This is a genomic window from Acidisphaera sp. S103 (assembly GCF_009765975.1).
Lineage (GTDB): Bacteria > Pseudomonadota > Alphaproteobacteria > Acetobacterales > Acetobacteraceae > Rhodopila.
Genome location: NZ_LMUJ01000032.1, coordinates 265548 through 322396 on the forward strand (window position 1 = coordinate 265548; position 56849 = coordinate 322396).

At 62.7% G+C, this 56849-nt stretch carries 54 protein-coding genes and 1 pseudogene (1 of these 55 only partly in view); 31 read left to right on the forward strand and 24 right to left on the reverse strand.

Annotated elements, in window-relative coordinates; translation table 11 throughout:
- From GSQ89_RS38385 to GSQ89_RS07290, 4 genes and pseudogenes are all read left to right on the forward strand, one after another.
- Window positions 1–449 (forward strand): annotated as a pseudogene (locus GSQ89_RS38385) (ABC transporter ATP-binding protein); the annotation flags it as partial.
- Window positions 446–1684, forward strand: coding sequence for a hypothetical protein (locus GSQ89_RS07280; RefSeq protein WP_158923477.1), 1239 nt, complete (start codon window positions 446–448; stop codon window positions 1682–1684). The pseudogene GSQ89_RS38385 and the gene GSQ89_RS07280, both read left to right, overlap by 4 nt.
- Before the next feature lie 25 nt (window positions 1685–1709).
- On the forward strand, window positions 1710–2696 hold the full coding sequence (locus GSQ89_RS07285; protein WP_158923479.1) for a class I SAM-dependent methyltransferase: 987 nt from the start codon (window positions 1710–1712) through the stop codon (window positions 2694–2696).
- 75 nt (window positions 2697–2771) lie between these two features.
- Window positions 2772–4031, forward strand: a complete 1260-nt coding sequence (locus GSQ89_RS07290) for a sulfotransferase family 2 domain-containing protein (protein WP_216856047.1) — start codon at window positions 2772–2774, stop codon at window positions 4029–4031.
- Here GSQ89_RS07290 and GSQ89_RS07295 read toward each other — a convergent pair whose 3' ends face one another.
- The 5 genes from GSQ89_RS07295 to GSQ89_RS07315 form a co-directional block, all read right to left on the reverse strand.
- Entirely contained in the window at window positions 4032–4391 is a 360-nt protein-coding gene (locus tag GSQ89_RS07295; RefSeq protein ID WP_158923483.1) for a DOPA 4,5-dioxygenase family protein, read from the reverse strand. It lies immediately after the preceding gene.
- Window positions 4391–5929: an acyl-CoA synthetase gene (locus GSQ89_RS07300; RefSeq protein ID WP_158923630.1), complete on the reverse strand. Its 1539-nt coding sequence runs from the start codon at window positions 5927–5929 to the stop codon at window positions 4391–4393. The genes GSQ89_RS07295 and GSQ89_RS07300 overlap by 1 nt, the downstream gene beginning before the upstream one ends.
- The gene (locus GSQ89_RS07305) at window positions 5926–7098 is read right to left on the reverse strand and encodes an acetyl-CoA acetyltransferase (protein WP_158923485.1); all 1173 of its coding nucleotides are present in this window, start codon (window positions 7096–7098) and stop codon (window positions 5926–5928) included. The genes GSQ89_RS07300 and GSQ89_RS07305 overlap by 4 nt, the downstream gene beginning before the upstream one ends.
- 303 nt (window positions 7099–7401) lie before the next feature.
- The gene (gene bamE, locus GSQ89_RS07310; RefSeq protein WP_158923487.1) at window positions 7402–7788 is read right to left on the reverse strand and encodes an outer membrane protein assembly factor BamE; all 387 of its coding nucleotides are present in this window, start codon (window positions 7786–7788) and stop codon (window positions 7402–7404) included.
- 949 nt (window positions 7789–8737) lie between these two features.
- Window positions 8738–9427, reverse strand: coding sequence for an alpha/beta fold hydrolase (locus GSQ89_RS07315; RefSeq protein ID WP_158923489.1), 690 nt, complete (start codon window positions 9425–9427; stop codon window positions 8738–8740).
- Window positions 9428–9598: 171 nt separating this feature from the next.
- Here GSQ89_RS07315 and GSQ89_RS07320 point away from each other — a divergent pair, with 171 nt between their 5' ends.
- Complete coding sequence (locus GSQ89_RS07320; protein WP_158923491.1) at window positions 9599–9847, forward strand: DUF3297 family protein; 249 nt, start codon at window positions 9599–9601, stop codon at window positions 9845–9847.
- Window positions 9848–9860: 13 nt separating this feature from the next.
- Here GSQ89_RS07320 and GSQ89_RS07325 read toward each other — a convergent pair whose 3' ends face one another.
- Window positions 9861–10256, reverse strand: a complete 396-nt coding sequence (locus GSQ89_RS07325; protein WP_158923493.1) for a type II toxin-antitoxin system VapC family toxin — start codon at window positions 10254–10256, stop codon at window positions 9861–9863.
- Window positions 10253–10483 carry a type II toxin-antitoxin system Phd/YefM family antitoxin gene (locus tag GSQ89_RS07330; protein ID WP_216856048.1) on the reverse strand — a complete coding sequence of 77 codons (231 nt, stop codon included), beginning with the start codon at window positions 10481–10483 and terminating at the stop codon, window positions 10253–10255. Before GSQ89_RS07330 ends, GSQ89_RS07325 begins: the two co-directional genes overlap by 4 nt.
- A 152-nt stretch (window positions 10484–10635) precedes the next feature.
- Between GSQ89_RS07330 and GSQ89_RS07335 the strand changes: the two genes are divergently transcribed.
- Window positions 10636–11856, forward strand: coding sequence for a cytochrome P450 (locus tag GSQ89_RS07335; protein ID WP_158923497.1), 1221 nt, complete (start codon window positions 10636–10638; stop codon window positions 11854–11856).
- Window position 11857: 1 nt separating this feature from the next.
- Here GSQ89_RS07335 and GSQ89_RS07340 read toward each other — a convergent pair whose 3' ends face one another.
- Window positions 11858–12220 (reverse strand): cupredoxin family copper-binding protein, encoded by a 363-nt coding sequence (locus GSQ89_RS07340; protein WP_158923499.1) that lies wholly within the window; start codon window positions 12218–12220, stop codon window positions 11858–11860.
- Window positions 12221–12233: 13 nt separating this feature from the next.
- Window positions 12234–13157: a metallophosphoesterase gene (locus GSQ89_RS07345; protein WP_158923501.1), complete on the reverse strand. Its 924-nt coding sequence runs from the start codon at window positions 13155–13157 to the stop codon at window positions 12234–12236.
- A gap of 134 nt (window positions 13158–13291) precedes the next feature.
- On the opposite strand from GSQ89_RS07345, the gene GSQ89_RS07350 reads away from it, so the two are divergent.
- Both GSQ89_RS07350 and GSQ89_RS07355 read left to right on the forward strand, forming a co-directional pair.
- Window positions 13292–13816 carry a sigma-70 family RNA polymerase sigma factor gene (locus tag GSQ89_RS07350; protein ID WP_216856049.1) on the forward strand — a complete coding sequence of 175 codons (525 nt, stop codon included), beginning with the start codon at window positions 13292–13294 and terminating at the stop codon, window positions 13814–13816.
- Window positions 13813–14562 (forward strand): anti-sigma factor, encoded by a 750-nt coding sequence (locus GSQ89_RS07355; RefSeq protein WP_158923503.1) that lies wholly within the window; start codon window positions 13813–13815, stop codon window positions 14560–14562. The genes GSQ89_RS07350 and GSQ89_RS07355 overlap by 4 nt, the downstream gene beginning before the upstream one ends.
- Before the next feature lie 73 nt (window positions 14563–14635).
- Here GSQ89_RS07355 and GSQ89_RS07360 read toward each other — a convergent pair whose 3' ends face one another.
- Together GSQ89_RS07360 and queC are read right to left on the reverse strand one after the other, a co-directional pair.
- Complete coding sequence (locus GSQ89_RS07360; protein WP_158923505.1) at window positions 14636–15004, reverse strand: Rap1a/Tai family immunity protein; 369 nt, start codon at window positions 15002–15004, stop codon at window positions 14636–14638.
- Window positions 15005–15017: 13 nt separating this feature from the next.
- Window positions 15018–15785 carry a 7-cyano-7-deazaguanine synthase QueC gene (gene queC / locus GSQ89_RS07365; RefSeq protein ID WP_158923634.1) on the reverse strand — a complete coding sequence of 256 codons (768 nt, stop codon included), beginning with the start codon at window positions 15783–15785 and terminating at the stop codon, window positions 15018–15020.
- Window positions 15786–15833: 48 nt separating this feature from the next.
- Between queC and moeB the strand changes: the two genes are divergently transcribed.
- From moeB to GSQ89_RS07385, 4 genes are all read left to right on the forward strand, one after another.
- Window positions 15834–16652: a molybdopterin-synthase adenylyltransferase MoeB gene (gene moeB / locus GSQ89_RS07370; RefSeq protein WP_158923507.1), complete on the forward strand. Its 819-nt coding sequence runs from the start codon at window positions 15834–15836 to the stop codon at window positions 16650–16652.
- On the forward strand, window positions 16642–17025 hold the full coding sequence (locus GSQ89_RS07375; protein WP_158923509.1) for a DsrE family protein: 384 nt from the start codon (window positions 16642–16644) through the stop codon (window positions 17023–17025). The genes moeB and GSQ89_RS07375 overlap by 11 nt, the downstream gene beginning before the upstream one ends.
- A gap of 55 nt (window positions 17026–17080) precedes the next feature.
- Window positions 17081–17866 carry an SH3 domain-containing protein gene (locus GSQ89_RS07380; RefSeq protein ID WP_158923510.1) on the forward strand — a complete coding sequence of 262 codons (786 nt, stop codon included), beginning with the start codon at window positions 17081–17083 and terminating at the stop codon, window positions 17864–17866.
- Window positions 17867–18058: 192 nt separating this feature from the next.
- Window positions 18059–18523 (forward strand): response regulator, encoded by a 465-nt coding sequence (locus GSQ89_RS07385; protein WP_216856050.1) that lies wholly within the window; start codon window positions 18059–18061, stop codon window positions 18521–18523.
- A gap of 21 nt (window positions 18524–18544) precedes the next feature.
- Here GSQ89_RS07385 and GSQ89_RS07390 read toward each other — a convergent pair whose 3' ends face one another.
- The 3 genes from GSQ89_RS07390 to GSQ89_RS07400 form a co-directional block, all read right to left on the reverse strand.
- On the reverse strand, window positions 18545–19327 hold the full coding sequence (locus GSQ89_RS07390) for a DUF6065 family protein (RefSeq protein ID WP_158923514.1): 783 nt from the start codon (window positions 19325–19327) through the stop codon (window positions 18545–18547).
- A gap of 194 nt (window positions 19328–19521) precedes the next feature.
- Entirely contained in the window at window positions 19522–19686 is a 165-nt protein-coding gene (locus GSQ89_RS07395) for a hypothetical protein (RefSeq protein WP_158923516.1), read from the reverse strand.
- 433 nt (window positions 19687–20119) lie between these two features.
- Window positions 20120–21172 (reverse strand): YeiH family protein, encoded by a 1053-nt coding sequence (locus GSQ89_RS07400; protein ID WP_158923518.1) that lies wholly within the window; start codon window positions 21170–21172, stop codon window positions 20120–20122.
- A 368-nt stretch (window positions 21173–21540) separates the two neighbouring features.
- Between GSQ89_RS07400 and GSQ89_RS07405 the strand changes: the two genes are divergently transcribed.
- The 3 genes from GSQ89_RS07405 (at window position 21541) to GSQ89_RS07415 (ending at window position 25708) form a co-directional block, all read left to right on the forward strand.
- The gene (locus GSQ89_RS07405) at window positions 21541–23637 is read left to right on the forward strand and encodes a BTAD domain-containing putative transcriptional regulator (RefSeq protein WP_158923520.1); all 2097 of its coding nucleotides are present in this window, start codon (window positions 21541–21543) and stop codon (window positions 23635–23637) included.
- Window positions 23621–24661 carry an amino acid ABC transporter substrate-binding protein gene (locus GSQ89_RS07410; RefSeq protein WP_158923524.1) on the forward strand — a complete coding sequence of 347 codons (1041 nt, stop codon included), beginning with the start codon at window positions 23621–23623 and terminating at the stop codon, window positions 24659–24661. The genes GSQ89_RS07405 and GSQ89_RS07410 overlap by 17 nt, the downstream gene beginning before the upstream one ends.
- Window positions 24662–24898: 237 nt before the next feature.
- The gene (locus GSQ89_RS07415; protein WP_158923526.1) at window positions 24899–25708 is read left to right on the forward strand and encodes an SDR family NAD(P)-dependent oxidoreductase; all 810 of its coding nucleotides are present in this window, start codon (window positions 24899–24901) and stop codon (window positions 25706–25708) included.
- 71 nt (window positions 25709–25779) lie between these two features.
- On the opposite strand, the gene GSQ89_RS07420 is transcribed toward GSQ89_RS07415, so the two are convergent.
- Together GSQ89_RS07420 and GSQ89_RS07425 are read right to left on the reverse strand one after the other, a co-directional pair.
- Window positions 25780–27165 carry a malonyl-CoA decarboxylase gene (locus GSQ89_RS07420; protein ID WP_158923528.1) on the reverse strand — a complete coding sequence of 462 codons (1386 nt, stop codon included), beginning with the start codon at window positions 27163–27165 and terminating at the stop codon, window positions 25780–25782.
- A gap of 30 nt (window positions 27166–27195) precedes the next feature.
- Window positions 27196–28689: an NAD(P)H-hydrate dehydratase gene (locus tag GSQ89_RS07425; RefSeq protein WP_371734226.1), complete on the reverse strand. Its 1494-nt coding sequence runs from the start codon at window positions 28687–28689 to the stop codon at window positions 27196–27198.
- A 198-nt stretch (window positions 28690–28887) separates the two neighbouring features.
- On the opposite strand from GSQ89_RS07425, the gene GSQ89_RS07430 reads away from it, so the two are divergent.
- Complete coding sequence (locus GSQ89_RS07430; protein ID WP_158923530.1) at window positions 28888–29259, forward strand: TfoX/Sxy family protein; 372 nt, start codon at window positions 28888–28890, stop codon at window positions 29257–29259.
- Window positions 29260–29272: 13 nt separating this feature from the next.
- Here the strand turns inward: GSQ89_RS07430 and GSQ89_RS39750 are convergent, their stop codons facing one another.
- From GSQ89_RS39750 to GSQ89_RS07450, 4 genes are read right to left on the reverse strand one after another with little or no spacing between them, the layout of a single operon-like run.
- On the reverse strand, window positions 29273–29533 hold the full coding sequence (locus GSQ89_RS39750) for a GNAT family N-acetyltransferase (RefSeq protein ID WP_158923638.1): 261 nt from the start codon (window positions 29531–29533) through the stop codon (window positions 29273–29275).
- A gap of 12 nt (window positions 29534–29545) precedes the next feature.
- Window positions 29546–29812 (reverse strand): GNAT family N-acetyltransferase, encoded by a 267-nt coding sequence (locus tag GSQ89_RS07440; RefSeq protein ID WP_158923532.1) that lies wholly within the window; start codon window positions 29810–29812, stop codon window positions 29546–29548.
- 20 nt (window positions 29813–29832) lie between these two features.
- Window positions 29833–30465, reverse strand: a complete 633-nt coding sequence (locus GSQ89_RS07445; RefSeq protein WP_158923534.1) for a 2OG-Fe(II) oxygenase — start codon at window positions 30463–30465, stop codon at window positions 29833–29835.
- The gene (locus GSQ89_RS07450) at window positions 30462–32297 is read right to left on the reverse strand and encodes an inositol monophosphatase family protein (RefSeq protein WP_158923536.1); all 1836 of its coding nucleotides are present in this window, start codon (window positions 32295–32297) and stop codon (window positions 30462–30464) included. Before GSQ89_RS07450 ends, GSQ89_RS07445 begins: the two co-directional genes overlap by 4 nt.
- Window positions 32298–32354: 57 nt before the next feature.
- Between GSQ89_RS07450 and zapE the strand changes: the two genes are divergently transcribed.
- From zapE to sucD, 7 genes are all read left to right on the forward strand, one after another.
- A complete protein-coding gene (zapE, locus tag GSQ89_RS07455) occupies window positions 32355–33506 on the forward strand; it encodes a cell division protein ZapE (RefSeq protein WP_158923538.1) in 1152 nt (383 codons plus the stop codon).
- Between the two features lie 186 nt (window positions 33507–33692).
- Window positions 33693–36923: an efflux RND transporter permease subunit gene (locus GSQ89_RS07460; RefSeq protein ID WP_216856051.1), complete on the forward strand. Its 3231-nt coding sequence runs from the start codon at window positions 33693–33695 to the stop codon at window positions 36921–36923.
- Window positions 36916–38034 carry an efflux RND transporter periplasmic adaptor subunit gene (locus tag GSQ89_RS07465; RefSeq protein ID WP_158923540.1) on the forward strand — a complete coding sequence of 373 codons (1119 nt, stop codon included), beginning with the start codon at window positions 36916–36918 and terminating at the stop codon, window positions 38032–38034. Before GSQ89_RS07460 ends, GSQ89_RS07465 begins: the two co-directional genes overlap by 8 nt.
- A 141-nt stretch (window positions 38035–38175) precedes the next feature.
- Window positions 38176–39444, forward strand: coding sequence for an HD domain-containing phosphohydrolase (locus GSQ89_RS07470; protein WP_254073109.1), 1269 nt, complete (start codon window positions 38176–38178; stop codon window positions 39442–39444).
- A 180-nt stretch (window positions 39445–39624) separates the two neighbouring features.
- The gene (mdh, locus tag GSQ89_RS07475; RefSeq protein WP_158923543.1) at window positions 39625–40578 is read left to right on the forward strand and encodes a malate dehydrogenase; all 954 of its coding nucleotides are present in this window, start codon (window positions 39625–39627) and stop codon (window positions 40576–40578) included.
- Between the two features lie 89 nt (window positions 40579–40667).
- Window positions 40668–41864: an ADP-forming succinate--CoA ligase subunit beta gene (sucC, locus tag GSQ89_RS07480; RefSeq protein ID WP_158923545.1), complete on the forward strand. Its 1197-nt coding sequence runs from the start codon at window positions 40668–40670 to the stop codon at window positions 41862–41864.
- Window positions 41865–42740: a succinate--CoA ligase subunit alpha gene (gene sucD, locus GSQ89_RS07485; RefSeq protein WP_158923547.1), complete on the forward strand. Its 876-nt coding sequence runs from the start codon at window positions 41865–41867 to the stop codon at window positions 42738–42740.
- A gap of 113 nt (window positions 42741–42853) precedes the next feature.
- Here the strand turns inward: sucD and GSQ89_RS07490 are convergent, their stop codons facing one another.
- On the reverse strand, window positions 42854–44350 hold the full coding sequence (locus tag GSQ89_RS07490; protein ID WP_158923549.1) for a HAMP domain-containing sensor histidine kinase: 1497 nt from the start codon (window positions 44348–44350) through the stop codon (window positions 42854–42856).
- A gap of 382 nt (window positions 44351–44732) precedes the next feature.
- On the opposite strand from GSQ89_RS07490, the gene GSQ89_RS07495 reads away from it, so the two are divergent.
- Window positions 44733–45752, forward strand: coding sequence for a TRAP transporter substrate-binding protein (locus GSQ89_RS07495; RefSeq protein ID WP_158923551.1), 1020 nt, complete (start codon window positions 44733–44735; stop codon window positions 45750–45752).
- Window positions 45749–47629 carry a TRAP transporter large permease subunit gene (locus tag GSQ89_RS07500; RefSeq protein WP_158923553.1) on the forward strand — a complete coding sequence of 627 codons (1881 nt, stop codon included), beginning with the start codon at window positions 45749–45751 and terminating at the stop codon, window positions 47627–47629. The genes GSQ89_RS07495 and GSQ89_RS07500 overlap by 4 nt, the downstream gene beginning before the upstream one ends.
- Before the next feature lie 168 nt (window positions 47630–47797).
- On the opposite strand, the gene GSQ89_RS07505 is transcribed toward GSQ89_RS07500, so the two are convergent.
- Window positions 47798–47938 carry a hypothetical protein gene (locus tag GSQ89_RS07505; RefSeq protein WP_158923555.1) on the reverse strand — a complete coding sequence of 47 codons (141 nt, stop codon included), beginning with the start codon at window positions 47936–47938 and terminating at the stop codon, window positions 47798–47800.
- Between the two features lie 162 nt (window positions 47939–48100).
- On the opposite strand from GSQ89_RS07505, the gene GSQ89_RS07510 reads away from it, so the two are divergent.
- The 4 genes from GSQ89_RS07510 (at window position 48101) to GSQ89_RS07525 (ending at window position 53098) form a co-directional block, all read left to right on the forward strand.
- The gene (locus tag GSQ89_RS07510; RefSeq protein ID WP_158923557.1) at window positions 48101–49654 is read left to right on the forward strand and encodes an HlyD family secretion protein; all 1554 of its coding nucleotides are present in this window, start codon (window positions 48101–48103) and stop codon (window positions 49652–49654) included.
- The gene (locus tag GSQ89_RS07515) at window positions 49651–51270 is read left to right on the forward strand and encodes a DHA2 family efflux MFS transporter permease subunit (RefSeq protein WP_158923559.1); all 1620 of its coding nucleotides are present in this window, start codon (window positions 49651–49653) and stop codon (window positions 51268–51270) included. The genes GSQ89_RS07510 and GSQ89_RS07515 overlap by 4 nt, the downstream gene beginning before the upstream one ends.
- Before the next feature lie 243 nt (window positions 51271–51513).
- Window positions 51514–52515: an epoxyalkane--coenzyme M transferase gene (locus tag GSQ89_RS07520; protein ID WP_216856052.1), complete on the forward strand. Its 1002-nt coding sequence runs from the start codon at window positions 51514–51516 to the stop codon at window positions 52513–52515.
- Window positions 52516–52522: 7 nt separating this feature from the next.
- Complete coding sequence (locus GSQ89_RS07525; protein WP_158923563.1) at window positions 52523–53098, forward strand: EthD family reductase; 576 nt, start codon at window positions 52523–52525, stop codon at window positions 53096–53098.
- A 17-nt stretch (window positions 53099–53115) separates the two neighbouring features.
- On the opposite strand, the gene GSQ89_RS07530 is transcribed toward GSQ89_RS07525, so the two are convergent.
- Window positions 53116–55071, reverse strand: a complete 1956-nt coding sequence (locus tag GSQ89_RS07530) for a M56 family metallopeptidase (protein WP_158923565.1) — start codon at window positions 55069–55071, stop codon at window positions 53116–53118.
- Entirely contained in the window at window positions 55071–55451 is a 381-nt protein-coding gene (locus GSQ89_RS07535) for a BlaI/MecI/CopY family transcriptional regulator (RefSeq protein ID WP_158923567.1), read from the reverse strand. Before GSQ89_RS07535 ends, GSQ89_RS07530 begins: the two co-directional genes overlap by 1 nt.
- 86 nt (window positions 55452–55537) lie before the next feature.
- On the opposite strand from GSQ89_RS07535, the gene GSQ89_RS07540 reads away from it, so the two are divergent.
- A complete protein-coding gene (locus GSQ89_RS07540) occupies window positions 55538–56704 on the forward strand; it encodes an efflux RND transporter periplasmic adaptor subunit (RefSeq protein ID WP_158923569.1) in 1167 nt (388 codons plus the stop codon).
- 7 nt (window positions 56705–56711) lie between these two features.
- Window positions 56712–56849 carry the 5' end (the start) of an efflux RND transporter permease subunit gene (locus GSQ89_RS07545; protein WP_158923571.1) on the forward strand. Its footprint extends 3054 nt past the window's final position, so only the first 138 of its 3192 coding nucleotides appear in the window; it begins with the start codon at window positions 56712–56714; the stop codon falls past the right edge of the window.

A 56849-nucleotide genomic window follows, 5' to 3' on the forward strand; every position in this document is an offset into this window, starting at 1 on the left:
ACCCGCGGCTCAGCGGGTTAGAAAACGTCACCTTCCTGGCTCGGCTCTACGGCGTCGATGAGCGTGAAGCCGCCGCCTATGTCGAGGAATTCGCCGAACTGGGCACGTATTTCCGGATGCCGGTCGGCACGTATTCGGGCGGTATGCGCGCCAGGCTGGCGTTCGGCGCGTGCCTGGCGATCCAATTCGATGTCTACCTGATCGATGAGGTCACGTCGGTCGGCGACGCGCGGTTCCGAGCCAAATGCCTGGATGCATTTCGGCAACGGATGGACCAAGCGGACGTCATCATGGTCACGCATGATTACGAAACGATGCGCGCCTATTGCGACATCGGCGCCGTGCTCCGCAATGGCACGCTGACGCTCTTCGACGACCTGGAAGTCGCAATCGATCAGTACGCTCGCACCATGTCGACCAGTCCGAACAGCACCATGGAGATAGCATGAACACCAACATCGCCTCCTCGGGCTATCGCCTGGATGCCACGGAACGTGCGACTCCGGTGGTGCCGTTGGACGTTCGGCTGCAGGTGGGGCCGGTCAGGCCGCGCGCTAGAAAACGGCGTTGGCGCATGGTCTCGCTGCTGCTGGCCGTTGTGCTGCCGACGGCCTTGGCCGGTATTTATCTGTATCGCTATGCCGACGATCAGTATGTGACTGAATTCCGCTTCAGCGTGCGGCACGAAGCGCCATTGCGGATGGATGCGACCGCGAGCAGCACGCTGCCGGCAGCGCTGGGTGGATCGACTTCGCCTCTGGCTGTGATCACCGATTCCCAGGTCGTCATTCAGTATCTCAAAAGCCGGCAGGTGATCGATGATATTGTCGCATCCGGCGTGGATCTCGATGCGATCTATGCGCGGAACGACAAGGATTTCCTGGCGCATCTTAAGCCCCACGCTTCGGCGGAGGAGCGTTTGCGTTACTGGCGGGGGATGATCGATCCGTTCTTCGACATGTCGACGGGTATCGTTTCGGTGCAGGTGCGTGCCTTCAACCCCACCGATGCCCAAATTATCGCCGCCACGGCACTGCGGTTGGCCGAGAAGCTGGTCAACAACATGGCAAGCCGCGCCCATGACGACGTGCTGACATACGCGACCCGTGAGGTCGGGACGAGCGAGGCAAAATTGAAGGCCACACAGGATACGCTCACATCATTCCGCAATCGTCATGCGGTCCTGTTTCCGGAGATGCAGGCGACGTCGGACACATCCGTCGAAGGCAAGGTGTGGGAAAACCTGATCGAGGCGAAGACCGCGTTCAATGCGCAACTCGCCGTGGGTGTTTCCGCCGATTCGATGCAGATGCGGATGCTGGGAAATCGGATCGCGGCCATGGAGACGGCATTGCGGGACGTTCACGGCCGCATGGCGCAAGCTGGTGCCGGTGGCGCATCGGATGCGTCACTGGCTTCGGTGATGTCGGAATATGACGTTCTCCATCTCGATCAGGAGATCGCCGCCAAGGTCTATGAACGGGCCCTGATGGCATTGCAGGATGCGAGGAACGCGGCTAGTCAGCAAAGCGTCTATCTGTCGGCTTTCGTGCGCCCCGCCTTGCCGCAGGAATCGATGTATCCGGTTCGCTGGCGGATCATGACAGAGACGGCATTGCTGAGTTTCGTGGCCTGGTGCCTGCTGCAACTTCTGTATCACGGTATTCGCGACCATATCGACTGAGCAATATAAAATGAGGTATTTTCCCATGGATATTGATGTCGTTTCCGACGCCGTCGGTTCGGATCAGCCGGTGTGCGGCCCCCTGGCCGATGCCTGGGAGACGCTGTCGGACTTCCAGGTCGTGGCTCCGGCGGACCCCAATGTATTCGCATACTTCCGGACCCTGGACCGGGTGTTGGCGGCATTGGGCGAATCCGGTGAGGTCGAGCCGGTCGAAACCGTCATGCTCCACGTCGATTACCTCGCCGACAAGGCCGGCTGTGATCCGTCGGTGGTCCTCGGCGGCGGCGATTTCACCACCCATCCGCAGATCGTCGCTGATGCATTGGTCAACATCAGTCTGGTTCTTCAGCAAAGCGTGCGGAGCCGGCCGGAACAACTGCCGGAAGGCGTTCCCGCTGACGTCTACACCCTGATCCTGGAAGCGGAAGCGAAGCTCGCCGGCTGGTGCTCGCGGGAAAAGGCATTGACGATCGCCCGCATCGTCCTGGAAGAGCGTCCGAAGACCTGCGTCGAGATCGGCGTCTTCGGCGGCCGCTCGCTCATGCCCTGCGCCGCCGCCCTCCGCCACAACGGCGGTGGGGAAATTTATGGGATCGAGGCGTGGAGCCCGAACGTCGCGATTGAGAACGCGACGAACGAGGCCAACGACGATTGGTGGTCCAAGATCGACTTCGCCGGCATCAAGCGGGAATTCTACCGCTTCGCCGCCGCGACCAACCTGACGCCGCACGTGCGGCTGATAGAGGCGCCGTCCGGACGTGCGGCCGGGCTGTTCGATACGATCGATTTCCTCCACATCGACGGCTCCCACTCCATGGTGAACGCCGCTGAGGACGTCATCCTGTACGCCCGCAAGGTCCGCAGCGGCGGCATCGTCGTGTTCGACGACGTCAACTGGGCGTCCACCGCGCCGGCACGGGACCTTCTGGGTGCCCTCTGCGATGTCGTGACGGTGCTCAAGGACCCGGCGAGCGGGCTGGATATCTGTGCGGTGCTGCGGCGGCGATAGAAAGCGATTTCAAAAACATTACGGGCTGGGACCGAGATGCTGACTGGACTATACAGGCGAATATTTCACTATCACATGAAGAAATGCGGGGGATCGACATTCAATCATTGGCTTGACACCCTGACGTTCGATGAACGCACCCATGCACTCGCGGGCTGCAAGGGCTATTCGGTCGTGGACTTCAGGCCGGACAGCGTGGGAACGATGCAGGAGATGGTCATCCCGTCGCTTGCGAAAGCGGTGTTTCATTGGAGCGACGTGGTGCACAGCCACGGACCGCTGCGCATGTATGCGCCGGACGACACGTTTTGCCTGACGATGCTCAGGGATCCGGTACAGCGCCTCATTTCGCAGTTTCTGGATTTTCGTCGCCTGCGCAGCATTGATATCGTCAACAGTCCGGCGGCGGTACAGGAATGTGTCGAGGACAGCCGCCATCTGCCCTTGCGCGATTTCCTGGAAAAACACGGACAACGTGGCGGCCGCAGATACCTCGACAACTACATGACACGGGCTTTGGTCGCCGGGCGCATCGGCAACCTGATCGACGATACGATCGATGCGGATCGTTTGTGTGAAGCCGCGCTGCTGAGCCTGGAAAAAGACTATGACCTTGTCGGGCTGACCGAACATCTGGACCTGAGCCGCAACGCCATGTGTTCGATGGTGGGATTGCCGCCGGCACGGCAAATCCCGACCATCAACATCACGCGCTCGGTCTTTCAGAACGATAAGGAATTGCGTGGCGCGCGCGACATCCTGAAAAGCCTGACGCGTGTCGATCGCGTGGTCTACGATCGGGCCCGGCAGTTGTTCGACCGGCGGCACAGGTTGGCGGCACAGTCTTACGAAATCGATATGTTTGAGAGCCACCACGCCGCCAGGCTGCTCGCCGAAGCGCGTGGGTCCGTCAGCGACGGCGCGACCCGCTATTCGGTGCGGGCGCCGATCGTCGGGTCGGGCTACCACGGACGGGACGGCGGCGGCATGGCGTCCTGCGCAGTCTGGACCGGCCCGGACACCCGCACGACACTTTACATGCCGACGCCGGCGAACATGCCACTGTCGCTCATTGTCTGGATACGCGGCTACGTCGACGCCCGTCAGCGCGACCAGCTTCGTGTGCGTGTCGATGGGCGGTCTGTTCCGCATTACTTCGGAGTCGCCGACGATTACGCCGACGTGCTGACAGTCGACACCTACTCCACCCGCGACTTCATCCGGTTGGAGATCGATCTCGATGAGACGCTGGAATCAGGCGACCCCGGTACCGAATTCCACGATGCCCGGGAGCGTGGCTTCGCCTTCGACAGCTACGGCTGGCGCCCACTGTGATCAGTCGCTTTCCCGCAGCACCTCGGTCTTGACCGGCAGCACCGCGCCCATCCACGTCGCGTTGATCGTGTGGTCGTCGCGCGGGCGGCCGGATTGGGGATGCAGCAGGACCGTCAGTCCCATGCGGTTCATCATCACGAACGGCACCAGGGTGGGGAACAGGTCTGGCACGAACTGGATCTGATACATCGCCTGCACATGCGGGCCAACCGGCACGTCGTGCCAGCGCCCCATGCGCACGGCAAACCGTTCCTCCACCCACTCTCGCAACTGTGCCGCTCGGTCGCGGCTGTCCGCGTCATAATAGACATGGATGTGGTAGTCGGTGATGCGAGCGGATTCGATCGGTGTGGTGGGCATCATGCGTCCTTTCGCAACAGATGTTTCACATCGCGCTTGGTAACCTTGCCATAGCCGGATTTCGGCAATTCCGGCCAGAAAACGAATTCCGCTGGCCATTTGTATTTTGCCAGCCTACCGTCCAGATGCGCCAGCAGGTCCCCCGGCGAAGCCTGTGACCCGGCCTCCAGCACCAGCACGGCCACCCCGGATTCACCCCATTTCTCGTGCGGCATGCCGACCACGCAGGCCTCGGCGACCGCCGGGTGCAGCAACAGCGCTTCCTCGATTTCCCGCGGATACACATTCGACCCGCCGGAAATATACATGTCAGACGCACGCCCGGTGATGTAGACGAACCCCCGAGCATCCGTGTGCCCCAGGTCGCCGGTGTGGAACCAGCCGTGCGCCGTGGCCTTGGCGGTCGCCTCCGGATTGTTGTGATAGCCCAGGAACACGCCCGGTCCACGCACGCAGATTTCGCCGGTCTCGGCCGGCTTCCCGTTGTCATCCAGGATCGCGATATCCATCCCGATGCGCGGGTACCCGCAGCTTCCTACCGGCATCTCGTCGTCGTTTTCACTGTGCAGCGCCGGCGGCAGCACGGTGATGTTGCCGGTGACCTCGCCCATGCCGAAATACTGCACCAGCACGCGGCCAAGCTTGCGCAGCGCATACACCTGATCGGCACGGTACATCGGCGCACCGGCATAGATGACGTAGCGCAGGGAACTATGGTCGTAACGGTCCACCGAATCGTGCCGCGTCAGCATGGTCAGGATCGTCGGCACGGTGAACATGTTGGTGACGCGGTGGCGTTCGACCAGGCTCCAGGCTTCCTCGCAGTCCAGCCGTTCTCCGGATAGCAGGATGGTGGCGGCGCCGCGTGCGATCTGCGGCAGGGCATGAACCCCGGCGCCATGCGACAGCGGCGCGACGACCAGCGAGGCATCCTGTTCCGTCGTCCCCGGCATCAGGTCGCACAAATGGTTGCAGACGACATAATCCATCTGCCCATGGGTCAGCACACCCGCCTTCGGCCGCCCGGTAGTGCCTGACGTATAGAAGAACCATGCCGGATGGTCGCGGTCCACATCGGCCGGCTGGGTCACGCGGCCGGCGAAACCGGCAAAGGCCTCCCAGTCGTCCGCACCATGGCCGCCGATCGAGATTTCCAGCCGGCAGGCCGCGTTTTCCGCACGTGCGGCCACGGCATGATCCGGAAACGCGCTGTCGAAGATATGGACAGTGGCACCGGAGGATTGCGCCAGATATGCGACCTCCGGCGGCGTCAGGCGGAAATTCGTCGGCACCCAGACCGCGCCCAGCATCCATGCCGAAAACATGGTTTCCAGCACGGCGTTGGAGTTCCTTGCATGCAGCAGCACGCGGTCGCTATGCCGCACGCCCCGCGCTGCCAGTGCCGCCGCCGCCGCCTGGACCCGGTCGCGAAACGACGCCCAGGTCCAGGTGTTCTCACGCCAGACGATCGCAGGCCGTTCGGGGAATCGCCGAGCGGTCTGGATCAGCAGCGCCGCGAGGTTGGTGGTCGGGATCAGCGGAGCGGTTCCAGGATCGAGACGTAGTTGGCCACGGCCGCACCGCCCATGTTGAACACCGCACCGAGGTCGGCCTTGGGCAACTGCATACCGGCTGGCGCCTCACCGACCAGTTGCATGGCGGTGATGGCGTGCATCGACACGCCGGTGGCGCCGATCGGATGTCCCTTGGCCTTCAACCCGCCCGACGGATTGATCGGCAACCGCCCATCCTTCGCCGTCCACCCCTCCAGCACCGCGCGGGCACCTTTGCCGGCCGGAGTCAGCCCCATCGCCTCATATTCCAGCAACTCGGCGATTGTGAAACAGTCATGCGATTCGACGAAGGACAGGTCGGTCAGTCCGATGTCGGCGGATTCCAAGGCGCGCGCCCAGGCCTGCGCCGCACCCTCGAACTGCGTGATGTCGCGCTTGCTGATCGGCAGGAAGTCGTTGACCTGCACCGCGGCCTTGAAGCGGACCGCCTTGCCCATGGCGCGCGCGGTTTCCTCATCGGCCATGATCAGTGCCACGGCGCCGTCGGACACCAGTGAGCAATCCGTCCGCTTCAGCGGCGGCGCCACATACGGGTTCTTCTCGCTGACGTTGCGGCAGAAATCGTAGCCGAGGTCCTTGCGCATCTGCGCGAACGGGTTGTCCACGCCGTTCTTGTGGTTCTTCGCGGCGATCGCCGCCAGAGCGTCCGACTGATCGCCATAGCGTTGGAAATACGTGTCCGCGATCCGTCCGAACACCCCGGCAAAACCGGCCGGGATGTCGGCTTCCTCCTTCTGGTAGCTAGCTTTCAGCAGGATATCCCCGACTTCCTTGCCTGGGGTCGCGGTCATCTTCTCCACGCCGATCACCAGCGCGATCTTACCCCGGCCCGACAGCAGGAAATCCCGAGCGCCATAGACCGCGGCGGAGCCGGAGGCACACGCATTCTCGAACCGCGTGATCGGCTTGAACCGGAGGTCCGGCACGTGCTGCAGGACCAGCGACGCCGGAAAATCCTGAGCCGAGAACCCGTTGTTGAACAGGCTGAGGAAGGTCGAATCGATCTCATGCGGCGCGATACCGGCATCGGCGATCGCGGCACCGGCGACGCGGCCGATCAGGGATTCGATATCGGGGTCTTCCAGCTTGCCGAATGGCGAGTGGGCCCAACCAACGATACAGGCTTCGGTCATGGTGGTTCCTTCCTCTGAATCTGGCATGGAAGATTAGCGGATTGGGGGAGATATGGCGAGGCTGCGGAGATTCGGTCATCAGCGTGCGGTTGGCGGGCCGATGGACATTTAGGATCGGTCGGGATGGATATCAAAATTATTTTCGATAATGTGCCTTGGCCCATTGATGTGATTCGTTAGTCCGATTTCGGCGGGCCGGCCGGCTCGCGCCTATTCAGGTTTGGTACAATATGCAGCAGAGCCGGCCATCGCTTTCATTCGTTTGTGCAATAGCAACTATATCTATATGGCTGGTCCTCTCCTCTATATCCGCGAGGCGGCGTGAGCGTTTTCCGTTCCGTATGCCTTAACGACTCCGTTTCTGTCGAAGGTTACGGTAAGCACGCTGGTATCCGATTGGGCGCCTCCAGCAAACATTCCCACAACAGGAACATAAGTCGCTGCATTCACCTGAGTTTTACTGTAACTATAGGTCCAAACCTCATCGCCATTCTCGGTAAATGATTTGCCATTCGGGGCACCAAACAGCATCTGGATGTCGGCTTCTCTGGACACGCCTTTCTGAATTTGCGCCTGCTTATTGGGGTCGGCAACTGCACTGGAGCCCATCTGGCTTCCGCCGCAACCAGCTAGTGGCAAAGCCACGGTACAAATCATGAGAGTGTTAGCAAGAACGTTCGCGATTTTCATTTTCTACCCTCTTTCTTACCTAAATATTAGACGCTTGAATCGGCCTTTATGACTTGGCAAATCAAACATCCAAGATGAAGCTTCTGATCGCCTCGATGGCATGTAATCTGGTACAAAATGAATTGTCAAGTGTAATAATATCGTGCGTTGGATCGATCTGGCTTTAACATTGATTGTATTGTCTGTTGGCCAAACCACTCAAGATGCTGAACGTGACGGGCAGCATACACTGGCTACACTAAACAATGATCGATTCGTGCGGATAGCGGCCCATTTTTGTGTCTACCGGATTGACGGTCGTGGGGCCGGAAGAGCCTGGCCAGGCGATGCCTAATTATAACCGCTCCAGGTCGTTGCCACGCCCAGGCCGTCACGGCCCAGCGCAGTCCCTGCCGGCTTCACGGATCTCGGGTTGCGGCTCCGGACATCATTGGGTGAGGACTTATTGCTTGCGATCAACGTTCGTGGGCGCCTCTCGGCCCGTATTCGTCTTTTCCACGGATTGTCAACGCAGAGATCGCAGAGACCGAGGAAAGGAATCGGTGGGGGCACGATCGATGTGTGTGACAGTCCGAACAGGCAAAAGATACCCCCGGCTCAAAGGCCCAAAATTCTTGTCAGCGCGCTCTGCGCCCCGCTCAGTGTTCTCTGCGTTTAGGGAGGAGGAAATCCCAGCACAAACGGTACCCGATTCAACCATGGTTCCGACGATCCATGCAGAAGCGGTAAACTGAAGATGGTTCACGTAGTCGCCGCCGCCCAAACGATTAATCGCCATGATGAAGATGTGTGCATGCGGCGGGACACAGTCCGGGCTGTGACGTAAAGACGGTGCGCCGCCCGACTCGTTTGTTGTCGGGCGTCGCCGCAATGTAGGCAGGCTTCGCTTCGGCGAAGGCAGGGCATGACGTGGAGGGCACCGCCGGTGTGTCGGTCTCAACGCGGTTCGCTACTCAATCATGATCAGCCCCGCCAGGGCCTTTGGTTCGGTCAGCATGGGGTAGTGACCGGTGTCGAGTTCATGCCATCTTGCCTTCAAGGTGTCCGCGGCCCGCTTCTGATGGCTGACCGGCGGATTGACGCTCTGGCGGCACCAGATGACCGAAGCATTCCAGGTCTGCTGCCAGAAACTGTCCAGCTTTACCGGCGACGCCATCGCGGCGATCGGGTGTGGGGTATAACGGGCCAGCGCCCATTCCTTCGTTGGGCCGTCCAGCGAGACGAACATCCGGTTGGCGGCGTCCTCATAGGATGGGCCGGTTCCGACATCGGTGGTCACCGCAGTCGGCCGTTTTACGTGGTCTGCGACGGTTTCCCCATTGAACAGCGCCAATGCATCGGCGAGGACGATGCGGCCGATCCGATCGCGGGCAGTCTCGGCGACACGGGCGGCGACCATGCCGCCGCAGCTTGTGCCAACCAGAACGATGTCATGCAGATCCTCGAAGAATAGCATCTCCGAAATTTCCGCCGCCTGGGTTTCGGTATCGATCCCCGGCCGCAGCGCATGACGGCGTTCCCCACAGCCGTCCAACGTCGGTGTGAAGACCGTATGGCCGGCGGCGCGCAGATGCGGCGCCACGTGCTGCCAGATCCATCCGCCCTGGTAGGCGCCGTGCAGCAGGACATAAGTCGCCATGTGCGTTTTCTCCCCCTCATTCTTGGCCCGAGATCAGCACAGGACGGCAGCAGACGCCACTCGTCGTTGATCGCTGCGGACCCGGGGATCGACCAGCCTATGGAATGTGGACATGGACAGCCGCGTCCGGGATCGGTATCGGGCGTCGCTTGATCGCCTGGAGGTTTCCTCATGCCCGATGTCCCGCCCGACCGCCTGTCCAACGACCCCACGAGCAAATTCTATGATGAGGATGCCTTGCGCCGCGGCATCGGCATCCGCTTCAAGGGTGTGGAAAAGACCAATGTCGAGGAATATTGCGTCAGCGAGGGCTGGGTCCGCGTCGCTGTCGGCAAAACCCTCGACCGCCGGGGCAAGCCGTTGACCATGAAGGCCAGCGGCACGGTCGAACCCTATTTCCGGGATATTCCGACGGAATAGGCGGTGTGGCTGCTCACACCAGGATGATTGAGTCGCTGTAGGCGGCAATTTTTTGGTCATGGGTGACAAGCCGCAACGGGACTGCCATGGCCTGGGCAACGAGTAGGCGGTCGAACGGATCACCGTGCAGTGGCGTCAGGGTTTCGACCGCGGCAGCGTGGGCCGGCGAGATGTCCAGCATTTCGAAGCCCGCCTCCCGGAAAAAACCCAATGCTTCATCACCGGAGATCGGCATGTCGTTCACGCTGCCCCGAGCCAATGCGTGCTTGATGGCGATTTCCCAGATCGTGGCGGCGCTGACGACGATCGCGTTGTCAGGATCATTGATGAGATTTCGCGCTTTGACCGAAAGATTGGGATGATCGGCGATGGCCCAGATCGCGATATGCGTATCAAGCAACAGCCTCATACACTGGTACCGTCGAACATCGCCGCGACGGCAGCGTTCTCTGTGTCAATGTCTTCAGGCACCCGAAATTTGCCCTTGGCGACGCCGATACGCTTGCCCCCGACGGAAGGCCGGATCGGCACCAGGCGAGCGGCGGGTCGGCCGTTACGGGCAATGACGATCTCGGTTTCCACGCCGGTCTCGACCGCTTCCACAAGGCGGGAAAGGTTTGATTTGGCTTCCAGCATGTTAAATATCGGCACGATCGACTTCCTTAGCCAGACCAGACTAACCTAATTATTCCGATCGCGCCCGTCAAGCCGCATCTTTCCGCCAATGCGCGATTTTGCCGGGAAACGTGGTATCCTCGGACATCAGACATCCACAACAGGACCTTTTCATGTCGGCGACCGAGGCTCCGCCATTCGACGTCCGTGATCCGGCCTTTCTGGCGAATCCGTATCCGGTATTCCACCGGCTGCGCACCAGCGCCCCGGTCTACCGGGCGCCATTGGGTCGTTGGTTCATCACCCGCTACGACGACGTCGCCCAACTTCTGCGCGATCGCCGCTTCGGCAAGGACTACGCCGACCCGGACGCGCTGATGCGCCGTTTCGGCCCAACCGCCTTGCAGGAACCGGCGGTGGTCGAACTGACACACATGATGTTGATGCGCGATCCTCCCGATCACACACGGCTGCGCGGCCTTGTCGTGAAGGCGTTCACCGCCCGCCGGATCGAGGCCATGCGCGCGCGCGTTCAGGACCTGACCGACCGCCTGCTCGACAAAGTCATCCCCCTCGGTCGCATGGATATGATCCGCGATCTGGCATTTCCATTGCCGGTGCTGGTGATCTGCGAATTGCTGGGTATTCCGGAGGAGGATCAGGTCCGCTTCGTCACTGGCTCCAGCACCGGCGCGGCGCTGTTGAACCCGACACCGCCCTCCCGAACCGAACTGGATGATGCGAACCGTGGCTCCCTGGAATCCGGTGCCTATTTCGAAGCACTGTTCGAGCAGCGGCGGCGGGATCCTCGCGACGACCTGGTCACCCAACTGGTGCAGGCCGAAGAAGCTGGGGACCGACTGACGACGGCGGAGTTGCGGGCCAACGTCAACCTGCTGTTTGCCGCCGGGCATGAAACGACGGTGAACCTGATCGGCAACGGGTTCCTGTCGCTGCTGCGCCATCCGGAGCAATGGCGGTTGCTGCGCGACAACCCCTCGCTGATCTCGAATGCGATCGAGGAGATCCTGCGCTTCGAATCCCCTGTTCAGGCGGTCGCGCGCACGGTGGCGGAGCCGGTCGAACTGAGCGGCGTCGTTTTGGAGCCGCCCGCCATCGTCGTGGCGCTGATCGGCGCGGCCAACCGGGATCCCGCCGTATTCGGGAATCCCGATCGGTTCGATATCACTCGCGAGGATATTCGCCCGCTATCCTTCGGCGGCGGGATTCATTTCTGCCTCGGTGCCCAATTGGCGCGTATCGAGGCGGCAGTGGTGTTCGAGACTGTTCTGCGCCGCTTGCCGGACCTTCGGTTGGAGAAGCCGGACCAACCTAAATGGCGGTCCAGCTTCACCTTGCGTGGCTTGACCGAACTACCGGTGGCCTGGGGATAAGTTATTTCACCACGACCTGGCCGTGCATGAACGGATGCAGGCCGCAGATATAGGCGAACGTTCCGGCTTTATCGAACTGATACGAGAACGTCTTGTCGGTATCCAGCGCCTTGGACCGAACTCCGAGCGCGTTGAGAACAATGCTGTGTGGGATGTCGTCCTGATTGGTCCAGGTGACTTGGGTGCCCTTGGTGATGGTCAGTTTTTCCGGTCCGAACTTGAAGTTGTCGATCTTGAGCTGAGCCGAGTCATCGGATCGCGCGATAGCCGGAAGTAGCAGGCAAGCGAGCAACAGTCCCGAACGAACAGCTCGGGATTGCAGCAGATCGCGCCGGCCGTTGAGGAGGGAACGCAAGGTTTTCATTTGAACGACTCCCTCAACCCGCCAGTGGTGTATCGACGATGGCAAGCGGCGACTTCGTCGACACCAGGCTGATCCGAGCGGTGCCAAGGAAATTCTTCAGTTCGCCGGCTGGTACGGGATATGGGCCGGGGCCCTTGGCGACGCCGGGCACACCCTGCGGGAAGGCGGTGGAGCGGGCGGTGTGGAAGGCGACCTGCCCCTCGATCTTCTGCATCACCTGATGGATGTGGCCGTTCAGCACGGTGACGGAGCCGAAGCGCTTCAGGTAGGACAGCGCCTGGCCGCCATCTTTCGTGCCCCAGCCCCAGTCCTGATAGACGATCCACAGCGGCACATGAGCGAACACCACGATCGGGGTGCTGGAGGGCAGGCCCTTCACGTCCTTCTCCAGCCATTCAAGCTGCGCGTTTCCCAAATCGCCCAGGCCGTTGCCTTGCAGGTTGACGACATTGACCAGCCCGATGAAGTGGACGCCTTGGGCGTTGAAGCTGTACCAGCCGTCGCCGTGCGTACCCTTGCCGTAGCGGTTGAGGTAGCTCTTGCCGTTGTCTTCCAAGATGTCGTGCTCGCCGGGCACGGTGTAGGTCTGCAATTTCGTTGCCGTCAGCAATTGGGCGCCGGTGTCGAACTGTTCGGCCGTCGAAAGATGGGTGATGTCGCCGGTGTGGATCAGGAAGGCGGGCTTATCCGCCATGGAGGTCACGTGACCCAGTGCCTCCTGGAACGTGCCGGCGACGTTGGCGTTCACCGGTTTGTCGAACCCCAGATGGCTGTCGCTGACCTGGGCGAAGGAGAAGCCGGTCTCCGCTGCCTCGGCCTGGCCGATGACGTGGGATCGGGGGATGCCGCCCGCGACGGTCCAGACCATGGCGCTGCCGGCCCAGGTCATGCATTTCAAAAACCCGCGCCGGTCGGGGTTGTGTAGGTCGGTCGTCATGTTCGCGCTCCTTGGTTGATCCGAACGCATTACCGAGACCGCCTCGCCGTTATTCCGCGTGAAAAAAAGATTTATGGCCGGGAATAATGGGCACGGTTCGCCGGTATGATCTCTGCTTCGCATGGATGGATGCTTTGGCGATCGATGCTCGCAACCGACGATTCGAACTGCTGGCGATGCCGCATCTGGATGCGGCGTTCAATCTCGCCCGTTGGCTGACCGGCAACACGGCGGACGCCGAGGACGTGGTGCAGGACGCCTATCTGCGCGCCTTCCGCTATCTGGATACGTTCCGCGGTGAAAATTTCCGGGTGTGGCTGCTGACCATCGTTCGCAACAGCTTTCTGGACTGGCTGAAGGACAACCGCTCGGGACGTCAGCTATTTCAGCCTGCCCCCGCCGACCTGGAATGGACCGATCCAAACCCGAGTCCGGAAGCGTTGCTGCTCGACCGCGTCGATAGCGAAACGCTTAGCGCACTGGTGGCACAACTCCCCGCGGAATATCGGGAGGTGCTGATCCTGCGCGAAATCGAAGACCTTTCTTACAAGGACATCGCCTCGGTGACGGGTATTCCGTCCGGCACGGTGATGTCGCGCCTGTCCCGCGCTCGGCTGGCGTTGCGGAAGGCATGGATCAGCAACGAGAAGAGGCCATGAACCACGACCGCGCCAAGCATCTGCTTTACGCCTACGCGGATCGCCAGATCGGTATCATGCGACGCTTCTTCCTGCGTCGGCACGTGACCGGTTGCCCATCGTGCCTGGCTGAATTGGAGACGATCCAGGCGACGCGTTCGGCATTGCGCACAAATCTGCCGATGCACCGCGCCCCGCCGGCACTGGCGGCACGGATCGCGTCAGCGCTGCCGCGCGAGATGGCACCGCCTATCCCGCGGCAGAGGCTTCACTTCGGTTTCGCAGGTGGCTCGCTGGCCGGCGGACTCGCTGGCGTTGCACTGACCCTGGCTGTGACGCGTGTGGTGCCGCCGGCAGACCCGTTGGTCGCCGACGTAGTGGCCGACCACGTGCGCTCGATGATGGCGGACCACCTGACCGACGTCCCGACCAGCGATCAGCATACGGTCAAGCCATGGTTGTCCGCGCGCCTGGATCTATCACCGGTGGTCAAGGACTTCGTCGCCGAGGGGTATCCCTTGATCGGCGGCCGGCTGGATTACGTCGATGGCCACAGAGCGGCGGCGATCGTCTACCGGCGCGACAAGCATGTGATCAACCTGTTCGCGTTCGTGGCGAACGATCGTTCGGACGCGCCGCTGCGGCTGGACACAAGGGATGGCTTCAATGTCGTCCGGTGGCGGACGGGCGGCCTGTCCTACGTTGCCGTATCAGATGTGGAGGCCGCCCAGTTGCTGGCTTTCGTGCATTTGGTCGAGAGCGGTTAAAATGGCGTCACAGTGACGAGAAACACAGCCGCCCCGTGATGGGGCCGCTGTGTCCAGTCAACACGACGCTCCATCACTTGCAGGGGAAGCGCTCGCCCAGGAAGCGGAACAATCCCTCGGTTGACGGGATCGAGCGGCGGTCGGGCATTGCGCGCACCCAATTTACGAACTGGTTCATCGTCTCCTCGCGGCTGGGGGACGGTTTCGGGAAGCAGAACGGCTTCTTGTCGCCGGCGTGGCTGAGTTCGACGTTGATCGCGCCCTGGGCAAAGCCGTGACAGAAGTTGATCTTTTCATCGGCCCCGGGTGAGTGCGGGGCGACGCCGCAAACGTCGGCCAGTTCGCCCGCCGTGTTGGTACGGATCGGCAGTTGCTGTGCCGCTTGGGCGCCTGCCGTGGCCAGGCCGGCTGCCAGGAATGCGGCTACGAACAAATGTCTCATGCGGTATCTCCCATCAGGAAAAGTCGTGCCTTGGATCAGATGACGGGCCGCCGGCATCCATCCAACGCTCCCATCCCTGGGCGCGTAACAGACAGGCCGGACAGGTCCCGCAGCCGAATCCCCAGGCGTGACGATTGGTGCGGTCGCCCAAATAGCAGGTATGGGTGCGTTCGCGAATGACCTCCACGAGAGGCTGTCCGCCGAGGTCGAACGCCAACGCCCAGGTCGCGGCCTTGTCCCGCCACATCAGCGGCGTCTCCAGCACGAAGCGGCGCTGCATCCCCAGGTTCAGCGCGAGTTGCATCGCCTTGACCGTGTCGTCACGGCAATCGGGGTAGCCGGAGTAGTCGGTCTCGCACACGCCGGTGACGATGCGGCGCAGGCCGCGGCGATAGGCAATGGCGGCGGCACAGGTCAGGAACAGCAGGTTGCGGCCCGGGACGAAGGTGTTGGGCAGACCGCCTTGGTCCATCTCGATCGCGATGTCTGCGGTCATCGCGGTTTGACCGAGACCGGCGATCGTCGCGGTCAGGTCGACGATGTGATCGACGCCAAGGCGCGGTGAGGCAAGGGCCTGACGGACGGGCTCACGGCAGTCCATCTCCACACCGTGACGTTGGCCGTAGTGGAAGCCGACGGTTTCGACGTGGGAGTAGCGGGTCAGTGCCCAGGCAAGGCAGGTGGAAGAATCCTGTCCGCCGGAGAAAAGCACCAGGGCAGAATCCTCGACCCGATCCGTCTTCACCGCGACGGGCGTTCGCGTGGGCAGGCCATGGCGCATCATCTGTCCCCCTGTCATCTGCCGGCGTGTCATCCTATCATCAGAAGCATGGACGTCGATTTCACGGAAGACGAAATCCAGCGCTACTCCCGCCACATCCTGTTGCAGGAGGTCGGTGGCATCGGCCAGGCGAAGCTGAAAGCGGCGCGGGTGCTGGTGGTGGGCGCGGGCGGGCTGGGCTCGCCGCTGATGCTGTATCTGGCGGCGGCTGGGATCGGGACGATCGGCGTGGTCGATGACGACGTGGTCGATCTGTCCAATCTGCAACGGCAGGTCGCACACACGACCGACCGCATTGGAACCGCCAAGGTCGCCTCCGCCGCTCGGGCTGCGACGGCGATCAACCCTGATCTGCGCGTGGAGGCGTACGAAACGCGGCTGAGCGCAGACAACGCCCTGGACCTGATCGGTCGCTACGACATCGTGTGCGACGGCACCGACAATTTCGACACGCGCTTTCTGGTGGCCGACGCCTGTGCGCTGGCGAAGCGGACGCTGGTATCCGCCGCCGTGCTGCGGTTCGACGGCCAGCTTTCGGTCTTCAAGCCGCATGAAGGCGGCCCATGCTACCGCTGCTTGTATCCGGAGCCTCCGCCGGCGGGCATGGTGCCGAGTTGCAGCGAGGCCGGGGTGCTGGGCGCGGTGACCGGGGTCATGGGCACGTTGCAGGCAACCGAGGTGCTGAAGGAAATCCTGGGGATCGGCGAGACGCTGTCCGGGCGGCTGCTGGTTTGGGATGCGTTGGCGACTCGATTCCGGACCATCAAGCTGCGACCTGACCCGACCTGTGCCCTGTGCGGGCCGGATGCGACGATCAAGGACCTGAGTGCGCACGGCATCCCGGAAGGACCGGCCTGTGCCATCTGATCCGACGCTGGGGGTGCTGCTGCTGTCGGGGTCACATGATCGTGCGCACTATGCTTTCGTCGTCGCATCGGGGGCGGCCGCGCTGGGCCGGACGGTCGTGCTGTTCGCGACCAACAAGGGGTGTCTGGCGCTGTGCCAGGACTGGTCCGGCCTGTCGGATGCGGGGCGGGATGCGGCGATCCAGGCCCGCGGCGTTGCCGGCCTGGACACACTGCGGGAGGCCAGTCTGGAGATGGACGTCCGGATGATCGCCTGTGAGGCGGGATTGCGGGCCGAGGCGCTGGACACTTCGCTGCTGCTGCCCCAGGTCGAGGTAGCTGGTATCGCAACTTTTCTGTCCGCCGTCGGGGCTGGACAATTCATCACGATCTGAGTCATGGGCAAGCATGTGCTTGACCCAATTCGGCGCGGCTTGGCAGGAATAATCCATGCGTTTTCCCGTACGGGTTCTTCTGGCGTTGGTGTTGCTTCCGGCGATTGGCGGCGGTCTGGTCCGAGCGCAGAGCACGACGCCGTCTGACACACTTCGGGTTCCGTCGCATCCATCGCGCGCTCAGCCCGTGAAACCGCCCGTTGCGGCGCCGAGACGGCCGGTCCGTAAGACGGAGGGGACCAAAACACCGGTCGTGCCGCCGCACGGCCCGACACGTCCGCAAAAGGCGGTTGCCGCCGTGGAATCCGGAAAACCGGTGCCGCCCCGGGTCGCGTCGCCCGTCGTTCCGACTCAGCCTTCAGTTGAAACCAAGGCTGCCCCGGCCGAAAAGCTGCCCGATCCTGAAACGCCCGAGGGCGCTGCCGCGAAACTGCCTCGGTTCGTTTCCCTCCGTTCTGACGACGTCAACATGCGGGTGGGACCGGGGACCCAATATCCTATCGAATGGGTTTACAAGCGGCGCGATCTGCCGATGGAAATCGAGCGGCAATTTGAGGTTTGGCGGTGGGTGCGCGATGCCGACGGCATCCAGGGATGGGTGCATGAGGCGACGCTGATGGGGCGGCGCAGTTTCATCGTGCAGAAGGTCGACGCGACTCTGCGGGCGGATGCCAGCGAGACTGCCTCGGCGGTCGCCATCCTGAAGCCCGGGGTAATCGGCCGTATCCGGTCGTGCAAGCCCGCGTCCGACTGGTGCGATGTGCAGACTGGATCGTATCGTGGATACCTGCGGCGGGATCAGTTCTGGGGGGCACTTCCGGGCGAGGCGATCAATCCTTGATCGGTGCGACCTTGTGGCGGCCATGCTGGAAACGATTTTTTCGAAATTAACGGTCTTTCACGGAAAAATGCCGTAATGAAACGCAAAACTACCTGTCGCGTGGCTACCCTGATCCGAGCCTAAATACCAGACTGCGATCGTTAGCCCAGCCAAACGCCGGGTTCGTTCGCAGAAGGCAGAAAAGCAATGAATATGATCGCTTCCAGGCCTCTAACTCAGGATCACGACTTTCCAGGCACGATGACCGTGGCGCTGCAGGGTGTCGTCGTCATCGTCAGTGACGATCCGGGGACGATCGGGAAGGTCGCGCCGGTCTGTGAATTCCTTGAACTGCGTGTGGAAGTCGTTTCGGCCGGCGTGGACTTGACCCAGGCTCTGCGGGAGCATCGCCCGATGGCGGTGATCAGCGATGTGGACGGCGAGGAGCAGGATGGTTTTCACACCATGAAGGTGATCGCGCGTTACAACCGCGACCTGCCGATCATGCTGCTGACGGGCGGCGACTCGGTGCTGATGGGCGCCGCGGACGCGGTGCAGGATATGTGGGGCCTTACGTCGGTCACCCGCACGAGTGGTTTTCCCATGGCGGGCCAGCTTGTCGCTTTTCTGTTCGGCGCCGGCCGGCGGACCGGCGGCATGCGGCTGGTGCCGATCTGATACCGGTCCATTTGGCGGCTGTTATCCGGTCGCTGCTTCTTGCTGCCGGCTGCATTGATGCCGCGTCCTGCGCGTGGTTGTCGCATAGGCACCGAATGAGCGGTTCGGCCGGCTGTTCGGCTCTACGATCGACGCGTGATAAGCATCCCAATGCTCATCCGTCAGTTCGGAAGGCCCCGGCGTGACGTCCATCCGGTTGAGCGTGTCGTTGCTGTAGCTGTGGCGCGGCACTGGTTGGGCCTGGACCAGCGGAAAATCGGCGCGCAGGCGAATCGGCATGTGGCTGCGGGTGAATCGCATGTTGGTGAACAGGGGACCGAACCAGCGGTCCGTTTCGACAATGCCCTCGAACAGGCAAAGCCCGCCGACCTGGGGCATGTTGGCGGGAGATCGCACGAGCAGATGCCAATCCGGCGCGGTCTGCGCGATCAATCCGGTCCAAAGTTGCAAGGTTCCAGGCTCGGGCAATGCCGTTAGAAACGGTGGCGAGCAGCCCTTCAGAGTCTCGGGCGCCAAGGAATCGAATTCCGCCGCGTAGTCGGGAAGCTGTGCCGAAGGCAGCAGCGGCATCCAGTCTGGTGCGGCGTCGCAGCGCCAGAATACATCAGAACCGTCCCAGAGCAGCTCGAGGTCGATGGGTGGAAACAGCCACCATCCGAACGCGGTAGCGCTGGTCAGCGCCTCACAATACCGCACGGCTCTTACTGGCAGGGTGCCGCACGCGGATCGGTCTGCCCGCATAGGCGCCCTGCCGTGGCTGGTGAGTTGATAAAAGCGGACGATGGGATCGCTGCTGCCGGTCATGATAAGGGCTACCTTTGCGGCGGGAGGAAGGCCCCCCAGGGCCGAAATCGGCGTCGCGGTGGCCTGCTTCGAACATGAGGCAGGCCTGAAGGCGGCGCTACGCCTGGATTTCCTTGTGCATCAAATACGCACATTCGTCCGTGGCACGACGAGATCGACGTGCCACGGACGTGTCGCCGCGATCGGTTATCCGATCAGGCACCCAGGATCGGCAGGCGGTAGCCGCCGCCCAGGCGGATCTTGCCGGCGTCAGCGGTGTTCGCTGGCAGACGGTAGCCGCCACCCAGGCGAATCTTGCCTGCGTCGGCGGTGGAAGCTGACGTAACGACTTCGGCGGCGCTTTTGCTGTAAACCAACATTCGGATTTCCTTGCCTTGATGAAACACGCCAACAGGATCAGGGCAGTCAGCCCGTGGCCGACCGCCCTGATCGAAATCGTCTCGATAATCGTTCCTAAAACTTACAGGACCCTAGGTATCGCACGCCTTTTCGAAGTCATGTTGAAGCGATACAGCCCTTGGGATTCAAGACATAGCTGTTCCGTTGACGCGCTGAAGTTAGCTGGATCATAAGCCGTTGTCAAGCTATATATTCCTAATATGACGCTTTTCCATGAAATTAGTCCTTTGCGAATGAAGGAGGGTTCCGGATTGGGCACAAATCGCACCCTCCGCGGCAGCTTTCGCCACGGGGGGTCTGATCACGGCCGTGGGTTCGGATGAGACTCGCTCCTCGCGACGATAATCCGGCCAATTGGCGAGGGGGCTGCATCCCGCCCGGCGGGATCACGTTCTACAGCACGTGGGTCCAGCTCTGCACGGCGAGGCTCGACGCGGCGACCACGAACCAGGTTACCAGGCCCAGAACGAGTGGCCGGCTGCCGGCGCCGACGAAGGCGCGCCAATGGCCTTGCAGTCCGACAGCAGCCAAGGCGACGACCATCACGACACGGCCCAGCATCTGCACCTCCATCGCGTGCGAACCGATCAGGCCAGCGGTGTTGGCCGCCGCCGCGAGCACGAACAAGATGATGAAGGCCGGCACCGCGGCGTAGACGCGCCTGGCCAGCGACTGCGAGGCGGCGTTCTCATCCTTCGCCAGCAGGGGCATTGCCAGACCGAAGCCCAGCACCAGCGGAATGATCATTGTCGTGCGGGTCAGTTTGACGATCGTCGCGATGGTGCCCGCTGCCTGGCTGAAGGCGAACCCGGCGGCGACCACGGCCGAGGTGTCATTGATCGCGGTCCCGGCCCAAATCCCGAAGCCGTTGTCGCTGAGGCGAAGCAGGTGGCCCAGCGCCGGGAAGGTGAACACGGCGACCATGTTGAAGAAGAACACGACAGTGATCGAATACGCGATCTCCTCGGCTTTCGCGCGGATCACCGGCGCGAGGGCAGCGATGGCCGACCCGCCGCAGATCGTAGTGCCGATGCCGATCAGGCAACGCATCCGCCAGTCGATACCGAGCGATTTGCCCAGCCACAAGGCGCAGAGGAGGCCCGACGTCATGGTGACCGCGAGCAGCGGTAATGATCCGAGGCCGGTTCTGGCGATGTCGCCGAGGTTGAGGCTGGCACCCAGCAGGATGATGCCACCCTTCAGGCACAGCTTGCTGGTTTCTGAAATCCCCAGGGATTTTTGCCGTGCGATGGATGGGGCCGCGTTCGCGAGCAACACGCCGATGGCGATCGCGAACAAAGGGGCACCGATCAGCGGTGCAAAGGATCCGCCGACTTCGGCCAGCGCGGCGATACAAATGCATAGGAGCAGGCCAAGACCGCGACGCAACCACGCCTGTGTCGCTATCTTGGATTGCGTCTGCATCGTCAGGCCTTGAACCGCCACTTCATTCTCCGTCACTTAGCGACGCGAGATATTGGCGTATGAACGAACATCTGTCACCAATCAGACGCCGTATAAAAAATTCTCGCGAATTAGCGGGTAAGGGCAGAAAGTTTTAGCCAATTCATTCAAACGAGATTCATCATTTTTCACGATTTCGTGATGTTTCAGCGCGAGGAGTATTGCTGTTTGTCGCGTAATTCAGTACGTATCGATACAATACTCCCGTTCAAGTTGTGGAAGCTCAATGAATTTAGCAGTCGCCTGAGAAGGTTGTCGCCATTCGCCGGCAACCCTCACGCTCCCAAGACACGCCGGCGGCTCCGGATCATGCGGCCACGCTCCGCCTGCGCCTCTTCGGTCACATGGCGGTGGACGATTCGAAGGGCCGAACCTATCTGCCGCGGACACGAAAAACCCGAGCCCTTCTGGCCGTCCTGGCAATGGCGAGCCCAAGGCCGGTGCTGCGCCAGCAATTGGCCTCATTGCTTTGGAGCCGCCGCGAGCAGGAGCAGGCCCGTGGCTCCCTGCGGCAGAGCGTGCATGAGCTGCAGGACGCGCTGGGTCCGGCATGGAGCCATCTGTTCGTCACCGATCGACATTATCTGTCACTTCGCGGCGCAGCCATGGAGATCGATGTCCTGTCGCTGGCGCAGCCCGCCGCGATCTCGGTGGAAATCCTCGGTCAGTTCGAGGATGTGCTGCTGGAGGACCTCAACGGTCTCGACCCCGCATTCGACCGCTGGCTGGATGATGAGCGAGCCAGGTTTCGGCGGATCGGCCGGGCGATCGGCGAAAGCCTGCTGGCCAAATGTGAGGATCCGATCGCCGCGATCGGTGCGGCCGAACAGTTGTTGGCCATCGATCGAACGCATGAGGGGGCGTGGCGCACGATCATGCGCAGCCATGCCGAACGCGGCGACCTGGGGGCGGCGGCGACGTCCTATGAGCGCTGTCGCGGCATCCTGGCCGAGAATTTGGATGGCCGTCCTTCGCCCGAAACCGAGGATCTGATCGGGCGCATTCGTGCGCAGGCCAGTGCGGGGCGGCTTTCGGGCCAGCCCAATCCCGGTCGCGGCATGGCGGAAGACCAGGCCTTCTACACGCCACCTCGGCCCACTCCCCGCCGCGACAGATCGACGTTGCGCCTGCGCGTGGCGCCCTTGCGGACGATTGGCACAGAGCATGATGACGGGCTGGCCCTGGGGTTGGCCGAGGAAATCTCCGCCGGTCTGTCACGATTCCGTTGGATATCATGCGTGCCCGGCAGCTTCTGGCCAGGCATGCCGGCCGGTGGCGATGCTTCAGCGGGCGGCCTGGTCGCGTTGGAAGCGGACCTTGTCCTGGACGGCACAATTCAATATGGCGCCGGCCGGGTTCGGATCATCGTCCGGCTGATCGACATGCGGGCGGATGGAGAGATCGCCTGGGCCGGGCGGTTCGATCGTTCGATAGCCGATCCGCTGAGCATGCAGGACGAGTTGGGGGCCGCGATCGTCGCCCAGGTCGATCCCGAGTTGATGAAGCATGAGGGTCGGCGAACCGCGGGCGGACGATTGCATGATATGACGGCGCAGGACCTGTTGTTGCAGGCTCTGCCCGCGCTCTATCGGCTGGAACGGGTCGGCTACGTCGATGCCCGCCGTTTGCTGGAGGCTTCGCTGCGCGTGGACCCAGGCAATTCGGTGGCGCATGGATGGCTGGCCTATTGGAACCTGCTGTATGTCGGGCAGGGCTGGGCGACCGATCCGGGGGAATCCGCCGCCGAGGCCGCACGTCTGGCGGAACGGGCGGTGATGCTCGATCCGGGGGATGCGCGAGCACTGACCTTGGCGGGGCATGTGCGCGGCTTCCTGGGTAAACACCCGGAAGAGGCTAGCGCCCTGCACGAACGGGCCATCGCGCTCAATCCCAACCTGGCGATCGCGTGGTGTTTCTCCGGCCTTGCGCATTTTTACATGGGCCGTCACGAAGAAGCGCTGCGGCGTATCAACCAGGCGATCCACCTGTCGCCGTCCGATCCGCATGTTTTCTTTTTCGACATGGCCCTGATCATGCCGCACCTGATGCGCGGCGATTGCGCGAGCGCGGTCGAAGCCGGGCGGCGGGCGATCGAACTCAATCCATTATTTTCGTCGGCATACAAAGGATATCTTGCCGCCCTGGGGTGGATACGTCGCCCGCGTGAGGCGCGGGAGGTGCTGGACCGGTTGCTGGCCCTTGAGCCAGGCTTTTCGATCGAGGCGGCGGTGGTGCGGTCGCCGCTGAAGCGTCCCGAGGATATTGCCCGCTATGCCGAAGGTCTCCGGCTGGCGGGGCTGCGCGAGCGAAACGGACCGCTGGGCACGGCGACCCTGGCGATCGAGCATTCTGTCATTGATCTTGTGGTTGAGGCACCGCACAGTCCCGTTACGATGCTGGATGGGTCGTATAGCAGGGGAAAACTGGGAAATGACACGAATTGGTAGGATCCGTGGTCTCGCGCTGCTGACTGGGGCACTGATGTGCGCGGTTTGGGGCCGGCCGGCGATGGCGGAGGGATCGGGGTCGGCGACATTGGACGCGGCCATCGCGCGTGGACAGGTGCTGTGCGGGTTGTCGGGTCAGGTGCCAGGATTTTCGCTGCCCGACAGTCAGGGCGTCATGCGGGGACTGGATGCGGATTCCTGTCGGGCGGTCGCGGCGGCGGCGCTGGGCGATGCCGGCAAGGCGAAGTTCGTCGCGACCACGACGCAGAACCGCTTCACCGCGCTGCAATCGGGTGAAGTCGACGTGTTATCCCGCAGCACGACCTGGACGCTCGGGCGCGAGGCCAACCTGGGGTTGGAGTTCGCCTGGGTCAATTACTATGACGGCACCGGATTCCTGGTGAAGACGTCATCCGGCGTAAAGTCGGCGAAAGACATGGACGGTGCGACGATTTGCGTGCAACCCGGCACGAGCACGGAACTCGCCATCAACGACTACTTCCGGCTGAACAAGATGAAGTTCACGCCAATTCTGATCCAGGACCTGCCGGAGATACAAGGTGCGTTCCTGTCGGGTCGTTGCGATGCGTACTCGACGGATTCGTCCGCGCTGGCGACGTTCCGGTTTAGCCAGGGACCAAAGGCGGCCGATCTGGTCTTGCTGCCTGAGATCATCAGCAAGGAACCGCTGGGCGTGATGGTCCGTAAGGGCGACGATAAGTGGTTCGATGTCGTACGCTGGACGTTTATCGCGATGATCACGGCCGAAGAGAAGGGAATCACCAGTGCGAACGTGGATACGTTCATGAACAGCGCGGACCCGGATATCCGGCGGCTGCTTGGGCTGGAAGGGGACATGGGCAAGGCGTTGGGGCTGGATAACAAGTGGGCCTACAACGTGATCAAGCAGGTCGGGAACCTCGGGGAGGTTTGGGACCGGAATATCACTCCGATGGGTGTGACCCGGGGGATCAACAATATCTGGACGAAGGGTGGCTTGCAGTACGCACCGCCGATTCGGTGACGGTGAGGCCTGGTGGTGGCCAGGGTGGTTTCCCGGCCATCGCCATCCAAACCTGGAACGTCGCGCCGCGGCGATAACCGCGCATCCGTATTTAGAAATCCTGTTCGATCCCCAGAACCAGCCGGCGGATTCCTCCATTGTTGCCGGTCCGGTGTTGCCCGTTCGCGCGCTGGACTGTAGGGCGAACTGAAACCGTGACAGGACCCGACGGGTCCTGGCGTTTCAAGGAGAATGTGGATGGCTGGACGGCTTGAAGGCAAGGTCGCGATCATCAGTGGCGCGGGATGCATTGGCCCCGGGTGGGGTAACGGGCGGGCCGCCGCCGTGGCCTTCGCGCGGGAAGGTGCGCGCGTATTTGCGGTTGATCGTAATGCAGACGCGATGGCCGAGACTGTGGAACGCGCGACCGAGGCGGCGTCCGCCGGTGGCGAAATCCGCACCTATACCTGCGACGTCACCGTCAGCGACCAGGTTCGGGCGATGGTGCAGGCCTGCGTTACCGCATTCGGTCGCGTCGATATCCTGGTCAACAACATTGGCGGGTCGACCAAAGGCGGCGTGGTGGAATTGTCGGAAGATGACTGGGACCGGCAGATGGACTTCAATCTGAAGTCGGTGTTTCTGGGTTGCAAGCACGTCATCCCCGTGATGGAAGCCGCCGGCGGCGGTGCGATCGTCAATATGTCCTCGGCCTCTGGGGTACGTTGGACCGGTTCGGCGCAGGTCGGATATGCCTCTTCAAAAGCCGCGGTGATTCAGTTCGGCCGGGTAACCGCCGTCGAATACGCGCCGAAGCGTATCCGGGTGAACACCGTGATCCCCGGGCAGATGCATACGCCGATGGTGGAAGCTCGGCTCGCGGGACAGCGGTCCGGCGGCGATGTGGCGGCGTTGCTGAGAAGCCGCGAGGCACGCATTCCGCTGGGATTCATGGGCGACGGACGCGACATCGCAAACGCCGTGCTATTCCTGGCCTCGGATGAGGCACGTTTCATCACCGGCACCGAAATCATCGTGGACGGCGGCATGACCGCGCGCTGCGACTGAGGACGATGTGACATACGGTTTCGCCGCGGTCCCGGCCGCGACGAAACCGCGTCATCACCCCGATCGGACGTTCAGCTCCAACCCCGCGCCAGCTTCCGCACCGCCGTGGACGCGTTGCGCTTCCCTTCACCGGCGTAATCTTCGTGCCAATCCTCGATCTTCGCCGGATCGTACAGGTAGTTGACCATCAGGGTCGCGCTTTCCTTCGCGCCTTTGTCCGACGTGTCACCGACCATGTTCAGCCGTTCAACCCGAGCGCCGTTGGACAGGTGGAAATGGGCGACGGGATCGCGGGCGCGCTTGCCGTTCGCTTCAATGAGAAGGTAGCGAGCGGCCAGTCGTACCAACACGGGTTCGGCGGTTTTGCGCAACGCGATTTCGCGCCACCAATGGCGCTTGCCGAGGATTCCGGCGAGTGCGGCGCTTCCGGTCTCCGCCGGAAAGGCGGAGGCCAGGCTGGCGGACTCATCGTCGCTCAGCAGCTTCGGTTCATCCTTGGCCAACAAAGGGTCCAGCCAGTGGCGAAAGCCCGGAATGGGTGACAATGTCGCGAATGCCTTCAGATTGCGGAACTCATTGGACAGTTCCTCGACCACGCGCTTGATAAGGAAATTGCCGAAACTGATTCCGGCCAGGCCCGACTGGCAGTTACTAATCGAGTAGAAGATCGCGGCATCTGCCTGGGCGGGGTCCTGCACGGGGGCTTTCTCGTCCAGCAAAGCCTGCACGCTGCCGGCCAATCCCTTTACCAGTGCGACCTCGACGAAGATCAGCGGCTCCCGGGGCATGCGAGGATGAAAGAACGCGTAGCAGCGACGGTCCGAATCCAGCCGGTTCTTCAGATCCCGCCACGACCGGATGGCATGTACCGCTTCGTAATCGACCAGTTTTTCCAGCAGCGCGGCGGAACTGTTCCAGTCGATCCGTTGCAGTTCCAGGAAGCCGATGTCGAACCACGCCGCCAACAACCCGCGCAGGTCGGCATCCAGCGCGGTGAGCAGTTTGTCCGTCCCACGCAGCTTCAACAGTGAACCCCGCAGATCGACCAGGAATTTCCGTCCGTCGGGAATAGAGGTGAACTGCGTCAGCAGCTTCAGCCGTGGCGGTTCCAGCGCCCGGCGTAGCGCGGCCTTCGCCGTCGCACGCTCTGCCGGGTCGGCGGCTGCCTGCACCTTGGTGTAGGCGGCGGCAACCGCGTCCGGGTCCGAATCGAAACCCGCCAGCGTGCGCAGGAATGCCGTTCGGCCGGCTTCATCCTGCGACAGATAAGTCTGCGCCAGCTTGGCCGCCCGGTTTCGCGCGCTGACCTCGCCACCTCGTCCGGCCAGGCAGGTTTGCATCTGTGCTTCGAGGGTCTCGTCCGGCTCGCCTGTGACGCTGGAGGCCATGTCGCGCCAGACCTCGGTGATGCGCTTGATGGCGCGGTCCAGCAGACCAGTGGAAACAGCTTCGCTCATGCGGGCCTCATTCGGACGACGATGGACGGATCATAGCCTGCGTGACACGGAAATGGCGCCTGATGTTTCGATGGCAAGGGCATCATTAAGTGCCGGTAACAGGTCCTCGACCACCAGGCCGGGGCCGGCGAGCGCAGCGGCCCGCCCGTGCAGGTAGGCACCCGCGGCGGCGGCGTCCCACGCCGCCATGCCCTGTGCCAGCAGGCCACCGATGATGCCGGAAAGTACGTCTCCGGCGCCCGCCGTCGCCAGCCAGGGCGGTGCCGAGAGATTGATCGCCGCCCTGCCATCCGGCGACGCAATGATCGTGTCGGCACCTTTCAGCAGCACGACCGCGCCAGTTCGCGCGGCGGCATTTCGAACGGCGGCGAGACGATCGTCGTTCGGAGCGCCGAAAACACGGGCGAACTCTCCGGCATGGGGCGTCAGGACGGCGGCACCCGTCAACGCATCGGGGTCGCCGGCGAAGGCCGAGAACACATCCGCGTCGCCCACCACGATCCGGTTCGCGGCGATCAGGGCAGGGAAGATGGTTCGGGCTTCGTCCGGCCCAAGGCCGGGCCCGCATACCCAGACCTTACGGCGATCGTCCTTCAGAAGTTCGGTTATGGGGGCTTCGGTGACCAGCAGGCCAGGTTCACTCGACCGGTAGGTCTCCGCCGCGCCGCGCGCCGCGATGGTCACCATGCCGGCCCCCGCTCGGCGGGCGGCTTCGGCGGCGAGACGGGCGGCACCGGTCATAGCGGCACCACCCACGACAGTGACATGGCCGCGGGTGTATTTGTGGGATTCTGCCGTCAGCGACGGCAAGCGCCACAAGCTGGGCAAGCCGGCAAAGGTGTTGGGCGCAACGGTTTCGAGAACGATGTCAGGGATGCCGATATCGGCGAGTTCGATGTGGCCGCACAGATTGCGGCCGGGCAGCAGCAGGTGGCCGGGCTTCAGGCGAAAGAACGTCACGGTCAGTTCGGCGGTCGGGGCGTAACCGAGCGGTTGGCCGGTGGCGCCGTCTAGGCCGGAAGGGACGTCGATGGCGACGACCCGTTTGGCGGCTCGCAGCGTGTCGGCGACAAGATCGGTCAGGGGACGGGTCAATCCGGCGCCGAATACCGCGTCGATGACAACGTCCGATCGGGCGGCTTCCGCCGGGTTGAACGGTACGATGGGGCCACGCCACAGGTGGGCGGCACCCGCTGCGTCGGCGTGCGGACGGGGAGGCGCGAGGGCCGCGACGCGAACAGGCCAGCCGTCCTGCGCCAGCAGTCGGGCGACAACGTAGCCATCGCCGCCATTGTTGCCGGGGCCGGCAAGGACCAGAACGCGGCCACGCTTAATGCGACGCTGGATGGCGCGGGCGACCGCACGCCCGGCTGCCTCCATCAGGACGGGACCGGCGTGGCCATGTTGTGCGGCAGCCTGATCCGCTTGTGCCATTTGGTCGGGCGTGAGCAAGGCGGCACGGCCGTGGAGGCGGGAGACCAGATCGGGATCAAAGATCGGCGTGCGCCTGGGATGTGAGGCCAATGTCGTGATCCTTTGTGCGGTGGCGCCTCGAACCCGGCTTGAGCATATGGGCGGTGATTCCCCCTCGAATATGGCACGGGCTGGGAGATTGTGTCGTCTGCCGGCCTCTCACAATGATGATGGCTTCCGCTTTCGCCGCCGCGTTGGGGCAGTCGGAAATCCTCTCCCGCGGTCATCCATCTGGTGTAGCGTGCGTATATGCGCGCTCCGGAGAAACTCACCACTTACCTGCTGGAACTGCTTGCCCCGCTCGGTCCGATTTCGGCGCGGCGGATGTTTGGCGGCGTCGGATTGTTCCATGGCGGCACGATGTTTGGGCTGATCGCCCGGGAAGAGCTGTACTTCAAGGTCGGTGACGCCAACCGGCCGGCGTACGAGGCCGCCGGCGAGGCACCATTCAGCTACGATACGAAGTTGGGAACCCACACCCTCGGGTCATATTGGCATTGTCCGCCCGAGTTGCTGGACGACGCGGAGACATTCCAGGCGTGGGCGCGCCAGGCGATCGAGGTGGCGGCTGTCGCGGCGCGCGCCAAACCGAAAGCGGCCCGCAAGCGAGGCGCTTCTTAGGCTGCTTCGAGCGTCAGCCGCTCCACTCCGAGGACAGGATCGCGCATTGCACCGACGACCACCATTCGCCGCGTGCCAGGACGTTTTCCCGCAAAACGCCTTCCTGCCGCATCCCAAGCTTTGTCATGATCCGGCATGATGCCGCGTTTTCAACACGGCACTGGGCATAAACCCGATGCAGCCGCAGTCGGTCGAACGCCAGACGCATCATCGCGAAGCCGATCTCTGTGGCCAGGCCGTTGCCGACGCGATCCTGGCTGACGCCCCATCCAATTTCGCCTTGCCGCTACCGCGCGCTGCGGACATGCAGGATCGCTTCGCCGACAAGCTCGTTCGATTGCTTTTCCACGACCGCCAGGAAATAGCCGGCCCGAGGATCCTGCGACTGATCAAGCAGCGCGCGCTGGATCATCGCACTGACTGAATCGAACGTCACCGGGTCGACAGGAACATGGTGCCAGTAATCCTCCCGGCACATGTAATCGAAAAAGCCCTGGAGATCGGCAACACCGGTATCCCGGATCAGCAATCTCTCTGTTTCCAGAACGAGCATCGCCGGTCCTCCACGCGATTTTACGCGGCTCGGGTCAGCCGCTTCACGAAGGCGGAAATCCGGTGCCGGCGCATCTCGCTGCGGGCCTTGTCGTCCGTCGTCATATAGTTGAGTTGCACGCCATATCGCTGCCCGACGAACGTCCGGTGCCCATGCCATGTCGTCGGGCCGTTGGGGAACACCAGCAGGGTTCCATTTACGGGAGGCACCTCGACAGCGAAATCCTCCAGGTCGTTCGGGCCGCGCAGCAGCCGCAGGCAGCCCTCCTGACGGGTCCAGGCATCGGTTTGCCGGTTCAGATACAGCAGCACTGTCACCCGCTTGGCCAGCGAATCACAGTGAATCCGCCCATCCCGCTCACTGGTCCATCCCCGCAGCGTCACCATGGTCGGCGAATCATGCAGATCCAGCCCGAACAGCCGCTCGATCGAGGCCCGCAGTTCGGGGCCCTCTATCGCCGTCATCAGGGCGGTGGCGGCGGGTCCGAGCCGAACCGCGTCCACGGGAAACGACCCGCGCTTGCCAAGTGACGGCAGGTCCGCCAGCACGGCGTGCAGGCTTGCGGGCGGCACGAATCCCGGCACCACGACATGCGGGAACGGATCGGTTGCGACCGGCGTGGCGGCCAGCCCGGCGTAATCGAGTTCGATCATGATGGCGTGCGCCTTAGCAGCAAAGCCTCGGTCAGGTCGAGGATATCGTCGGGCCAGTACTCGTCGGGCCTGGGCCGCGTCGGGTGCAGCGCTGGATCGGGACGGCAGGTCAGCACAGGCATCACCCATTGCGACGGCAAAGACGACCGGCCGTCTGCCGCGCCAAGGAGGGCACCGGTGACAGCCCCATTGGTATCGGTGTCGCCGCCCTGTCCGACGGTTGCGATCAGGGCCGGTCGAAACGCCGTTCCAGCCGCCAGATGGTAGAATGCGTTCTGCAGGGCGATCAACACCCAGCCCATATGGTGCTGGAAATCTCCGGGCGCCACCCCGGCGGCAGCCTGGCGCAGCGCGGTGGCGACCGGCGCGGCTTCCGCCCCCGCCGCATCGGCGACGTGTACCGCTGTTTCGATCATCCCGCCTCGGTCCGCCCCCGCCAGTGCGGCTGCGATGGCGGCGGCGAAGGCGGCACAGGCGGTGCGGCAGATCGGGGGCGGATGCGACAGCGACGAATCCTCACTCGCCACAAGAGCTGCTTCCGCTGGATCACGAGCCCAGACCCCGATCGGCGCGATCCGCATCAGGGACCCGTTGCTTTGGCTGTTCCTGTCGGCTGCGCGTCGGGCAGCCGAGGCTTTGTCCGCCAAAATCCCCGCCGCCGCGCCAAACGCCAAACCCGTGGTATGACCGCAGTCGAATGGTTCGCTGGTGAACCAGCGCCCGTAAGCAGCAGCGGCGTCTTCAATATCGTAACGGCCGCACCGAACCAGGCTGTGTGCCAATGTCAGCCCTAGTTCGGCGTCATCCGTCGGCTGCCCTGCCAGCGTCTTCCACACTGGGCTGTCCGCCAGCTCGCGCACGCCGTCCGGGTAGGCGGCCTGGATCGTCTCCGCTGCCTGGAATTCTACCTGCGAACCCAGGCTGTCGCCGATCACCATCCCCAACATGCAGCCCAGGGCACGGTCGAACCGCTGGCCCTCCGCCACCCGAGGCCAGGTCAGTGCGAACTTCGCCTCCCGCCGAGGTTCCGTGCTGCCACGCCATTTGCGCGACCGCAGGGTCGCGACCGCGGCCGGCGCGCCGCCGAAGCAGGCGAAAGGGCGGCTGTCGCCATCCTCACCGTAAGTGACCGGCACGCCGTCCTCGGCCACCAGAACGCCGCCCGCGGCCGTCAACAACGCATGCCCGGCCGCGATATCGTGCGCATTGACCGGACGCAGCGTAACGGTGGCGATGCCGTCGCCCACCGCGACCCGAGCCAGGCGATAGGCGATGGACGGCAGCGGCGTGAAGCGCGCGGGTGCGCAAGCCACGCTGCTCCAGACCGGCCGCTGGCCGGCCCCGTGGTTCAGGAACACCACGTCGGTGGCGGTCAATTCACGCCGGCTCAGGTCGACATCCACTGGCACGCCATTGCGGGAAATGCTGCCGCCTTCCGCCCAGGCGATCAGGTCGGGGCCGCGATCCGGGCTGGTGGGGGCATAGACCACGCCCAGCACCGGCGTGCCCCGGCGTAGCAGCGCCACCGAGATCGCACTGCCTCGCCGCCCCTCCAGGAACGCCCGGGTGCCGTCATGCGGGTCGACCACCCAGCAATAGCCGTTCGCCTCGGCGGCCAGCACACCTTCTTCCTCGCCGACGAATCGGGCCGCCAGCAGCGCGGTCAATCGTTCGCGAAGAAACAGTTCGATCTCGGTGTCGATCGGCGAGGTGTCGGTATCGCTGAAGCGCGGCCCGTCCGGCCGGGCGAATTCGGCGGCGAGCCAAGTCCCGGCCTGTTTCACAAGGTCGATCACGGCCGGCAGAATCGGGGGCAGGGTTGTTGTCGTCATGGGACCAAGGAGTCTAGGCGTTCGCGCCGGGACACGCTATCTCCACGTCCGCCCGCCATGGATAAACTCACCGCCCCGTTGCAGCACACCGGCCCGCTGCCCGCCTACCAGGCCATGATCGCCAATGGATCGCTGGCGGCCGACCCGGCTCAGGCGACCGCGATCAATCGCCTGCAGGATTTGTGGGAGCGGCTGCGTGGCTACGATCCAAGGCCGGTTCCCGAAGCCGGTGGCGGTCTGCTGGCCCGTCTGATGCGCCTGCGCCACACCGAGGAATATGTGCCGACAGGCCTGTATCTGGTGGGTGAGGTCGGCCGCGGGAAATCCATGCTGATGGACCTGTTCTTCGACACCGCCGATGTCGGACGCAAGCAGCGCATCCATTTCCATCGGTTCATCCAGAACGTCCACACGCGTATCCACACGTGGAAGAAAGCGCATCCGGACGTGTCCGATCCGATCCCGCCGTTGGCGGATCAGATCGCGGCCGATTCGGCGCTGCTGTGCTTCGATGAGTTCCAGGTGAACGACATCGCCGACGCGATGATCCTGGGGCGGTTGTTCCAGGCGCTGTTCGATCGTGGTGTCGTCGTGGTGACCACCTCGAACACCGCGCCGGACGACCTGTTCAAGGGACAGCCCGGCCGAGATGCCTTCCTGCCGTTTATCGCGCTGATCAAACAGCGTCTGGAATTGCTGGTAATGGACGGCGGCCGCGACTATCGGCGGGAGCGCATGCGTGGTCTGCGCACCTGGCTGGTGCCGGCGGACGCGATGTCTCGCCGGGAACTGGATAAGGCATTCCTGAGGCTGACCGGCGGTTCAGCGACCAGGCCGATAACCCTGACGGTGATGGGGCGCGCACTGGTCGTCCCCCAGGCCGCCGATGGCGTTGCGCGTTTCGATTTCGACAGTCTGTGCAACGCCGCATTGGGAGCCGGCGACTATCTGGCGATCGCGACGACTTTTCACACGCTGATCCTGGACGACATTCCCCGCCTGTCGCCCGACAATTACGATCAGGCGCGGCGGTTCATCGTGTTGATTGATACTTTGTACGATCAGCACGTGAAGTTGGTGGCCTCGGCCGATGCGACTCCGGACCAACTGTATCAGCACGGCGAAAATGCGAAGATGTTCGAACGCACCGCATCCCGTCTCGACGAGATGCAAAGCGAAGATTGGCTCTGTCTGGCGCATCTAACATAAATTACAATTTACGTTCGAGTGCGTTTGTCTACGATTTCACTGTAGTGATCCGATAAAATATCCCCACATCGCGACATTACACACCAGATTCTCAGTCTATGAGACATTCGAAGCTTGGCAAGCCGTTGCCGTCCGGCAATACTACCCTCAGGTGAGGCCGGTTCGGCCGTCTAAGGGAGATAATGAATGATCGGTCTGGTGCGCCTCTCACTGCGCCGGCCTTACACGTCTGCCATCGCGGCCATGCTTGTTGTTCTTCTGGGTGCGTTGTCGATCACACGAATGATCGTCGACATTTTCCCCGTCATCGACATTCCCGTGGTTCTTGTCGTTTGGAATTATCCAGGCCTGACAACCGAAGACATGGAACGGCGCGTCGTTTTCATCACTGAACGTGCCTATTCCACGACGGTCAATGGTATCTCCCGTATCGAATCGCAGTCGATTCCGGGCACTGGGATACTGAAGGTCTATTTCCAGGCAGGCACCGACATCGGTGGTGCCATCGCGCAAATATCGTCAGTGAATAACACGATTCTTCGTAACGCACCGCCCGGTATGCAGCCACCGGCGGTGATTCAGTTCAACGCGTCCAACGTTCCGGTTGTGCAATTGACGATGACGTCGAAGACGCTGACGGAGCAGCAGATCTACGACTACAGCTTGAATTTTATCCGAATAAAGCTGTTTACCATTCCCGGCCTTTCCACGCCCGGGCCGTTCGGCGGCAAGCAGCGGCAGATGAATGTCGACGTCGATCCGGGGCTATTGGCAGCCAAAGGCTTTGCGTTGACGGACGTCGTCAACGCGCTGCAGGCGTCGAACGTGATCGTGCCCGCCGGTACCGCGCGGATTGGCGACCGCACCTACAATGTGGAGCTTAATTCCAGTCCCTCGGCCGTGGATCGCTTCAACGCCCTGCCGATCGGCGTATTCAACGGCGTGCCAGTGACGATCGGTGACGTCGGCCACGTTAGCGACAGTTTTGCCACCCAAACCAATATCGTGCATGTCAACGGCAAGCGTGCCGTCTATCTGGCGATCCTCAAACATGCCGATGCATCGACTCTCGCCGTGGTCGATGCAACCCGAGCAGCATTGCCGGAGATCCAGGCGGCCGCGCCGAATGGTCTGGAATTGAAACTTGATTTCGATCAATCGGTATTCGTGCGTGCTGCGGTGGAGAACGTGGTGCGTGAGGCGATTATTTCCTCCATCCTGGTCTCAGTGTTGATCCTGGTGTTCCTGGGAAGCTGGCGGAACACGGTGATCGTTTCGGCTTCCATTCCGTTGTCGGTGTTCGCCGGCATCATCGGGCTATTTCTGACCGGCAACAGCATCAACCTGATGACGTTGGGCGGTTTGGCGCTGGCGATTGGGTTGTTGGTCGACAACGCGACCGTGGTCATCGAAAATATCCATCGAAACTTGACACTCGGTAAGAAGTTGACGGTGGCGATCCTCGACGGCGCCGGCGAGGTGATCCAGCCTTTGACCGTCGCGACCCTGGCGATCTGTATCGTGTTCTTTCCCGTGGTGATGTTGTTCGGCGTGGCGCGCTATCTGTTCATCCCGCTGGCCGCCACGGTCGTGTTCTGCATGCTCGCATCCTACGCGCTGAGCTTTACCGTGGTGCCGAGCTTCGGCCGGCTTCTACTGGCGTCGGACAGCGATCATCACGGCCCGTCGACGGGTTTTTTCGGCATGTTCGATCGCGCGTTCGAGCGGTTCCGCGGCGGCTACGGCCTGATGCTCGAAGGCGCGCTACGGCACCGGGGCTTCGTGCTGCTTCTGTTTGTCGCGCTGCTGGGGGTCACGGGCGTCGTTGCCACGACCATCGGGCTGGATTTCTTCCCCAGCGCCGACGTCGGCCTGATCAAGCTGCATTACCGCGCGCCGGCCGGGACACGCATCGAGGACACCGAACGGCTGGTGCTGAAGGTGGAGGATGCGGTCCGGAAAATTATCCCGGGCCAGGAATTGGATACCATCAACGACACGGTCGGCGTGCCGTCATCCTTCAACCTGGCGTTCGTGCCGAGCGACAATGTCGGTGACATGGATGCGGAGATTCTGATCTCCCTGAAAAGTGGTCACCATCCGACGATTGATTACGTCCGCAAGATTCGGCAGACCCTGCCGCCCCAGTTCCCCGGAAGTGTCTTTTATTTCCAGACCGCCGATATCGTCAGTCAGGTGCTGAATTTCGGCTTGCCGGCCCCAATCGACGTGCAGATCCAGGATGTGAATTTCGACCGCTCCTACGGCTTGGCACAGCAACTCGTGCAGCGGATGAAGACGATCCCGGGTGTCGCCGACGCGCACGTTGTCCAGGTACTGAACTATCCGGCGCTGCAAATCGACGTGGACCGGCTGCGCGCCGCGAAGCTCCGGATATCCCAGCGCGACGTGGCCAACAACATGCTGACGTCGCTATCGTCGTCCGTGCTGGTGTCGCCGAACTTCTTCCTCAATCCGCAGAATAACGTGAACTATTCGGTGGCGGTGCAGACCCCGATCGAGAAGATCAACAGCGCCGCTGACCTATTGAGTACATCTGTGAGTGCGCCCGCCCCGGATCCGACATCGGTGGATCCGGCCGCGCTGCCTGCGTCACCGGTGATGCGGCTGGGCGACATCGCCACGATCTATCCGCGCTCCAGCCTGGAATCGGTGAACCACTACACGGTGCAGCGCGAACTCGACATCGCAGCCAATGTAGATGGACGCGATCTGGGTGCGACCGCGGCCGACATTCAGACAGCGATCAACGACATCAGCAAAGGGCTGCCGATCACCACGCATATCGACATCCGAGGTCAGAATGAGGTCATGCAGGCGTCTTTTCGCAGCCTGGGACTGGGAATGATCCTGGCGGTGATCCTGGTCTATGCGCTGCTGGTGATCTTGTTCCAGTCATGGGTCGATCCATTCATCATCATGATGGCGGTGCCAGGTGGCCTGCTGGGGATCATCTGGATGCTGGCGTTGACCGGCACCACGATTAACGTCGAATCGCTGATGGGTTCGATCATGACGATCGGCATCTCGGTGTCGAATTCGATCCTGGTGGTAAGTTTCGCCAACGACCTGCGTGCGCGTGGTGAGATGACGCCGTTCGCCGCGGCGGTCACCGCCTGCACGATCCGGTTGCGGCCGGTGCTGATGACCGCGCTTGCCATGATCATCGGCATGCTTCCCATGGCGCTCGGTCTTGGCGACGCCGGCGAGCAGAACGCGCCGCTCGGTCGCGCCGTGATCGGCGGACTGATCATGGCAACCCTCGCGACGCTGTTCATCGTTCCGATCTTCTATACTTTGCTGCGACGGAAGCCCCCCACCCTGCATACACTCGATGTCCGCTTCGCCGCCGAGGCGGCCGGCGCGGAAAACACCGGAGAAGCCTCACATGGCTAGACGTGGTCTTTTTGGCACATTCCTGCTGTACCTGATCGGCGTACTGGTGATTGGCGGCGCGGCGTTCGGCGCGTGGCGCATGCGATACGATAAGGGCATGGCGCTATCGGCGTCTCGCGAAGCACTGGCCGAGGGCGTCGCCCGTGGACCAGTGGTGCAGGTCGTGCAGGTGAAAGAGGGACCCAAGGAGCGTCTGATTAATCTTCTCGGCGAGGCACGGCCCTATCAAACGGCGACCTTGTACAGCAAGGTCAGCGGCTATGTGACATCGATCGCGGTCGATCGTGGCGACCGCGTCAAGGCCGGGGACCTGCTGGCGACGGTCGCCTCGGTGGAGACCGACCAGCAGTACGAGTCCTCGCAGCGCGATCTGGAAAACAAAAAGCGCAACTGGGAACGGGCCAAGGATCTGGTGGCACATGGCTGGACGTCGCATCAGGCGGCGGACCAGGCCCAAACCGACTTTACCATGGCGACCGCGACGGTGGCGCAGAACGCGACGCTGAAATCGTACGAGCAGATCAGGGCGGCATTCGATGGCGTCGTGACCGCTCGGTTCGTCGACGTCGGCGCGCTGGTGCAGAATTCGACCACCAACAAGACCAGCAACCAACCGGTGCTGACGATCGCGGATGAAAGCCGGCTGCGGGTCGATGTGTATGTGGAACAACGCGACGTGCCGTTCGTGCATGTCGGCGATCTCGCCGACGTCGCCGACGGCGCCAATTCCGATCGCAAGATAACCGCGCGGATTTCCCGCACCTCCGACGAACTCGACCCACGCACCCGGACGTTGTTCGTGGAACTCGACGTGGACAATGCAAACCACTTCCTGGTGCCCGGCAGTTTCGCCTACGTGGCGCTGCATGTCCCGGTTCACAGCTATCCCGAGGTTCCGGTCGCCGGGCTGATCGTGCGTGGCACCCGCACGATGATCGCCGATCTCGACAGCGATCAGACCGTGCACCTGCGGCCGGTAAAGGTGGCGGATACCGACGGAATCCATGCCCTGCTTGCGGAAGGTGCGACGATCGGACAGCGCGTGGCGATCAATCTGCCCGATGAAGTGAACGACGGTGGCCGCGTGCAACCGGCAACCAGCGGCCAATAGAGGCGGCATGGCAGCGGGATCGGGCGGTTGATCGAAGCGCCGCCGTCCGATACCAGCCTGAGAAGAAATGATATAGCCGGCGCTTCCTGACACGCCGTCGTGGATCGGTCCGCGACGTTGCCGATGTCCCGGGTCAAGCGGGTGACCCGCAACGCTTTGTTGCGCAACCTACCAAATTACAACCATAAGGAGAATAAAGCGGGCCATGTTCGCGGCTTTGCGTTATTGTGGGCGCCGATAGCGACACATGAACCGACAATTCAGGAAACATCATCGGGGATGGACGCCCAGAAGCCTGATCGAACCGGCAAACCCTACATTGCCATCGCCGTCGGCAATGGCGTGCTGCGATCCCGGGTGACGAACTGCCTGATGTCGTTTTATCGATTTGTGGAATACCCGGATATTTCGCAAGCCATCGCCGGTTGCCGAACACATGTGCCTCGCCTCGCCCTGGTCAGCGAGGAATTGTCCATGAACACCGGCTGCGACTTTGTCCGTATGCTGCGCAACGATCCCAACCTGAAGACGGTTCCGGTCGTGATGGTGGTCGACACGGACGATGAGGCGACGCGCGACCGGGTGGTGCGATGCGGCGCCGAGAGTTTCATCGTCGATCCATACCCCCGAAGCACGCTGATCAACATGATATCCGGCCTGCTGAACCGTCGTGTCGAGGATAAGTGGCAAACGTTGCAGCTGCCACAGCGACAGGCGTTGACCAATACGCTGAACTTGTTCAACGGGATCGCGAATGGAATCGGCAACGGTGAGCCGATCCCGTATCAAGCCGTCAGCGAGGCTTGCCAGCCGCTGGTCGAAGCGGTTGGCAACGATGACTTCGTCGACATCCTCAAAGGCGTGAGAAATCACGACAATTATACGTATGCCCATTCGATGCGGGTCGCGACATATCTCGCGTTGTTCGGCTTCAATCTCCGGCTGCCAAAGAACGAACAGGTCATTCTGGCCAGTGGCGGCCTGCTGCATGATGTTGGCAAGATGTCCATTCCGCATGAGGTTTTGAACAAGCCCGGCCGCCTCAACGTGGCGGAATTTGAGGTGATGAAAGGACATGTCGCTGCGTCCGTGACCTATCTGCAGGGTTGTCCCGATCTGCCAAAGGGTATCGGCATCATAGCCTCTCAGCATCACGAGAAGCTGGATGGCACCGGCTATCCATTGGGACTGGCGGGAAACAAGCTCAATCGACTGGCCCGGATGGCGTCGATCATCGATGTATTCACGGCGTTGACGGATCGCCGCGTCTATAAGCGGGAGATGGCGGCCGAGACCGCCCTCAAACTGATGGCCGACGACATGACGTCGCATTTGGACATGAAGCTGTTAGGCCTGTTTCGCCAGATGCTGCTTGACGCCACGCGAGCAGTGCCGCGGCGCGATGACTGACGTCCGCCGGCAGCCGGTTGTGGCGGACCTCTATCTTGCTGCACCGCACCGTCTTGCCGGGCTTCGCCTGATGGGCTAGCTACGCGCCACCTTCCGGGCGGCCATTTCCCGGCTACAGGCCCGGCAGGCTCCGTTTCATGTCACCCGGCGCCGCGATTGCGCCCCGATAAGGATTCGCCCATGGCCCGCAACAAGATCGCCCTGATCGGCGCCGGTAATATCGGCGGCACGCTCGCCCACCTGATCGGCCTGAAGGAACTTGGAGACGTCGTATTGTTCGACGTGTTCGGCGGGGTCGCGGCAGGCAAGGCGCTGGACATCATGCAATCCGGCCCGGTCGATGGGTTCGACTCCGCCATGTCCGGCGGGTCCGATTACGCCGCCATCAAGGATGCCGACGTGGTGATCGTCACCGCCGGCTTCCCGCGCACCCCCGGCATGTCGCGCGACGACCTGATCGGCAAGAACGCCGGCGTCATCGCCCAGGTCGCCGAGGGCATCAAGACCAACTGTCCGAATGCGTTCGTCATCTGCATCACCAACCCGCTCGACGCGATGGTATGGGTGATGAAGGAGAAATCCGGTCTGCCCGCCAACAAGGTCATCGGCATGGCCGGCGTGCTCGACAGCTCCCGCTTCCAGTTGTTCCTCGCCCAGGAATTCGGCGTGTCGGTGCAGGACGTGCGGGCCTTTGTCCTCGGCGGCCACGGCGACACCATGGTGCCGCTGACCCGCTACTCGACAGTCGCCGGCATCCCGGTGCCTGACCTGATCAAGATGGGCTGGAGCACGCAGGCGAAGATCGATGCCATCGTCGAACGCACCGCCAACGGCGGCGGCGAAATCGTCAAGCTGCTGGAGCGTGGCAGCGCCTTCTACGCGCCCGCCGCCTCCGCGATCGCCATGGCCGAGGCCTATCTGAAGGACAAGAAGCGTGTCCTGCCCTGCGCCGCGTACCTGACCGGCCAGTACGGCATCAACGACATGTATGTCGGCGTCCCCGTTGTCATCGGCGCCGGCGGCGTGGAGAAGATCGTGGAAATCGAACTGAACCCCACCGAGAAGGCCGCTTTCGAAAAGTCCTGTGGTGCGGTGCGGGAGCTGATCGACGCATCCCGCAAACTGATCGGTTGAAGCGCCGTCGCGTCGGCCGGGAACGTCCAGGGTCCGTCAATCAAACAACCATCCTCAGCCTGCTCTGAGGATGGTTTAAGGAGCCCGCCATGAACATCCACGAATATCAGGGCAAGGAACTGTTGAAGCGCTACGGCGTGACAGTTCTTGACGGCTATGTCGCCTGGACACCGGAAGAGGCCGAGGCGGCCACCGCCAAGCTTCCTGGCCCGGTATACGTGGTCAAGTCGCAGATCCATGCGGGCGGCCGCGGCGCCGGTCGCTTCGCAGACGACCCGAACGGCAAGGGCGGCGTCCGCCTGGCCCGTTCCTCCGCCGAGGTCCGCGCCGCCGCCGAGGCGATGATCGGCCACACCCTGGTCACCAAGCAGACCGGCGAACACGGCAAACCGGTGCGTCGCGTCTACGTCGAGGCTGGTTGTGACATCGCCCGCGAACTCTACGTCTCCCTGCTGGTGGATCGGATCACCGGCCGCGTGACCATCATTGCCTCCACCGAAGGCGGCATGGAGATCGAGGACGTCGCCGCCCATCATCCCGAAAAGATTCTCCGCGTTGGTATCGATCCCGCGTCCGGCATTTCCGGCTTTCACGGCCGCCGATTGGCAGCCGGCCTTGGCCTCAGCGGCAAGCAGGCATCCTCTTTCGGCAAGTTCGTCGCCGCCATGTATCAGGCCTTCACCGCCCTGGATTGCGCGGTGATCGAGATCAACCCCCTGGTCGTCACCGGCGCCGGCGACGTCGTTGCCCTGGATGCCAAGGTAAGCTTCGACGACAGCGCCCTGTTCCGTCACCCGGAACTGGAAAAGCTGCGCGACGAGGCGGAAGAGGACCCGAAAGAGCTGGAAGCCGCCAAGTTCGAACTGAACTACGTCGCGCTGGACGGCAATATCGGCTGCATGGTCAACGGCGCCGGCCTGGCCATGGCAACCATGGACATCATCAAGCTCTACGGCATGGCGCCGGCCAACTTCCTCGACGTCGGCGGCGGCGCGACCAAGGAACGCGTGACGGCGGCGTTCAAGATCATTCTGTCCGATCCCAACGTCGAAGGCATTCTGGTCAATATCTTCGGCGGCATCATGCGCTGCGACGTGATCGCCGAGGGCGTGGTCTCCGCCGCGCGGGACGTCCAGCTATCCGTGCCTCTGGTGGTGCGCCTGGCCGGCACCAACGTCGATCTGGGCAAGCAGATTCTCGCCAAGTCGAATCTTCCCATCGTCGCCGCCGACAATCTGGAAGATGCAGCCGAGAAAATCGTCAAAGCCGTGCGGGAGGCTGCATAGATGTCCGTTCTGGTCAACGCCAACACCAAGGTCATCTGCCAGGGTTTTACCGGTGCCCAGGGCACCTACCACTCCGAACAGGCGATCGCCTACGGCACGAAAATGGTCGGCGGCGTGACGCCGGGGAAGGGGGGCACGATGCACCTCAACCTGCCGGTGTTCGACACGGTGTGGGACTGCCGGGAAAAGACCGGCGCCGATGCCACCGTGATCTACGTGCCGCCCCCCTTCGCCGCCGACGCGATTCTGGAGGCGATCGACGCCGAATTCCCCCTGATCATCTGCATCACCGAGGGGATTCCGGTGCTGGACATGGTCCGTGTGAAACGTGCCCTAAGTGGCTCCAAATCCCGCCTGATCGGACCGAACTGTCCCGGTGTGATTACCCCCGACGAGTGCAAGATCGGCATCATGCCCGGCCATATCCACAAGCGCGGCACCGTTGGTATCGTCTCCCGCTCCGGCACGCTGACCTACGAGGCTGTCGCGCAGACCACGGCGACCGGCATGGGCCAGACAAGCTGCGTCGGCATCGGCGGCGACCCGGTCAAGGGCACCGACTTCATCGAGGTCCTGGAGATGTTCCTGGCCGACCCCGAAACCAAGCAGATCGTCATGATCGGCGAAATCGGCGGCCAAAGTGAAACCGAAGCCGCCGATTTCCTGGCCCACAACAAGGTCAAGAAACCCGTGGTCGGCTTCATCGCCGGCGCCGCGGCCCCTCCAGGCCGCCGCATGGGTCACGCCGGTGCGGTCATCAGCGGCGGCAAAGATACCGCCGCGGCGAAAATGGAGGCCATGCGCAGCGCCGGCATCCACGTCGCCGACAGCCCCGCCGCACTCGGCAGTACGATGGTCGAGGTGCTGAAGCGGTAGCCGCTCCCGTCCCGAACCCTGCGTTCAGGCCACGGTCGTGCCAACGCCCTCATGGCCAAAGCCTTCCCGTCGTGGTTGGCTATTGGCTTACCCTCGGTGATAGAATTTTACCCTCATGACCCGGAGGGCGCGGGGTGAACCACCCGTGCGGCCGGGAATGTCGCCTGGACCGTCGTCCCCGCTTCGGAACTGCTGATGATCTCCAGGGTTCCTCCATGCAACATCATCAGTTTGCGGCTGATTGCCAGGCCCAGGCCTGTGCCGCCGAACTTACGGCTGGTCGAAGAGTCCACCTGGCGAAAGGGTTCGAACAGAAATGGCTTTGCCGCTGGATCGATGCCAATGCCGGTATCGCTGATCAGAACGGCCAGGTCGCCGTCCGCTACCGCCTCTGCCCGCACGATCGTGGTCCCGCCGACGGGACTGAATTTGACCGCGTTGGCGAGCAAATTCAGCAGCACCTGAAGCACGGCGCGCTGGTCGATCTGAAGCGTCACGCCGGCGAGGCTCAGATCGTAGATGATCTTCACGTTTCCGGCTTCGGCCTGCGGCGTCATCATGCGTTGACAGGCGCGCAACAGCGTACCGAGGTTCACCGGTTCCTCGACTAGGTCATAGTGACCGGCCTCAATCTTGGATATGTCGAGAAGGTCGTTGACAAGTCCCAGCAGATGCCTGCCCCCGGCATTGATATCCTCGGCGTACGAGATGTACTTGGCGTCAATCGGGCCGGCTGTCTGGTCGCGTATCAATTCCGAGAAGCCGATGATCCCGTTCAGCGGTGTCCGCAACTCATGGCTCATGTTCGCCAGAAACTCTGACTTGGCTCGGTTTGCGTCCTCGGCGAACTCTTTCGCGATGGCGAGTGCTTCCAGGGCGTTTCGGCGTTCTGTCACGTCGGTGAACGTGCGCACGGCCTCCCCCTCTGGCAAATGGGTTGTACGCACTTCCAACACCCGGCCATTCGGACGCCGGCGCTCATAGATAACGGGCCCGTCCAGCAGCGCCGCGCGCTGCACGAAAGAACGGAACTCCTCATCGCTCGAGACGAACTCCTGCTGCTCCAGTTGGTAGGCAAGAACATCCTCGAATTTCGGGTGGCCCGCCATCAGGTCGGGCGGCAGGTCAAGCAGTTCGACGGCACGCCTGTTGCAGATCGCCACTACACGTACGCTGTCAATCACGATCAGGCCCTGGTCCATGTGCTCCAGGGCCGCTTCGAAGATTCGCGACTTCTCGGCCGCGTGATCTTCAGTGTCGCGAAGGGCTGCCGCTGTCCGCTGCAAAAGCGTGTTTTGGTCCGCGAGGCGCCCAAACTGCCGGCCAATCATTTGCAATAGAATGACGAATTCGGCAGCCAGACAGGCGGTCGCAAATCCGACAAGTGCGGCATCGTGCCGCCACGCTGCCAGGACATCGCCGACGACAGTGATCGCAATTAGGACCATGCAGCTCAGCAGAAAGCCACTTCGGCGCCAGCGCGCAGGAGAGCGGCCGAGCGCCATTCGCTTAGCCAACCGCCGACGCCAATCCGCACGCAGCCGAACCAGCCCACGGATGGATGCGAGCGCATCGGCGATCCGTGCCAAAAGGCGAACGACGCTCGCCATGCAAGCGGCTCCTGTCAAGGACAGCTTCAAGCTCTAAGCCAACCACATTTCTCAATGGGCTTGCACGCATCCGGCGTCCAGTGTCGCGCTTGCCGAGGACGTAGGGCCTCTGTTTCAATTCAGCATCCTTCCTATCTTTCGGCGTCCCGACGGGTTGAAGGCGGTAAGAGGGCTGGGTTGCTGAGTTTGGATGAACTGTTCGAGGGGCGCCACTTCGATCGCGAGGTCGCCCAATCGCGTTAGGGACGCGGCTCACACCGCGCGCCCAACCGCGACTGCATCATCAGAATCCGGCCAGCTTGACTAATCCGCCTTGCCTCCGGCAGTGTTCCTAAAAACCGACGCCTACAGTGGCCGAGGCATAAAAAGGGAGGAACGCCCAATGCAGCGCAATAAGCTGTCACGCAGGCATGTCATCGCGGGAGCGGCTGGGGTCAGTACCGCCACCATCCTGCACTGGCCGGCCAACGCCGCGGAATTCAGCTACAAGCTGGGTAGTTCCTCGCCGATGGAGCATCCGGCGATGGCGCATTCGAAGGATGCCGCCGACAAGATCAAAGAGCAAAGCAACGGGCGTATGGAGATCACCATATACCCCAACAGCGTTCTAGGCGGCGATACGGCGATGATCGCACAGGCGATCTCCGGCGCGTTGGAAATGTATATTCTGCCGATCGATCTGCTGGCCCCGCGCAATCCGGTCTGCGGAATTCCCGGCGTCGGCTTCGCCTTCCCGGACTACAATCACGTTTGGGCCGCCATGGACGGCGACCTCGGGAATCTGTTGCGCAGCGTTGCCGAACAGATCGGGCTGTATTGCCTCGACAAAGGCTATGACCACGGTTTCCGTCAGATCACCACGCGCAGCAAACCGATCACCGGCCCGGACGATCTGCGCGGCTTCAAGATCCGCCTGCCGGTCGCACCCTACCTGATTTCCCTGTTCAGGCACCTCGGCGCATCGCCGACCGCCATCAACTTCAATGAGGTGTACAGCGCCCTGCAGACCGGGATCGTGGATGGCCAGGAAAATCCGCTCGTCCTGATCGATACCGCCAAACTGTATGAGGTGCAGAAATACTGCAGCCTCACCAACCACGTCTGGGCCGGCTTCCATGTCTCCTTCAGCGTCCCCGCGTGGAAGAAGCTACCGCCGGACCTGCAGGAGATCGTGCATCGCAACTTCACCGCGGCGGCCCTGGCGGAACGCCAGGACTTCGTGACGATGACAGCGAATGAGGAGAAGAACCTGACCGCCAAGGGTCTCACCTTCAATTCCCCTGACACCAAACCGTTTCGAGACGTCCTGGCGAAGAACGGATTTTATCCCGACATGAAGAAGACCGCCGGCGACAAGGCCTGGTCGCTGCTCGAGAAATACGTCGGCCCACTTACGTCATGAGCCTCGGCACGCCGGCAATCGTTCATGCGGACGCGCCATCCTGGGCGCGCCTGCGCCGCGTCGCGTTCATGCTGGACATGGGCATCGGTTTTGTCTGTGAGACGATTGGCGCGATACTCGTGCTGGCCGAGGTCGTCATCCTCTTCTCCGGCGTCGTCTCGCGCTATCTGCTCGACAGTCCGTTGTTCTGGACCGACGAACTCGCGAACTTTCTGTTCCTTTGGCTATCCATGCTGGGCGTCGTGGTGGCGCTACGCCGCGACGGGCATATGCGGCTGACCACGCTCGCCAACTGGATGCCGGCGCACATCGCGAACTGGTTCGCCGCCGTTGCGGCCCTGGTGGTGATCGCCTTCGTGCTGGAAGTCCTGATGCCGGCGGCGCAGTACTGGGATCAGGAACGTTTCGTAGAATTGATCTCGTTGCAGATTTCCGATGGCTACCGCGTCGTCGCCATACTCGTCGGCACCACGCTCGCCGCGACCATCGCGCTGCTCCGGCTGTTGGAAACGACGACCCCGCGCAGTTTTGGCCTCGCACTGGTCACGGTCGCGGGCATCGCGGCCTTGTTGTGGGCTGGCCAGTCAGTGCTGCTGACCATGGGATTCGGCAGCCTGATCATCTTCTTCGTTATCATCGTCGCCGCCTGCGTCGCCATCGGCGTGCCGATTGCGTTCGCATTCGGTATAGCAACGATGTCCTACCTGGGCCTGACCAGTAGCCTGCCGCTGTCCGTTGTGGTGAACCGGATGGATGAGGGCATGTCGAACCTGTTGCTGCTCTCGGTGCCGATGTTCGTGTTCCTCGGCCTGCTGATGGAAATGACGGGTATCGCGCGGGTCATGGTCGCGTTCCTCGCCGCACTGGTGGGCCATGTGCGAGGCGGCCTGTCGTACGTGCTGCTGGGGGCGATGTATCTGGTGTCCGGCATTTCCGGGTCGAAGGCCGCCGACATGGCAGCGGTCGCGCCGGTGCTGTTCCCCGAGATGCAGGCCCGCGGTTCGCACCCCGGCGAACTCGCCGCCTTGCTGGCGAGTTCCAGCGCGATGTCGGAGACAATCCCGCCCAGCCTGGTGTTGATCACGATCGGATCGGTGACCAATGTTTCGATCACGGCGCTGTTCACCGGCGGCCTGCTGCCGGCGGCGGTGGCGGCGCTCGCGCTCGTTGTGGTGTGCTGGTTCCGCTCGCGTCACATGGATACCGGCGGCGGAAAACGCGCGCCGCTGAAACAGATTCTGCTGACATTTGTCATCGCTGTCCCCGGCCTCACCTTGCCGTTCGTGATCCGAGCGGCGGTGATCGAAGGCGTGGCGACCGCGACCGAGGTCTCCACCGTCGGCGTCGTCTACACCGCAATGCTCGGGCTGCTGGTCTACCGCCAGTTCGACTGGCGGCGGATCTATCCGATTCTCGTCGATACTGTTTCGTTGACCGGCGCCGTGATGCTGATCATCGGCACCGCGACGGCGATGGCCTGGGCACTGACGCAGTCCGGTTTTTCGCAGTGGCTTGTCGTGGTGATGGCGTCTGTGCCCGGCGGCAAGCTTGGCTTCCTCGCCATCACGGCGGTGACGTTCGTGGTTCTCGGCAGTGTGCTGGAAGGTATTCCGGCCATTGTGCTGTTCGGCCCGTTGCTGTTCCCCGTCGCCAAGTCGATGGGCGTAAACGAGGTCCATTACGCATTGGTGATCATCCTGGCGATGGGCATCGGCCTGTTCGCGCCGCCATTCGGCGTGGGGTTCTATGGCGCATGCGCGATCGGACGTGTCTCTCCCGACGACGCATTTGGACGCATGTGGCCTTATCTCGCGGCGTTGGCGGTGGCTCTCGCGATCGTTGTCGCGGTGCCCTGGCTCTCGATCGGCTTCCTGTGACCGCGGAGCCTGTGGGCTCAGTTACAAATTTCTTCCGGCCGATCCGCTTCCGGCATTGGGCGCTTTGAAATCGGAGATTTGAATCAAGGGGAAGGGGGCCAACTGGCCGAGCTCGCCGTGTCACGCGACTGATTCAAGCAGCTCAGCGTTTCTCGCCACCCGGCACAGTCAATTGACCGGTTCCTCCGCGTCCGCCGAGTAGACGAAACGCGATTTGTTGTTGTCCAGGTTGCCTGAATCCGCGAACGTGGCCTTGCAACGACCGAGAACCTGGCGCATGCCGGTTTTGGGCGCCGACAGGTTCGTCATACTACCTGCATGAGATCCCACACCGAGCGATCCTGATTGCTCCTTCGAGGAGGCCCGCCGGAAGCCCCGTGTCTTAAGGGCGGCCGAGGTATCTTTCCGGCCTGGATGAATGGTGGCCTTTCGACACAGTCCGTTTCGTTCCACTTGCAACGGGTGCCCGATATGACCGAGCAAAGCGACAAAACAGGTTCGATCAATGCGCAACCAGCAGTGAATGAAGATGCTTCGGCTGCCCACGACGCGAAACCAGCGGAGACACCGCTGGAATCCGGCCCCGTGCCGCAGGAGCCCCGAAAGGCTACGCGGAAGCGAAAGCTTCTGTTCGGTGTGCTCGGCGTTGCTGTCCTGGCGGTTGTCCTCGTGTTCGGCATCCCGTGGGTCAAGGCGATGCTCAGCACCGTCTCCACGGACGACGCCTACGTGAACGGGCACGTAACGTTTGTTGCGCCCCGCGTGGCGGGACAGATTTCCCGCGTTCTGGTGGATGACAACAACCGCGTGCGCAAGGGCGATCTCCTCGCCGAACTGGACAAGGAGCCATACCAGGTTGTGGTCTCCGAGAAGCAGGCAGCGGTCGACACCGCGAAAGCGGACCTGCAAGCAGCCACCGCGGCGGCGCGCGCGGTCGAAGCGCAGGCAGTGAGTCAGCGCTGGAACCTGCAACACGCTGTGGAGGGTGTCGACAGCCAGGTCGCTCTGCTGCACGCGCGGGTCGCCACCATCGCCAAGAGCAAGGCTGCACTGGTGTTGGCGCAGCTTCAATTCGATCGGGCGCGGCAACTGGTCCCCCGGGGAGATACGCCGCGCGAGGTATTAGACCAGCGGCAAGCGGAGCTGACGACGACTGGCGCAGAACTCGCCGAAACCTTGGCCGAAGTCTACCAGATTCGCGTCTCGCTGGGGCTGCCGGCCCAGCCGGCCGGGGACGGTGATCTCGGCCAGGTGCCACCCGATCTCGACGAGACCTTTTCGTCCGTTCTCGAGGCGCAGGCGGAGCTCATTCAGAGCGCTGCTCAGCTTGGTGTCGTGCATTCGTTCGATCAAGGTCCGAAAGAGATGCTCGACCAGTTCTATAAATTGGGCGACATCAACACCACGTTCGCCCAGTACGCGGCGAACGCCCCGGCCGTCAAGCAGGCCGAGGCGAAACTCGAAGCCGCCAGGCGCGATCTCGCGCAGGCCCAACTGAATCTTCGTTACTGCGACATCACGGCGGATATCAACGGCGTCGTCACCAGGCGCAACGTCAATCCGGGCAATTTCGTCCAGGTCGGCCAGAATTTGATGGCGGTTCGCTCGCTTAGCGAGATCTGGGTCGACGCCAACTTCAAAGAAACGCAGTTGCGCGACCTGCGCATCGGGCTGCCGGTCGATCTGCACGTCGACATGTACGCCGGCAAGCACGTCTTCAAGGGTCGGATATCCGGCTTTACCGAGGGGACCGGGTCGACCCTGGCATTGCTGCCGCCCGAGAACGCCACGGGTAATTTCATCAAGGTGGTTCAGCGGTTGCCGGTCCGGATCGATCTTGTCGATTACGACCCCGATCAGGAACCTCTGTTCATCGGCACTTCGGTCGTTCCCGATGTCTACATCAACAAGCAGCCGACCGGCCCGGATGCTGGCAAGTTCCTTCAGACCTCTGTGCCGCCTTCTTCGGGGGCTGGTTCGGCTGCCGGCGCGCCAATCGCCCGTGCGTCGGGCACTGGGCGATGACCGGTGCGGTCGCGTCGGCGTCGCCCCTGAATGCCCGACTCCGCCCGGCGATAAACCCCTGGGTCGTCGCCGCTGTCGTCGTGGTGCCGACCTTCATGGAGGTGCTGGACACCACCATCGCGGTCGTGGCGCTGCGCTATATCGCCGGTGGGCTGTCGGCCACGGTGGATGACGGCGAATGGGTCATCACCAGCTACCTTGCCGCCAACGCGATCATCCTGCCCATCACAGGCTGGCTGATCGCGCATCTTGGACGCCGCAATTATTTCCTGCTTTCCATTGCCGTCTTCACCCTCGCCTCGGGGATGTGCGGCATGGCCACGAGTCTCGGCCAGTTGATCCTGTTCCGCGTGCTGCAGGGTCTTGCGGGTGGTGGCCTTCAGCCGTCGAGCCAGGGCGTGCTGCTGGACGCCTTCCCGCCCGAGCGGCAAGGCATGGCCATGACGCTGTTCGGCCTGGCCGCGCTGATCGCGCCCGTCGTCGGCCCTACGCTCGGCGGCTGGATCACCGACAGCTATTCCTGGCGGTGGGTGTTCCTGATCAACATTCCCGTTGGTCTTCTGGCTTTGAGTGCGTGTGCCATCACACTCCGGGATCCCGATTATCTCACGGCACAGCGCACCGAGTTGCGGAAGAAACCATTCAGCTTTGACGGCATTGGCCTGTCGCTGTTGGTCATCGTCGTCGTCTGTTGGGAGGTGACGCTCAGCAAGGGCCAGGAATGGGACTGGCTGGACGACCCGTTCTGGCGTGTGCAGACGTTGATGATCTTGTTCGCCGTCGGCTTGGTCGCGCTGATCATCTGGGAACTGCGCCATCCGAGCCCGGTCGTGAACTTCCGTCCGTTGCGAGAACGGAATTTCGTCGCCTGCTGCATCATCATCTTTTGCGCCTTCGCGGTGCTATATGCGTCCAGCACCGCGTTGCCTGCCTTGTTGCAGTCGCTGTTCGGCTACGATGCCTTGAGCGCCGGACTTGTCATGTCGCCGGCCGGCTTCTTTGCCGTCATCACCATGCCGTTCGTCGGACGCGCGCTCGGTCGTGGAACCGATGCGCGGTGGGTGCTTGCCGCGGGTCTCTTGACCATGGCCGTGGGGAGTTACTGGATGTCGCAGATGAACCTGGACATCAGTCCGGGGCAGGCCGTCTGGCCGCGGGTGGTGCTGATCATCGGGCTTGCGATGTGCTTCGCTCCTGCGAACGTGGCGGCTTATCTCTATACGCCGCTCGCGCTGCGCGGGGCCGCGGTCGGCCTGTTGAGCCTCCTGCGCAACGAGGGTGGCAGTGTAGGAACTTCGCTGGGTCAGACGGTGCAGGAGCGCCGTGACCAGTTCCACAGCCTCCGCCTTGGCGAATGGCTCGATCCCTTCAATCCGGCGGTGCGTTCCTTCCTCGATCAGGCGTCCGGACCGTTCCTGCAGCAGAGCGGTGATCCGGTCGCCGCGCAGCAACAGGCCTTGCAGACGCTGGCAAACCTGCGCCAGCAACAGGCATCGTCGCTCGCCTACTTCGATGTGTTCTGGGTGCTGGCCGTCGTCATGGTTGCGCTTGTATTCGCTGTGCTGCTGATGAAACGCTCCGTCGCGGAGAAAGGCGCTCGGATCGGATCCGAGTAAGATCAGCACACGCCTCGCGGGCCCGGCCGGTTTGCGCGCACGCAATAGTTTGCCGCATGATGCTCCATCGTCCAACGAAGCAGGAAAACGCACATGTTGATGAGCACCGACCGGATCCTGGTCAGTCATGTCGGCAGTCTGCCGCGCGCCGAAACATTGTCCGATCTACTGATCCGCCAGGAAGCCGGCGAGACGATCGATGCCGCCGAACTGGCCCGGCAGGTGGAGACGGCAACCGCGCATGTGATCGGCAAGCAGGTCGAAGCCGGCGTTGACGTGGGCAACGACGGTGAACAGTCGCGCGTTGGCTTCCAGACCTATGTGCCGCGCTGCCTGTGCGGCTTCGGCGGTGAATCCAAGCGTCCGCCGGCTCGAGATCAGTTGGAATTCCCGAGTTATGTCCGGCAGATGGCTTCGCGTTTTCCGCACTCGGCGCGCGTAACGAATGCGCCGGCGGCGTTGTCCGAGGTGCGATATGTCAACAGCGCGCCGATCAAGGAAGACGCGGCGCGGCTCAAGCGCATGGGGGGTCGCTTTAGCGAATGTTTCATGACGGCGCCGTCGCCGGGTATCGTTGCCACGACGATGCTCAACCAGCATTACGATAGCCACGAGGCCTATCTGATGGCTCTGGCGAAAGCGTTGGCCAACGAATATCGCGCGATTCATGATGCCGGCCTGGTCCTGCAGATCGACAGTCCGGACCTGGCGATGGAACGACATCGGTTTTTCGGTCATCTGACGGACGCCGAGTTCCTTAAGCAGCTCGAGCTTCATATCGCGGCGATTAATCTCGGCATTGACGGCATTCCCCGCGATCGTATCCGTCTGCACGTCTGCTGGGGTAACAATGACGGGCCGCATATCCATGACATAGCGATGGCCGCCATCCTTTCGGAATTGTACAGAGCGAATGTTGGCGCACTGTCGATCGAGTTCGCCAATCCCAGGCATCAGCATGAATACAGTGCACTGCGTAACAATCCGCTGCCCGCGCATATGCTGCTGATGCCCGGTGTTCTCGACACCACCACGAATTTTGTCGAGCATCCGGAAATCGTCGCTCGGCGGCTCGAGGAGGCCGTCTCCGTGGTCGGGGACCGTGAACGTGTGATCGCCGGAACGGATTGCGGCTTTGGCACGTTCGCTGGCCGCGAATACGTGGCCGACGAGATCGTCTGGGTGAAGCTCGCCGCCGCCGCCGAGGGGGCGCGCATTGCCTCGAATCGGCTATGGGGCCGGTGACGGCAAGATGATCGCGGCAATCAGCCTTATGCGGCGTCAGGACGTCAAAAGTCTGACGCAGTTCCGCCGTCACTGGCTCGATATACATGGTCCCCTGGTCTGCGCGTTTCCCGGGCTTCGGCGCTACGTGCAATGCCATGTCGTCGCGTCCGCCGCGATGAACGAGGCTGCCCGTTCGATGCGGATCGATGGGTTTCCGATCCTGTATTTCGATAGCGACCAGGATCGGACCCGCGCGCATCGCTCACCGGAAATGGCGGCCTGCAATGTCGATTCACGGCAATTCGTCGGCGCCGTCTCGCGCGTCATCGCGGACGTCTCGGGCGATCCCCGGTCGAATGCGGGACGCTTCAGCCTGATCGAGATCTGGCCCGAGGATGTTTCACCCGCACCGAGGTCGGTCCATTACCGGGTACGGGAACAAGGCGCCGCGCCGAATAGTGTCATTCCGCATCTGTCTGTTATCGCCGGCGCCGTGACTCAGACCTGGTATGACAGCCTTGTCGACCTGGAATGCGCTGTCGATACGCTGGACGATTCCCGCTCCGCGCGATTTGTTGTCGAAGAGCACTGGCTGGTTTGACCGGCCGCTCGTATCCACTACTCGATGCGGTTCAGCGTCAGATCCTCCCCGTGTTCATGCCTTACCAGGCCCGTCACTTGCCCCGTATCGTCCTTCACGAAACTAATCTGCGCTGGTAGAGTGGTGGCGAAGAAATCGTGGTCCGTATACGCGTAGATTGGGTATTCGTTGTATCCGGTCACTTGCGCGGACAGGTGATCGTGGTCCCGGCCGATGATCATCGTCAGGGCGGGACCGGTATATCGCCCCACATAATCATCGAGCAGGGGGGCGGCGATCGTTGTCGGCTCGTGTGGCTTTCGCTCGTCATCCAGGCGCTGCTGCAATTGCTGCACGACCGCGGCGCTGACGCGCTCAGCCGTGCGGTCCCGGCCATCCTGATGCAGGACCAGTGCCGTCGCCGGCCTGCCTTCGGTTGCAAGGAAGGTCAACTGGGCAGCCGCCACGGTGTAAAAGAAATCGTGGTCGCTGTAAGCAAAGACGGGAAACTTCTTGCGGTCGGTTCCCTGCACGAAAAGCTGGTCACCCGCGCGGGTGACCGAAAAAATATAGGTCGGCGTCAGCGCGTAATACCCGACATCCTTGTCCAGCGTGTCGGGGTCGACTGACACCCGCGTGCGCGGCTTCAACTCCTCGGCGACCCGCTGCTCATAGTCTGCCTGCAACTGACTGGCGCATGCCGGAGTGATGCGTTCCAGGGTCGTCGCGAGTCCGTTCTTGTAATGAATGACATGATCGACCTTGCCCGATTCGTCGACGACGAAGGTGTTCTGCTCCGCTGATATCGTCAGGAAGAAATCGTGATCGGCATACGGATATTCCGCGACCTGCGGCATCCCGGTGCGGCCCGTCAGCAAGTGGTCGCCATCGCGCGTCACGGTCATGACCGATCCGGTCGCCATGTCCTCGTAGAAGCCTTCGTCTGCTTCGAGCAGCTTTGGATCAACGGTTATCCGTTGGTGCGGCGCGCGGCGATCCGGAAGTCTGGCCTCCTCACCGCCGGAGGCGGCCGTGGTTGCCGATAGCGGTCCCGCCACGGCCACGGCCAACGGCAGAATGCTGGCCGCAATCAGGAGACGGCTGCGCCGGCTGATGCCCATGGTCGCCGTTGTCTCGCTCAATATCCGCTCGATGCGAGTGCCGACCGTTGCGGGTCGCGCCATCGCCACGGCGCCAGGAAGACGCTGGCCGCGGGTGGAAACGTCCAGCAGGATTTCCGCGTAACCGATCCGGTCGTCCAGACCGACGATGGCGGCATCGTCACTGGCCGCCTCGGCCAGCACCGAAAGGTGGCGTTGCAGCCACCAACTGAGCGGATTGAACCAGAAGATCGCGCGGTTGACGCTGGCGGCGATTTGGACGGCAAAGTCGCGGCGCGCGACATGCGCGCCTTCGTGCGCCAGTACCGCCGATCGCTTGGCTGGTGACCACGTTGTATGGTCGCCCGGCAACAGGATGACCGCCCCAAACGTCGCCGGGGCCGCGACACGCGGGCTGGCGCGCACGTCATGGCGGCCGGTCCAGCTTTCGCGAACCGGGGCCGCCGACCGCATGATCCGCCAGGACAGCGCGAGTCCCACGATCAGCCGCAGGATCAGCATGGCGGATACCACGGCGTAAAGCAGCACAACGAGGCCTCGCGCCGCCGCCGGCGATGCGGCCGCATGTTGGCTTGCAGGCGCAATCGTATCAACTGATACGACGTATCGATTGGGCTGCACGACCGCCGCCTGCGCCTCGGGCTGGGGGGCGGCCAGTATCGGTGCGATCCGCGGCATGGGAAACGCGATGCCGGGCAGTGCCGCGGCCGCAAGCCTGGTCGCCGCCGGCATGAGCAGCGATGCACCCAGCACCAGCGTCCATGCGGCAAGCAACACATGCGGATTGCGTGTGCGGCAAAGCTTCAAACCAAGACCGACCACAGCCGCAAGCAAGAGCGAGCGTACCGCCGCTCCGACCAGCATTTCCAGCATCACCCCCTCCGTTGCCTCGCCTTGGCGATCTTGGCGGCGAATTGTTGCAGTTCACGCGAATCCAGCATGTCGGTGTCGACCATGCCGACAAGCACTTCCTCGACCGATCCGTTGCACAGCCAGTCGGCGATCCGCCGCACCGCCCGAGCGGCCACTGCGCGGCGCGCTTCGGCTGCCTCGAACACGTAGGTCCGGCCTTGCACCGAATGCGTCACGAAACCTTTGTCCTCCAATCGTCGCAGCACGGTGCGCACCGTGGATTCCTTCAGCGGCCGCGACAGTTGTTCTCGTACTGCCTCCGACGTCAGCGGACCGCCGGCCCAGACCAACTGCATCACATCACGTTCAAGATCGCCGAGTTCCGTCGAATTTTCCGTCATTGCCCTGCTATCGCCTGTAGTGCTACGCAGCGTAGCGGACACTGTGAAGCACCTCAAGTCACGCTCTGGTGGGGTCGAAAGTGGCGATGCGTGTGGTTCTGATCCTGACCGGCATCATTGCCCTGGTCATCGGTGGGCTGGTGTATTTCCATGCGCTGTCGCTGGATCAGATGCAGCGCGTCTGGCACCCGGCGGCTGTCGTCGCGCCCCCGCCACCGGCCGCGGTGCCCGTGGTCGTCGCCGCCGCGCGCACCCAGGACGTGCCGATCTACCTGTCCGGCATCGGCACCGTGCAGGCCTACAACACCGTCAACGTGCAGACCCAGGTGGACGGGCAGATCAGCCAGATCCTGTTCCAGGAGGGGCAGGACGTGAAAGCCGGCGACAGGCTGGCGATCATCGATCGGCGACCGTATCAGGCGCAGTTGCAGCAGCAGGTCGCCGCCCGCATGCGCGATCAGGCCTTGCTGCAAGGCGCGCGTCTCGATCTCGCCCGTTACACGGAACTGGTGAAGAAGGATTACGCCACCCAGCAGCAGGTCGACCAGGAACAGGCGCAGGTCGGTCAGTATGAGGGCGCGGTACTGAACGACACCGCGCAGATTGCCTATGCACAGACGCAACTCGGCTTCACCACTATCGCCTCGCCGATCGATGGGCGCGTCGGCATCAGGCAGGTCGATGTCGGCAATTTTGTGCGCGCCGCGCAAGGCACCACGATCGTGGTGGTCACGCAGTTACGCCCGATCTCGGTCATCTTCACGGTGTCGGCCGAGGCGGTCGAGCGCAGCAAGCTCGACCTTGGGGTCGCCCATGTGCCGGTGATCGCGCTGGCGAAGGACGACACCACGGAACTGGATCGCGGATCGGTTGCCGTGGTGGACAACATGGTCGACCAGACAACCGGTACGATCAAGCTGAAAGCCAATTTTCCCAATGAAAAACTGAAGCTTTGGCCGGGCAACTTCGTCAACGGCCGGCTGGTCGTCGATACGCGCCATGACGGCGTCACGGTGCCGTCGGAGGCGGTGCGTCATGGTCCACGCTGCGACTTCACCTGGATCGTCCGTCCCGATCAGACCGTGGCGACACGCTGCGTCACGGTCGGTCAGACGTTCGCCGATCGAACGCTGATCGAGAAGGGTCTCGCGCAAGGTGCGGAGGTCGTCGTGGACGGCCAGTACCGTCTGGACGAAGGCAGCAAGGTCGAGATCACGCGCCGGCCACCGGCCCGATCGGCCTCGGCCGATTGATCCGAACGTGGAACTCTCCCGCCCGTTCATCCTGCGGCCGATCGCGACGACGCTGCTGGTTGTGGCGGTGCTGCTGCTGGGGCTGATCGGATACCAGTTGTTGCCTGTCGCGGCGCTGCCGGAAGTCGATTTCCCGACCATCCAG

Bases quoted from the DNA above. Each gene is read 5' to 3' on its own strand.
- GSQ89_RS07280 (WP_158923477.1), top strand. From the start codon at position 446: ATGAACACCAACATCGCCTCCTCGGGCTATCGCCTGGATGCCACGGAA.
- GSQ89_RS07285 (WP_158923479.1), top strand. From the start codon at position 1,710: ATGGATATTGATGTCGTTTCCGACGCCGTCGGTTCGGATCAGCCGGTG.
- GSQ89_RS07290 (WP_216856047.1), top strand. From the start codon at position 2,772: ATGAAGAAATGCGGGGGATCGACATTCAATCATTGGCTTGACACCCTG.
- GSQ89_RS07295 (WP_158923483.1), bottom strand. From the start codon at position 4,391: ATGCCCACCACACCGATCGAATCCGCTCGCATCACCGACTACCACATC.
- GSQ89_RS07305 (WP_158923485.1), bottom strand. From the start codon at position 7,098: ATGACCGAAGCCTGTATCGTTGGTTGGGCCCACTCGCCATTCGGCAAG.
- bamE (WP_158923487.1), bottom strand. From the start codon at position 7,788: ATGAAAATCGCGAACGTTCTTGCTAACACTCTCATGATTTGTACCGTG.
- GSQ89_RS07315 (WP_158923489.1), bottom strand. From the start codon at position 9,427: ATGGCGACTTATGTCCTGCTGCACGGCGCCTACCAGGGCGGATGGATC.
- GSQ89_RS07320 (WP_158923491.1), top strand. From the start codon at position 9,599: ATGCCCGATGTCCCGCCCGACCGCCTGTCCAACGACCCCACGAGCAAA.
- GSQ89_RS07325 (WP_158923493.1), bottom strand. From the start codon at position 10,256: ATGAGGCTGTTGCTTGATACGCATATCGCGATCTGGGCCATCGCCGAT.
- GSQ89_RS07330 (WP_216856048.1), bottom strand. From the start codon at position 10,483: ATGCTGGAAGCCAAATCAAACCTTTCCCGCCTTGTGGAAGCGGTCGAG.
- GSQ89_RS07335 (WP_158923497.1), top strand. From the start codon at position 10,636: ATGTCGGCGACCGAGGCTCCGCCATTCGACGTCCGTGATCCGGCCTTT.
- GSQ89_RS07340 (WP_158923499.1), bottom strand. From the start codon at position 12,220: ATGAAAACCTTGCGTTCCCTCCTCAACGGCCGGCGCGATCTGCTGCAA.
- GSQ89_RS07345 (WP_158923501.1), bottom strand. From the start codon at position 13,157: ATGACGACCGACCTACACAACCCCGACCGGCGCGGGTTTTTGAAATGC.
- GSQ89_RS07355 (WP_158923503.1), top strand. From the start codon at position 13,813: ATGAACCACGACCGCGCCAAGCATCTGCTTTACGCCTACGCGGATCGC.
- GSQ89_RS07360 (WP_158923505.1), bottom strand. From the start codon at position 15,004: ATGAGACATTTGTTCGTAGCCGCATTCCTGGCAGCCGGCCTGGCCACG.
- queC (WP_158923634.1), bottom strand. From the start codon at position 15,785: ATGCGCCATGGCCTGCCCACGCGAACGCCCGTCGCGGTGAAGACGGAT.
- moeB (WP_158923507.1), top strand. From the start codon at position 15,834: ATGGACGTCGATTTCACGGAAGACGAAATCCAGCGCTACTCCCGCCAC.
- GSQ89_RS07380 (WP_158923510.1), top strand. From the start codon at position 17,081: ATGCGTTTTCCCGTACGGGTTCTTCTGGCGTTGGTGTTGCTTCCGGCG.
- GSQ89_RS07385 (WP_216856050.1), top strand. From the start codon at position 18,059: ATGATCGCTTCCAGGCCTCTAACTCAGGATCACGACTTTCCAGGCACG.
- GSQ89_RS07390 (WP_158923514.1), bottom strand. From the start codon at position 19,327: ATGACCGGCAGCAGCGATCCCATCGTCCGCTTTTATCAACTCACCAGC.
- GSQ89_RS07395 (WP_158923516.1), bottom strand. From the start codon at position 19,686: ATGTTGGTTTACAGCAAAAGCGCCGCCGAAGTCGTTACGTCAGCTTCC.
- GSQ89_RS07410 (WP_158923524.1), top strand. From the start codon at position 23,621: ATGACACGAATTGGTAGGATCCGTGGTCTCGCGCTGCTGACTGGGGCA.
- GSQ89_RS07415 (WP_158923526.1), top strand. From the start codon at position 24,899: ATGGCTGGACGGCTTGAAGGCAAGGTCGCGATCATCAGTGGCGCGGGA.
- GSQ89_RS07420 (WP_158923528.1), bottom strand. From the start codon at position 27,165: ATGAGCGAAGCTGTTTCCACTGGTCTGCTGGACCGCGCCATCAAGCGC.
- GSQ89_RS07430 (WP_158923530.1), top strand. From the start codon at position 28,888: ATGCGCGCTCCGGAGAAACTCACCACTTACCTGCTGGAACTGCTTGCC.
- GSQ89_RS07440 (WP_158923532.1), bottom strand. From the start codon at position 29,812: ATGCTCGTTCTGGAAACAGAGAGATTGCTGATCCGGGATACCGGTGTT.
- GSQ89_RS07445 (WP_158923534.1), bottom strand. From the start codon at position 30,465: ATGATCGAACTCGATTACGCCGGGCTGGCCGCCACGCCGGTCGCAACC.
- GSQ89_RS07450 (WP_158923536.1), bottom strand. From the start codon at position 32,297: ATGACGACAACAACCCTGCCCCCGATTCTGCCGGCCGTGATCGACCTT.
- zapE (WP_158923538.1), top strand. From the start codon at position 32,355: ATGGATAAACTCACCGCCCCGTTGCAGCACACCGGCCCGCTGCCCGCC.
- GSQ89_RS07460 (WP_216856051.1), top strand. From the start codon at position 33,693: ATGATCGGTCTGGTGCGCCTCTCACTGCGCCGGCCTTACACGTCTGCC.
- GSQ89_RS07465 (WP_158923540.1), top strand. From the start codon at position 36,916: ATGGCTAGACGTGGTCTTTTTGGCACATTCCTGCTGTACCTGATCGGC.
- mdh (WP_158923543.1), top strand. From the start codon at position 39,625: ATGGCCCGCAACAAGATCGCCCTGATCGGCGCCGGTAATATCGGCGGC.
- sucC (WP_158923545.1), top strand. From the start codon at position 40,668: ATGAACATCCACGAATATCAGGGCAAGGAACTGTTGAAGCGCTACGGC.
- sucD (WP_158923547.1), top strand. From the start codon at position 41,865: ATGTCCGTTCTGGTCAACGCCAACACCAAGGTCATCTGCCAGGGTTTT.
- GSQ89_RS07490 (WP_158923549.1), bottom strand. From the start codon at position 44,350: ATGGCGAGCGTCGTTCGCCTTTTGGCACGGATCGCCGATGCGCTCGCA.
- GSQ89_RS07495 (WP_158923551.1), top strand. From the start codon at position 44,733: ATGCAGCGCAATAAGCTGTCACGCAGGCATGTCATCGCGGGAGCGGCT.
- GSQ89_RS07500 (WP_158923553.1), top strand. From the start codon at position 45,749: ATGAGCCTCGGCACGCCGGCAATCGTTCATGCGGACGCGCCATCCTGG.
- GSQ89_RS07505 (WP_158923555.1), bottom strand. From the start codon at position 47,938: ATGACGAACCTGTCGGCGCCCAAAACCGGCATGCGCCAGGTTCTCGGT.
- GSQ89_RS07510 (WP_158923557.1), top strand. From the start codon at position 48,101: ATGACCGAGCAAAGCGACAAAACAGGTTCGATCAATGCGCAACCAGCA.
- GSQ89_RS07515 (WP_158923559.1), top strand. From the start codon at position 49,651: ATGACCGGTGCGGTCGCGTCGGCGTCGCCCCTGAATGCCCGACTCCGC.
- GSQ89_RS07525 (WP_158923563.1), top strand. From the start codon at position 52,523: ATGATCGCGGCAATCAGCCTTATGCGGCGTCAGGACGTCAAAAGTCTG.
- GSQ89_RS07530 (WP_158923565.1), bottom strand. From the start codon at position 55,071: ATGCTGGAAATGCTGGTCGGAGCGGCGGTACGCTCGCTCTTGCTTGCG.
- GSQ89_RS07535 (WP_158923567.1), bottom strand. From the start codon at position 55,451: ATGACGGAAAATTCGACGGAACTCGGCGATCTTGAACGTGATGTGATG.
- GSQ89_RS07540 (WP_158923569.1), top strand. From the start codon at position 55,538: ATGCGTGTGGTTCTGATCCTGACCGGCATCATTGCCCTGGTCATCGGT.